35 protein-coding genes, 4 tRNA genes and 1 pseudogene (2 of these 40 running past the window's edge) are annotated in these 57,671 nt (G+C 63.5%); 11 read left to right on the forward strand and 29 right to left on the reverse strand.

The genetic code is table 11. From position 1 onward, the window contains the following. The 20 genes and pseudogenes from RJ527_18250 to RJ527_18345 all read right to left on the reverse strand — a co-directional run. Nucleotides 1-223: the 5' portion of a 50S ribosomal protein L23 gene (locus RJ527_18250; protein ID WND75953.1), read on the reverse strand. The gene continues 101 nt to the left of window position 1, outside the view; 223 of the gene's 324 nt are visible here — the first part of the coding sequence; its start codon is at nt 221-223; its stop codon lies off the left edge, out of view. Continuing rightward, on the reverse strand, nt 220-840 hold the full coding sequence (gene rplD, locus RJ527_18255; GenBank protein WND75954.1) for a 50S ribosomal protein L4: 621 nt from the start codon (nt 838-840) through the stop codon (nt 220-222). The genes RJ527_18250 and rplD overlap by 4 nt, the downstream gene beginning before the upstream one ends. Before the next feature lie 203 nt (nt 841-1,043). Beyond that, nucleotides 1,044-1,712, reverse strand: a pseudogene (gene rplC, locus RJ527_18260) (50S ribosomal protein L3). Between the two features lie 11 nt (nt 1,713-1,723). Then, complete coding sequence (gene rpsJ / locus RJ527_18265) at nt 1,724-2,032, reverse strand: 30S ribosomal protein S10 (protein ID WND75955.1); 309 nt, start codon at nt 2,030-2,032, stop codon at nt 1,724-1,726. A 58-nt stretch (nt 2,033-2,090) separates the two neighbouring features. Next, nucleotides 2,091-3,281 (reverse strand): elongation factor Tu, encoded by a 1,191-nt coding sequence (tuf, locus tag RJ527_18270; GenBank protein ID WND75956.1) that lies wholly within the window; start codon nt 3,279-3,281, stop codon nt 2,091-2,093. Between the two features lie 29 nt (nt 3,282-3,310). Then, a complete protein-coding gene (gene fusA, locus RJ527_18275) occupies nt 3,311-5,386 on the reverse strand; it encodes an elongation factor G (protein WND75957.1) in 2,076 nt (691 codons plus the stop codon). A 24-nt stretch (nt 5,387-5,410) separates the two neighbouring features. After that, nucleotides 5,411-5,881, reverse strand: a complete 471-nt coding sequence (gene rpsG / locus RJ527_18280; GenBank protein ID WND75958.1) for a 30S ribosomal protein S7 — start codon at nt 5,879-5,881, stop codon at nt 5,411-5,413. Nucleotides 5,882-5,893: 12 nt separating this feature from the next. Further along, nucleotides 5,894-6,265 (reverse strand): 30S ribosomal protein S12, encoded by a 372-nt coding sequence (rpsL, locus tag RJ527_18285; protein WND75959.1) that lies wholly within the window; start codon nt 6,263-6,265, stop codon nt 5,894-5,896. 524 nt (nt 6,266-6,789) lie between these two features. Then, nucleotides 6,790-10,971, reverse strand: coding sequence for a DNA-directed RNA polymerase subunit beta' (gene rpoC, locus RJ527_18290; GenBank protein WND75960.1), 4,182 nt, complete (start codon nt 10,969-10,971; stop codon nt 6,790-6,792). A gap of 62 nt (nt 10,972-11,033) precedes the next feature. Beyond that, nucleotides 11,034-15,197: a DNA-directed RNA polymerase subunit beta gene (gene rpoB / locus RJ527_18295; protein WND75961.1), complete on the reverse strand. Its 4,164-nt coding sequence runs from the start codon at nt 15,195-15,197 to the stop codon at nt 11,034-11,036. A gap of 308 nt (nt 15,198-15,505) precedes the next feature. Continuing rightward, nucleotides 15,506-15,886: a 50S ribosomal protein L7/L12 gene (gene rplL / locus RJ527_18300; protein ID WND75962.1), complete on the reverse strand. Its 381-nt coding sequence runs from the start codon at nt 15,884-15,886 to the stop codon at nt 15,506-15,508. A 55-nt stretch (nt 15,887-15,941) separates the two neighbouring features. Continuing rightward, nucleotides 15,942-16,463 carry a 50S ribosomal protein L10 gene (gene rplJ / locus RJ527_18305; GenBank protein WND75963.1) on the reverse strand — a complete coding sequence of 174 codons (522 nt, stop codon included), beginning with the start codon at nt 16,461-16,463 and terminating at the stop codon, nt 15,942-15,944. Between the two features lie 368 nt (nt 16,464-16,831). Continuing rightward, a complete protein-coding gene (rplA, locus tag RJ527_18310; GenBank protein ID WND75964.1) occupies nt 16,832-17,530 on the reverse strand; it encodes a 50S ribosomal protein L1 in 699 nt (232 codons plus the stop codon). Between the two features lie 5 nt (nt 17,531-17,535). Continuing rightward, a complete protein-coding gene (gene rplK / locus RJ527_18315; protein WND75965.1) occupies nt 17,536-17,964 on the reverse strand; it encodes a 50S ribosomal protein L11 in 429 nt (142 codons plus the stop codon). Between the two features lie 148 nt (nt 17,965-18,112). After that, complete coding sequence (nusG, locus tag RJ527_18320; GenBank protein ID WND75966.1) at nt 18,113-18,643, reverse strand: transcription termination/antitermination protein NusG; 531 nt, start codon at nt 18,641-18,643, stop codon at nt 18,113-18,115. A gap of 3 nt (nt 18,644-18,646) precedes the next feature. Further along, nucleotides 18,647-18,844 (reverse strand): preprotein translocase subunit SecE, encoded by a 198-nt coding sequence (gene secE, locus RJ527_18325; GenBank protein WND75967.1) that lies wholly within the window; start codon nt 18,842-18,844, stop codon nt 18,647-18,649. A 97-nt stretch (nt 18,845-18,941) separates the two neighbouring features. Next, a tRNA-Trp gene (locus RJ527_18330) sits at nt 18,942-19,017 on the reverse strand. Nucleotides 19,018-19,103: 86 nt separating this feature from the next. Continuing rightward, complete coding sequence (gene tuf / locus RJ527_18335) at nt 19,104-20,294, reverse strand: elongation factor Tu (protein WND75968.1); 1,191 nt, start codon at nt 20,292-20,294, stop codon at nt 19,104-19,106. 119 nt (nt 20,295-20,413) lie between these two features. Next, a tRNA-Gly gene (locus tag RJ527_18340) sits at nt 20,414-20,487 on the reverse strand. A 185-nt stretch (nt 20,488-20,672) separates the two neighbouring features. Then, nucleotides 20,673-20,758: transfer RNA gene (locus RJ527_18345), tRNA-Tyr, on the reverse strand. 200 nt (nt 20,759-20,958) lie between these two features. On the opposite strand from RJ527_18345, the gene rlmB reads away from it, so the two are divergent. Together rlmB and RJ527_18355 are read left to right on the forward strand one after the other, a co-directional pair. Beyond that, nucleotides 20,959-21,795 (forward strand): 23S rRNA (guanosine(2251)-2'-O)-methyltransferase RlmB, encoded by an 837-nt coding sequence (gene rlmB / locus RJ527_18350; protein ID WND75969.1) that lies wholly within the window; start codon nt 20,959-20,961, stop codon nt 21,793-21,795. A gap of 65 nt (nt 21,796-21,860) precedes the next feature. Further along, nucleotides 21,861-22,367, forward strand: a complete 507-nt coding sequence (locus tag RJ527_18355; protein ID WND75970.1) for a hypothetical protein — start codon at nt 21,861-21,863, stop codon at nt 22,365-22,367. Between the two features lie 25 nt (nt 22,368-22,392). On the opposite strand, the gene RJ527_18360 is transcribed toward RJ527_18355, so the two are convergent. Next, entirely contained in the window at nt 22,393-22,770 is a 378-nt protein-coding gene (locus tag RJ527_18360) for a cyclic nucleotide-binding domain-containing protein (GenBank protein ID WND75971.1), read from the reverse strand. Between the two features lie 232 nt (nt 22,771-23,002). Here RJ527_18360 and RJ527_18365 point away from each other — a divergent pair. The 3 genes from RJ527_18365 to RJ527_18375 all read left to right on the forward strand — a co-directional run bounded on the left by RJ527_18365 (nt 23,003) and on the right by RJ527_18375 (nt 25,324). Then, a tRNA-Thr gene (locus RJ527_18365) sits at nt 23,003-23,078 on the forward strand. A 108-nt stretch (nt 23,079-23,186) separates the two neighbouring features. Further along, nucleotides 23,187-24,947, forward strand: coding sequence for an arginine--tRNA ligase (gene argS, locus RJ527_18370; GenBank protein WND75972.1), 1,761 nt, complete (start codon nt 23,187-23,189; stop codon nt 24,945-24,947). A 32-nt stretch (nt 24,948-24,979) separates the two neighbouring features. Further along, entirely contained in the window at nt 24,980-25,324 is a 345-nt protein-coding gene (locus RJ527_18375; protein WND75973.1) for a TraR/DksA family transcriptional regulator, read from the forward strand. A 4-nt stretch (nt 25,325-25,328) separates the two neighbouring features. Here the strand turns inward: RJ527_18375 and RJ527_18380 are convergent, their stop codons facing one another. Continuing rightward, nucleotides 25,329-26,696: an MATE family efflux transporter gene (locus RJ527_18380; protein ID WND75974.1), complete on the reverse strand. Its 1,368-nt coding sequence runs from the start codon at nt 26,694-26,696 to the stop codon at nt 25,329-25,331. Between the two features lie 159 nt (nt 26,697-26,855). Between RJ527_18380 and RJ527_18385 the strand changes: the two genes are divergently transcribed. The 4 genes from RJ527_18385 (at nt 26,856) to RJ527_18400 (ending at nt 29,989) form a co-directional block, all read left to right on the forward strand. Continuing rightward, nucleotides 26,856-27,758 (forward strand): DMT family transporter, encoded by a 903-nt coding sequence (locus RJ527_18385; GenBank protein ID WND75975.1) that lies wholly within the window; start codon nt 26,856-26,858, stop codon nt 27,756-27,758. 97 nt (nt 27,759-27,855) lie between these two features. Continuing rightward, nucleotides 27,856-28,761, forward strand: coding sequence for a DMT family transporter (locus tag RJ527_18390; protein WND75976.1), 906 nt, complete (start codon nt 27,856-27,858; stop codon nt 28,759-28,761). 2 nt (nt 28,762-28,763) lie between these two features. Continuing rightward, the gene (locus RJ527_18395) at nt 28,764-29,093 is read left to right on the forward strand and encodes a DHCW motif cupin fold protein (protein WND75977.1); all 330 of its coding nucleotides are present in this window, start codon (nt 28,764-28,766) and stop codon (nt 29,091-29,093) included. A 179-nt stretch (nt 29,094-29,272) separates the two neighbouring features. After that, the gene (locus RJ527_18400; protein WND75978.1) at nt 29,273-29,989 is read left to right on the forward strand and encodes a hypothetical protein; all 717 of its coding nucleotides are present in this window, start codon (nt 29,273-29,275) and stop codon (nt 29,987-29,989) included. A gap of 19 nt (nt 29,990-30,008) precedes the next feature. Here RJ527_18400 and RJ527_18405 read toward each other — a convergent pair whose 3' ends face one another. Then, on the reverse strand, nt 30,009-30,641 hold the full coding sequence (locus RJ527_18405) for a gamma-glutamylcyclotransferase (GenBank protein ID WND75979.1): 633 nt from the start codon (nt 30,639-30,641) through the stop codon (nt 30,009-30,011). Then, a complete protein-coding gene (locus RJ527_18410) occupies nt 30,638-32,242 on the reverse strand; it encodes a peptide chain release factor 3 (protein ID WND75980.1) in 1,605 nt (534 codons plus the stop codon). Before RJ527_18410 ends, RJ527_18405 begins: the two co-directional genes overlap by 4 nt. A gap of 126 nt (nt 32,243-32,368) precedes the next feature. Here RJ527_18410 and RJ527_18415 point away from each other — a divergent pair, with 126 nt between their 5' ends. Beyond that, nucleotides 32,369-32,563, forward strand: coding sequence for a hypothetical protein (locus RJ527_18415; protein ID WND75981.1), 195 nt, complete (start codon nt 32,369-32,371; stop codon nt 32,561-32,563). 19 nt (nt 32,564-32,582) lie between these two features. Here the strand turns inward: RJ527_18415 and RJ527_18420 are convergent, their stop codons facing one another. Further along, nucleotides 32,583-33,257: a transglutaminase-like cysteine peptidase gene (locus tag RJ527_18420; GenBank protein ID WND75982.1), complete on the reverse strand. Its 675-nt coding sequence runs from the start codon at nt 33,255-33,257 to the stop codon at nt 32,583-32,585. Between the two features lie 212 nt (nt 33,258-33,469). Here RJ527_18420 and RJ527_18425 point away from each other — a divergent pair, with 212 nt between their 5' ends. Further along, entirely contained in the window at nt 33,470-35,821 is a 2,352-nt protein-coding gene (locus RJ527_18425) for a PAS domain-containing protein (GenBank protein WND75983.1), read from the forward strand. Between the two features lie 111 nt (nt 35,822-35,932). On the opposite strand, the gene RJ527_18430 is transcribed toward RJ527_18425, so the two are convergent. The 4 genes from RJ527_18430 to RJ527_18445 form a co-directional block, all read right to left on the reverse strand. Beyond that, complete coding sequence (locus RJ527_18430) at nt 35,933-54,259, reverse strand: FecR domain-containing protein (protein WND75984.1); 18,327 nt, start codon at nt 54,257-54,259, stop codon at nt 35,933-35,935. 175 nt (nt 54,260-54,434) lie between these two features. After that, nucleotides 54,435-55,382, reverse strand: coding sequence for a DmsC/YnfH family molybdoenzyme membrane anchor subunit (locus RJ527_18435; GenBank protein ID WND75985.1), 948 nt, complete (start codon nt 55,380-55,382; stop codon nt 54,435-54,437). A 28-nt stretch (nt 55,383-55,410) separates the two neighbouring features. Continuing rightward, a complete protein-coding gene (locus tag RJ527_18440; GenBank protein ID WND75986.1) occupies nt 55,411-56,154 on the reverse strand; it encodes a 4Fe-4S dicluster domain-containing protein in 744 nt (247 codons plus the stop codon). A gap of 1 nt (nt 56,155) precedes the next feature. Next, nucleotides 56,156-57,671: the 3' portion of a molybdopterin oxidoreductase family protein gene (locus RJ527_18445; protein ID WND75987.1), read on the reverse strand. 1,406 nt of this gene lie beyond the right edge of the window; the window shows 1,516 of its 2,922 coding nt (coding positions 1,407-2,922); the start codon falls outside the window, past its right edge; its stop codon occupies nt 56,156-56,158.

Below are 57,671 nucleotides of genomic sequence, written 5' to 3' on the forward strand. Positions count from 1 at the left end.
CCTTGCCCTTGGAGATCAGCGTGTTGACCGAAGTCACCTTCACCTTGAACAGTTCTTCGACGGCGGCCTTAACTTCGAACTTGTCGGCGTCCATGGGCACGAAGAAGCTGACCTGATTGTGTTCGGCCATCAGGGTGGCTTTTTCGGTGATCACCGGACGGCGCAGGATTTCCATCATGCGCTCTTTCGAAACCGTCGCGTTGTTGGGGCTGTAGCGGCTCATTTCAGGCGCTCCGTCAGCTTGTCCACGCCGGCCTGGGTAATCACCAGGGTATCGCGGCGCAGGATGTCGTAAACGTTGGCCCCGCCGGACGGCAGCACGTCGATGCCGATCAGGTTGGCGGCTGCCTTGGCGAAGTTGGTATCGACCTGTTCGCCGTCGATGACCAGGGCGCGGCCCCAACCCAGCTTTTCCAGCTGCTTGGCCAGTTCGCTGGTCTTCGGCGCCTTCATGGCGGCGCTGTCGATGATGACCAGCTTGCCTTCCTTCTGCTTCGCGCTGATGGCCGACTTGAGGGCCAAGCGGCGAACCTTCTTCGGCAGGTCGTGGCTGTGGTCGCGGACGACCGGGCCGAACACGATGCCGCCGCCGCGCATCTGGGTCACGTACTTGGACCCCTGGCGGGCGCGGCCCGTGCCCTTCTGCTTGAAGGGCTTGGCACCCGTGCCGTTGATTTCGGAACGGCCCTTGGTCTTGTGCGTGCCGGCACGGCGCTTGGCGAGCTGCCAATTGACCGTACGCGCCATCAGATCGCCACGGACGTCGATCCCGAAGACCGCTTCGTCCAGGTCGATGTCGCCGACCTTCTTGTTGGCGAGCGAGATAATGTCCAGCTTCATCGCCCTTATTCCTTGCTCTCGCCGCCGGCGTCACCCGCCGGAGCTTCTTCGGAGGCAACGTCGGCCGCGGCACGTTCAGCCGCCTTCTCCGCGTCGGCCTGGGCTTCCACCTCGGCCTGCTGCTTCGCGATGTCCTCTTCGGACAGCGCCGCCGCTTCCTCGAACACGTCCTGATTCTCGGCCTCTTTGACGGCCGGATCACCCTTCAGCGCGCCCGGGAACGGCGCCCCTTCGGGCAGGCCTTTCTTCACCGCGTCGCTGATCAGAACGAAACCGCCCTTGGCGCCCGGCACCGCGCCGCGCACCAGGATCAGGCCCCGCGCCGCATCGGTCGCGACGATCGGCAGGTTCTGAACGGTGCAACGCTTGTTGCCCAGCTGACCGGCCATCTTCTTGCCCTTGAACACGCGGCCGGGATCCTGACAGTGACCCGTGGAACCGTGCGAACGGTGCGAGATGGAGACACCGTGGGAGGCGCGCAGACCGCCGAAGCCGTGACGCTTCATGGCCCCGGCAAATCCCTTACCGACCGAGGTGCCGACCACGTCGACCATCTGGCCGTTGATGAAATGGGCGGCCGACAGTTCCGCGCCGACGTCGATCAGGTTGTCTTCCGACACCCGGAACTCGCGCAGCCGCTTGCCCGGCTCCACCTTGGCCTTCGCGTAATGTCCGCGCAGCGCCTTCGGCATGTTTTTCGGTTTACCCTTACCCCAGGAAAGCTGAACCGCCGAATAGCCGTCCTTTTCCATGGTGCGCTGGGCCACGACATGCACGCTGTCCACCTTGAGGACGGTCACCGGCAGGTGCCGGCCGTCTTCCTGGAACACGCGGGTCATGCCCAATTTCTGTGCGATCAATCCGGTCCGCATCATCGTACCCTTTAGAGCTTGATCTCGACGTCGACGCCGGCCGCGAGGTCGAGCTTCATCAGCGCGTCCACGGTCTGCGGCGTCGGATCGACGATATCGAGCACCCGCTTATGGGTGCGGATTTCAAACTGTTCCCGGGACTTCTTGTCCACGTGCGGCGACCGCAGCACCGTGTACTTTTCGATCCGGGTCGGCAAAGGAATGGGGCCGCGCACCGAGGCGCCGGTCCGCTGGGCCGTGTTGACGATCTCGCGCGCGGACTGGTCCAGCACACGATGGTCAAACGCCTTCAGCCGAATTCTTATGTTTTGTTGGTCCATGGCTCTTGCCCCAAAAGTTCGCCGGCCCCTTTCGAGGGGGGCCGGCTGAACGGTTACCCTATTCGATGATCTTGGAAACGACGCCGGCACCGACGGTGCGGCCGCCTTCGCGGATGGCGAAGCGCAGGCCTTCGTCCATGGCGATCGGCGCGATCAGATTGACGACCATCGAGATGTTGTCACCCGGCATGACCATTTCCGTGCCGGACGGCAGCTCGACCGTGCCCGTCACGTCCGTCGTGCGGAAGTAGAACTGCGGACGATAGTTCGAGAAGAACGGCGTGTGACGCCCGCCTTCGTCCTTCGTCAGGATGTAGGCTTCGCAGTCGAACTTCGTGTGCGGCGTGATCGAACCCGGCTTGGCCAGAACCTGGCCGCGCTCGACTTCCTCACGCTTCGTGCCGCGCAGCAGCACGCCAACGTTGTCGCCCGCTTCGCCCTGATCCAGAAGCTTGCGGAACATTTCAACGCCCGTGCAGGTCGTCTTCGTCGTGTCCTTGATGCCGACGATCTCGATTTCCTCGCCGACCTTCACAACGCCGCGCTCAATGCGGCCCGTCACAACCGTGCCGCGGCCCGAGATCGAGAACACGTCTTCGATCGGCATCAGGAACGGCTGATCCTTCGGACGATCCGGCTGCGGAATGTACTCGTCAACCGCACGCATCAGCTCCAGGATCGCGTCATGGCCGGTCTTCACGTCGCTGTCTTCCAGCGCCGCCAGAGCCGAACCCTTGACGATCGGAATGTCGTCGCCCGGGAAATCGTAAGACGACAGAAGCTCCCGGATTTCCATCTCGACAAGCTCAAGAAGCTCTTCGTCGTCAACCTGGTCGACCTTGTTCATGAACACCACCAGCGCCGGAACACCGACCTGACGCGCCAGCAGGATGTGCTCCCGCGTCTGCGGCATCGGGCCGTCAGCCGCCGACACAACCAGAATGGCACCGTCCATCTGCGCCGCACCCGTGATCATGTTCTTCACATAATCCGCGTGACCGGGGCAGTCGACGTGCGCGTAGTGGCGGTTCTCCGTCTCGTATTCAACGTGCGCCGTCGAGATCGTGATCCCACGCGCCTTCTCTTCCGGCGCCTTGTCGATCTGGTCGTACGCCGAATACGTCGCGCCGCCCGTCTCCGCCAGAACCTTCGTGATCGCCGCCGTCAACGACGTCTTGCCGTGGTCAACGTGGCCGATCGTGCCGATGTTGCAATGCGGCTTATTACGTTCAAACTTCTCTTTCGCCATCTCTTGATACTCCCTTCGGCGCCTTGACCTTAACCGGCCAGACGGGTCTGGATTTCCTCTGAAACTTGGGACGGAACCACTTCGTAGTGGTCAAACTGCATGGTGAACTGGGCGCGGCCCTGGCTCAGTGAACGCAGCGTGTTCACATAACCGAACATGTTGGCCAGCGGCACATGGGCGTCGATGACGCGCGCGTTGCCGCGCTGATCCATGGCGTTGACCTGCCCGCGGCGCGAGTTCAGGTCGCCGATGATGTCCCCCATATACTCTTCCGGGGTGACGACCTCGACGTTCATCATCGGCTCCAGCAACTGCGGGCCGGCCTGGCGGCAACCTTCGCGGAACGCCGCGCGGGCGGCGATTTCGAAGGCCATGACGCTGGAGTCAACGTCGTGGGAGTTACCGTCATACAGCGTGGCCTTGATGCCGGTCACGGGGAAGCCGGTCAGAACGCCCGAGTCCATGGAGGACTTGAGGCCCTTTTCGACGCCCGGAATGTATTCCCGGGGCACGTTGCCGCCGACGACGGTGTTTTCGAACTCGAAACCCTCGGGGATCGGCTCGAACTTGATCTTGACCCGCGCGAACTGACCCGAACCGCCGGTCTGCTTCTTGTGGGTATAGTCCACATCGGCGGCGCGGCTGATGGTTTCGCGGTACGCGACCTGCGGCTGACCGACGTTGGCATCGACCTTGAATTCGCGGCGCATGCGGTCGACCAGAATTTCCAGGTGAAGTTCGCCCATGCCCTTGATGACCGTCTGACCGCTTTCCTGGTCGGTGGTCACACGGAAGGACGGATCCTCGGCAGCCAGACGGTTGAGGGCGACGCCCATCTTTTCCTGGTCGGCCTTGGTCTTCGGCTCGACGGCCACTTCGATGACCGGCTCGGGGAATTCCATGCGCTCCAGAATCACCTGGTTCGACGGATCGGACAGCGTATCGCCAGTCGTGGTGTCTTTGAGACCGACCAGGGCGACGATGTCGCCGGCGAAGGCTTCCTTGATTTCTTCACGGTTGTTGGAATGCATGAGCAGCATGCGGCCGACGCGTTCGCGTTTGCCCTTAACCGTGTTCATGACCGAAGAGCCGGCCTCGAGCTTGCCCGAATAGATGCGCACGAAGCCCAGGTTACCGACGAACGGATCGTTCATGATCTTGAACGCCAGGGCCGCGAAGGGCTCGCTGTCGGAGTTGTTGCGCTCGATTTCCTTTTCCGGATCGTCGGCGTCCACACCCTTGATGGCGGCGACGTCGGTCGGCGCCGGCATGAAATCGACCACCGCATCAAGAAGCGGCTGCACACCCTTGTTTTTAAAGGCGGACCCCGTGAGAACCGGAACGAAAGCACCGGCCAGCGTACCCTTGCGGATGCACTTCATCAGGGTCGCCGTGTCGGGCTCGTTGCCCTCCAGATAGGCTTCCATCGCCGCGTCGTCCTGATCGACGGCCAGCTCGATGAGCTTTTCGCGGTATTCCGCGGCCTTGTCGGCGAGATCGGCGGGAATGTCCTTGTATTCAAACTCGGCACCCAGGCTTTCATCCTTCCAGATGATGGCCTGGTTCTTCACCAGATCGACGACACCCAGGAACTTGTCCTCGGAGCCGATCGGCAGCTGCAGCACCATCGGCGTGGCGCCCAAACGGTCGATGATCATGTCGACGCAGCGATAAAAGTCGGCGCCGGTGCGGTCCATCTTGTTGATGAAACACATGCGCGGCACGCCGTACTTGTCGGCCTGGCGCCAAACGGTTTCGGACTGCGGCTCGACGCCGGCGACCGAGTCGAACACGGCGACGGCACCATCGAGCACACGCAGCGAGCGTTCGACTTCGATGGTGAAGTCGACGTGGCCCGGGGTGTCGATGATGTTGATGCGATGATCACGCCAGAAAGTCGTGGTCGCGGCGGACGTGATGGTGATGCCGCGTTCCTGCTCCTGCTCCATCCAGTCCATGGTGGCGTTGCCGTCGTGGACTTCGCCGATCTTGTAGGACTTGCCGGTGTAGTAAAGGATGCGTTCGGTCGTGGTCGTTTTGCCGGCATCGATGTGAGCCATGATGCCGATATTACGATAACGATCGAGGGGAGTTTGGCGTGCCATGTATTTAATCCATAAACCCTGGGGTTACCACCGATAGTGGGAGAAGGCCTTGTTGGCCTCAGCCATCCGGTGCGTGTCCTCCCGCTTTTTCACCGCGGCGCCACGGTTGTTGGCGGCATCCAGAAGCTCGCCCGACAACCGTTCGGTCATGGTGTTTTCGGAACGCTTGCGCGCATGGTCGATCAACCAGCGGATGGCGAGCGCCTGACGGCGGTCGGAGCGGACTTCGACCGGCACCTGATAGGTCGCACCACCAACGCGGCGGGAGCGCACTTCGATGGACGGCTTCACGTTGTCCAGCGCTTCATGGAAGACCTTGAGCGGATCGTTGCTCGTCTTCTTTTCAATCAGATCCATGGCACCGTAGACGATCTGCTCCGCGGCCGATTTCTTGCCGTGGTACATCAGGCTGTTGGTGAACTTGGACAGAACCAGATCTCCGAACTTGGGGTCCGGAAGAATCTCACGTTTCTCTGCGCGATGGCGACGGGACATGAGTCGAACTCCTTACTTCGGGCGCTTGGCGCCGTATTTGGAACGGCGCTGGCGGCGGTCGGAAACGCCCTGGGTGTCGAGAACGCCACGCAGGATGTGGTAGCGCACACCGGGCAAATCCTTGACGCGGCCACCGCGGATGAGAACAACCGAGTGTTCCTGCAGATTGTGGCCCTCGCCCGGGATGTAGCTGGTGACTTCGAACCCGTTGGTCAGGCGCACACGGGCAACCTTACGAAGGGCCGAGTTCGGCTTCTTCGGGGTCGTCGTGTAGACACGGGTGCAGACACCGCGCTTTTGCGGGCAGGCCTTCAACGCCGGAACCTTGTTGGAGGTCGAGGGCGCCTTCCGCGGCTTGCGGATCAATTGGTTAATCGTCGGCATACGTTTCTCAATTCCTTGCCGCGCCGGACCTCATGGTCCGGCCAAACCTTCGTTATGTCCTAAGCGCCCTTGCGGTGCGCCGTAATTCCCAGCGCGCCACCGGCGCGAAAGACGTCTCTTCAACGGAAACGACGCTCAGAAGCAGATCCCCTGACTTATTCGGGTGGGGATCACCCTGGCGCCGCGCGCTGCCCTTTAAAGGGCAAAAACGACAACCTCAAGGCCTCAACGGAGGCGGCCCTGAGGAGCCGTTCGGAAAAAACATCCCTACACTTGCCGCATCGAGGGTCGCGTTTAGTGCCTTAAAAAGCCCGGAATTCCAGGCCTTTTGAGGCACCACCACCGGCCCCTGCGAAGTGGAGCGCACTATATGGACGCGCCCCCCCGCCGTCAAGCGGAAACCGGCATTAAATTGTCCGGCAAAAAACGGCGGAAATCCAAGGATAATCCGCCTGTAATAAAGAGAACGGCGATGCCTCCCCTCCCCCATTTCCGGGGATTTGGGGAGGCATCGAATCCCGTCATCAGTCCGCGTCGACCGTTTGCGCGGCTTCGCCGGCCGCCAGAGCGGCCGATTCCTTGTTTTCCGCATCGATCGCGGCCGCATCGTCGTCCCGTGCCGTGGCAATGGCGCGGAATTTCTTCATGATCGCCCCCGTACCGGCGGGAATCGGGCGGCCAACGATGACGTTTTCCTTCAGGCCGATCAGGTGATCGACCTTGCCGGAAACCGCGGCCTCGGTCAGCACGCGGGTGGTTTCCTGGAACGATGCCGCCGAGATGAAGGACCGCGTCTGCAGGCTGGCCTTGGTGATGCCCTGAAGGACAGGCTCCCCATGGGCCAGCTTACCGCCGCGCGCCGCCGCCTGGACGTTGGCTTCGTCCATTTCGACCCGGTCGATCTGCTCGCCGACCAGCAGCGTGGTATCGCCGGCTTCGGTGATTTCGACCTTCTGCAGCATCTGGCGAACGATGACCTCGATGTGCTTGTCATCGATCTTCACGCCCTGCAGGCGGTAGACGTCCTGGATCTCGTTGATCAGGTACTCCGCCAGGGCCGGAACGCCCAGCACACGCAGGATGTCGTGCGGCACCGGGTTGCCGTCCATGAGCGCGTCACCGACCCGCACATAGTCGCCTTCCTGAACCGAGATGTGCTTGCCCTTGGGGATCAGGTATTCCACGGGCTCTTCCCCGTCCTCGGTCGGCACGACCAGGATTCGGCGCTTGTTCTTGTAATCCTTGCCGAATTCCACGCGGCCTTCGTTTTCGGCGATGATCGCGTGATCCTTGGGCTTGCGGGCTTCGAACAGTTCCGCGACGCGCGGCAGACCACCCGTGATGTCGCGGGTCTTGGCCGATTCACGCGGGATGCGGGCGATCACGTCGCCGGCATAGACGCGCTGGCCGTTTTCCACGGACAGGATGGCATCGACCGACAGGAAGTAACGGGCTTCGAGGCCGTTATCCAGGGCGATGACCTCGCCCTTGTCGTCGCGCAGGGTGATGCGCGGCTTCAGGTCGTTACCACGCGGCTGCTGCTTCCAGTCGATGACGACCTTCGACGCGATGCCGGTGGCTTCGTCCATGCGTTCGGTGATGGACAGACCTTCGACCAGATCGACGTAGTTGGCTGTCCCTTCCTTCTCCGTGAGGATCGGCAGGGTGAACGGATCCCATTCCGCCATCTTGTCGCCGCGTTCGACCTTGGCCTTGTCCTTGACCAGCAGACGGGCGCCGTACGGAATACGGTGACGTGCCCGCTCGCGCTTCTTGTTGTCGATCAACAAGAGCTCGGCGTTACGCGCCATGATGACCTCGACCCCGGCCGAGTTCTTGACCGTGGTGCAGTTGCGCAGCTCGACCTTGGCGTCCGCCGAGGCTTCGATGGCCGACTGCTCGGTGCCGCGCTGGGCGGCGCCGCCGATGTGGAAGGTCCGCATGGTCAGCTGGGTGCCCGGCTCGCCGATGGACTGAGCCGCGATGACGCCGACGGCTTCGCCGATGTTCACGGTCGTGCCGCGGGCCAGGTCGCGGCCGTAGCACTTGCCGCAGACACCGTCCTTCTGCTCGCAGGTCAGGACCGAACGGATGCGCACGGTTTCCACGTCCGCTTCCTCGATCGCCGCGCAATGCTCTTCGACGACCATTTCGTTCTTGGCCACGATCACATCGCCCGTCGTCGGGTGCAGGATGTCGTCGGCCGCGGTGCGGCCGAGGATCCGTTCCGACAGCGGCGAAATCACTTCGCCGCCCTCGACGATGGCGCTGATGGTCAGGCCGCCGTCGGTGCCGCAGTCATGATCGACGATGATGCAGTCCTGCGCGACGTCGACCAGACGGCGGGTCAGGTAACCCGAGTTCGCCGTCTTCAAGGCGGTGTCGGCCAGACCCTTACGGGCACCGTGGGTGGAATTGAAGTATTCCAGCACGGTCAGGCCTTCCTTGAAGTTGGAAATGATCGGCGTTTCGATGATTTCACCGGACGGCTTGGCCATCAGGCCGCGCATGCCGGCAAGCTGCTTCATCTGAGCTGCCGAACCACGGGCGCCGGAATGGGCCATCATGTAGACCGAGTTCACGGGCTCGCCCGGGCGCTCCGTCGAGATGTCCTTCATCATGGCGTCGGCGACCCGGTCCGTGCACTGGGCCCAGGCGTCGACCACCTTGTTGTACTTTTCGCCCTGGGTGATCAGGCCGTCCATGTACTGCTTTTCGAACTCCTTGGCCCGTGCTTCGGTCTCGGCGACCAGCTTTTCCTTTTCCTTCGGAATCACCAGATCGTCCTTGCCGAACGAGATGCCGGCGCGGCAGGCATAACCGAAGCCCAGCGTCATCATGCGGTCGCAGAAGATCACCGTCTCCTTCTGACCGCAGAATCGGTAGACCTCGTCGATCAGGGTGGTGATGTCCTTCTTGGTCAGCACCTTGTTGATCAGATCGAACTTGATCTTGGGATTGCGCGGCAGGATTTCCGACAGCATCAGACGGCCGGTCGTGGTTTCCACGCGCTGAACCACGGGATCGCCGTTTTCGTCGACGGTGCGGTAGCGCGCCGTGATCTTGGCGTGCAGGCTGATCACGCCGGCGTCCAGCGCCTGCTGGATTTCGCCGGCATCGCCGAACAGCATGCCCTCGCCTTTCTCGCCTTCGCGCATCATGGTCATGTAGTAGAGACCGAGAACGATGTCCTGCGACGGCACGATGATCGGCTTGCCGTTGGCCGGGCTGAGGATGTTGTTGGTCGACATCATCAGCACCCGAGCTTCCAACTGCGCGTCGAGCGACAGCGGCACGTGCACGGCCATCTGGTCACCGTCGAAGTCGGCGTTGAAGGCGGCGCAGACCAGCGGGTGAAGCTGAATGGCCTTGCCTTCGATCAGAACCGGCTCGAACGCCTGGATGCCCAGACGGTGCAGGGTCGGCGCCCGGTTCAGCATGACCGGGTGTTCGCGAATGACCTCTTCAAGGATGTCCCAGACTTCGGGGCGTTCCTTTTCCAGCATGCGCTTGGCCGCCTTGATGGTGGTCGCCATGCCGTAGAGTTCGAGCTTGGAATAGATGAACGGCTTGAACAGTTCGAGCGCCATCTTCTTCGGCAGGCCGCATTGATGGAGCAACAGTTCCGGGCCGACGACGATGACCGAACGGCCGGAATAGTCGACGCGCTTGCCCAGCAGGTTCTGGCGGAACCGGCCCTGCTTGCCCTTCAGCATGTCCGACAGCGACTTCAACGGGCGCTTGTTGGCCCCCGTGATGGCGCGGCCGCGGCGGCCGTTGTCGAACAGGGCGTCAACGGATTCCTGCAACATGCGCTTTTCGTTGCGGATGATGATCTCGGGTGCGCGCAGTTCGATCAGCCGCTTCAAACGGTTGTTGCGGTTGATGACGCGGCGGTACAGGTCGTTGAGATCCGACGTCGCGAAGCGGCCGCCGTCCAGCGGAACCAGCGGGCGCAGTTCGGGCGGGATGACCGGAACGACTTCCAGGATCATCCATTCCGGGCGCGCTTCGGAGGCGATGAAGGCCTCGATCAGCTTCAGGCGCTTGACCAGTTTCTTGCGCTTGGCCTCGGACCCGGTTTCCTCCAGGTCCATGGTCAGGTTGGTCAGTTCTTCCTCGAGATCGATCGACGACAGCATGTCGCGGATAGCCTCGGCGCCGATGCCGGCGGTGAAGGAATCCTCGCCGTACTCGTCGACCGCGTTCTGATACTGCTCTTCCGTCAGCATCTCATGCAGCTTGAGCGGCGTCAGGCCGGGTTCGACCACCACATAGTTCTCGAAATACAGAACCCGTTCCAAATCCTTCAGGGTCATGTCGACCAGCAGGCCGATACGCGACGGCAGCGACTTCAGGAACCAGATGTGGGCGACCGGCGAGGCCAGTTCGATATGGCCCATGCGCTCGCGCCGGACCTTCTGCAAGGTGACTTCCACGCCGCACTTTTCGCAGATGATGCCCTTGTACTTCATCCGCTTGTACTTGCCGCACAGGCATTCGTAATCCTTGATCGGACCGAAGATGCGGGCGCAGAACAGGCCATCCCGCTCCGGCTTGAACGTGCGGTAGTTGATCGTTTCCGGCTTCTTGATTTCGCCGAACGACCAGGACCGGATACGTTCCGGCGAAGCGATGGAGATCTTAAGTTCGTCGAACTGCTGGGTCGCCGCGGGCGTCCCGAAAATGCGCATCAGTTCGTTCATGTCTACTTCTCCTTCAAAGCGCTAAATGACGCTTGTTCTCTAATGAGTGCGCGTCAGTGCGCTTAGTTCATTTCCACGTTCAGGCCGAGCGACTGCAGTTCCTTCACCAACACGTTGAAGGATTCCGGCACCCCGGCTTCGAAGGTATCGTCGCCTCGGACGATGGCTTCGTAGACCTTGGTGCGGCCGGACACGTCGTCCGACTTCACTGTCAGCATTTCCTGCAACGTATAGGCGGCGCCGTAGGCTTCGAGGGCCCAGACTTCCATTTCGCCGAAACGCTGGCCGCCGAACTGCGCCTTGCCGCCCAACGGCTGCTGGGTGACCAGCGAGTACGGGCCGATGGAACGCGCGTGGATCTTGTCGTCGACCAGGTGGTGGAGCTTCAGCATGTAGATGTAGCCCACCGTGACCTTGCGTTCGAAGGTTTCGCCCGTCCGACCGTCGATGAGAACCATCTGACCGGATGAATCGAGCCCTGCCTTCTCCAGCATTTCGACGATGTCGGATTCCCGGGCACCGTCGAACACCGGCGTCGCGATCGGCACGCCGAAAGTCAGGTTGGTGCCCAGTTCGACGATCTCTTCGTCGGTCAGGTCGGCGATGTCGGACTTGTAGACGTCGTTGCCGTAGATGTCCTTGAGCAGCGCCTTCAGCTTCTTGTTGTCGCCGTTGGTCGCGTGCATTTCCTCCATCAGGCCGCCGATCTGGCGCCCCAGGCCGGCACAGGCCCAGCCCAGGTGGGTTTCCAGAATCTGCCCCACGTTCATACGCGACGGCACGCCAAGCGGGTTAAGCACGATGTCGACGGGCGTGCCGTCTTCCAGGTGCGGCATGTCCTCGATCGGAACGATCTTGGAAATGACCCCCTTGTTGCCGTGACGGCCGGCCATCTTGTCGCCCGGCTGAAGCTTGCGCTTCACGGCAACGAAGACCTTGACCATCTTCATGACGCCCGGGCTCAGGTCGTCGCCGCGCTGCAGCTTGTCGACCTTGTTGTCGAAGCGTTCCTGCAGCTTTGCGATGTCTTCCTCGAACTGGGTCTTGAGGGCCTCGACGTCCTTCATGATCTTGTCGTTCTCGACAACGATCTGGGCCAACTGGCCGACCGTGTACTGCGACAGGACATTGTCGGTCAGCTTGGTGCCGGCCTTCAGCCCCTTCGGGCCGCCGGCGGCCTTGCGGTTGACCAGAAGCGCCTTCAGGCGCGCTTCGAAGGACCGTTCCAGGATGCGGCGTTCGTCGTCGCGGTCCTTGGCCAGACGTTCGATTTCCGACCGTTCGATGGACAGGGCGCGTTCGTCCTTGTCGACCCCGCGGCGCGAGAACACGCGGACTTCGACGATCGTGCCGTTGACGCCCGGCGGCAGGCGCAAGCTGGTGTCGCGCACGTCCGAGGCCTTTTCGCCGAAGATGGCGCGCAGAAGCTTTTCTTCCGGCGTCATCGGGCTTTCACCCTTCGGCGTCACCTTGCCGATCAGGATGTCGCCCGGCTCGACCTCGGCGCCGATGTACACGATGCCGGCTTCGTCCAGGTTCTTCAGGGCTTCTTCACCGACGTTCGGAATGTCGCGGGTGATTTCTTCCTGGCCCAGCTTGGTGTCGCGGGCCATGACTTCGAATTCCTCGATATGGATCGAGGTGAACACGTCGTCTTTCACGATGCGCTCACTGATCAGGATCGAGTCTTCGAAGTTGTAGCCGTTCCACGGCATGAACGCGACGAGCACGTTGCGGCCGAGGGCCAGATCGCCCAGGTCCGTGGACGGACCGTCGGCGATGGTATCGCCCTTTTCGACCCGGTCGCCGACCTTCACCAGAGGCTTCTGGTGCAGATAGGTGTTCTGGTTCGAACGCTGGAACTTGTTCAGGTAGTAGATGTCGACGCCGGTGTCGGCGCTGGTGCTTTCCGACTCGTCCGCGTGGACGACGATGCGGGTCGCGTCGATCTGATCGACGGTGCCGCCGCGCCGCGCCACGATGGTGGCGCCCGAATCACGGGCGACCGGCGCTTCCATGCCGGTGCCGACCAGGGGCGCTTCCGCCTTGATCAACGGCACGGCCTGACGCTGCATGTTCGAGCCCATGAGCGCGCGGTTGGCGTCATCGTTTTCCAGGAACGGAATCAGCGCCGAGGCGACCGAGACAAGCTGCTTCGGCGAGACGTCGATGTAATCGATGTCTTCCGGGCGGACCATCACGAAATCCCCGCCCTTGCGGCAGCTGACCAGGTCGTCGACGAACTTGCCGTTCTTGTCCAGGTCGGCGTTGGCCTGGGCGATCACGTAGCGCCCTTCTTCCATGGCCGACATGTACACGACGTCGGAGGCGACCTTACCGGCCTCGACCTTGCGGTACGGGGTTTCGATGAAGCCGTACTTGTTGACCCGGGCATAGGTGGCCAGCGAGTTGATCAGACCGATGTTCGGGCCTTCCGGCGTTTCGATCGGGCAGATGCGGCCGTAATGCGTCGGGTGAACGTCGCGGACTTCGAAGCCGGCGCGCTCGCGGGTCAGACCGCCCGGCCCGAGGGCCGAGAGGCGCCGCTTGTGGGTCACTTCCGACAGCGGGTTGGTCTGATCCATGAACTGCGACAGCTGCGACGAGCCGAAGAACTCGCGCACCGCGGCGGCGGCCGGCTTGGCGTTGATCAGATCGTGCGGCATGACGGTGTCGATATCGACGGACGACATGCGCTCGCGGATCGCGCGCTCCATGCGCAGCAGGCCGATGCGGTACTGGTTTTCCATCAGTTCGCCGACCGAACGCACCCGGCGGTTGCCGAGGTGATCGATGTCGTCGATTTCACCGCGGCCGTCCTTCAGTTCGTGCAGCGTGCGCACGACTTCAAGGATATCCTGACGACGCAGGACACGGACCGTATCCTCGGTCTCGAAACCCAGACGCGCGTTCATCTTGACGCGGCCGACGGCCGACAGGTCGTAGCGTTCGGAATCGAAGAACAGTCCCTTGAACAGGGCTTCGGCGGTATCCAGCGTCGGCGGCTCGCCCGGGCGCATGACCCGGTAGATATCGATCAGCGCTTCCTCGCGGGACGAGTTCTTGTCCACGGCGAGCGTGTTGCGCATGTAGGGGCCGACGTTGATGTGGTCGATCGACAGGGTCGGAACCTTGGTGATCTTGGCTTCCGCGAAGGAGGCCAGGACTTCCTCGGTGATTTCCTCGCCGGCCTCGATGTAGACCTCGCCGGTTTCCTCGTTGATGAGGTCCTCGGCGATGTAGCGGCCGATCAGATCTTCCGCCGGCACCAGGATTTCCTCGACATTGGAGGATTCCAGCTTGGCAATGGTGCGCGCGGTCATCTTGGTGCCGATTTCAAGCACAACCTTGCCGGTCTTGGCATTGACCAGATCGCTGGTCAGCTTCTGACCCTTCATGCGTTCGGCGGCCAGCGGCGTCTTCCAGCCGTCCTTGACCTGCTCGAACACGACCTTGTCGTAGAAGTAGGCCAGGATGTCTTCCGCCGACATGCCGAAGATTTCCTGAGAGTCGAGGGGCTTGCCTTCCTCGGCCCGCTTCTCGCGCAGCAGTTCCGTGGAATCGTTGTCGAGCGCCATCAGAAGCGTCGTCACCGGCAGTTTGCGGCGACGGTCGATACGCACGTAGATCAAATCCTTGGCGTCGAATTCAAAGTCCAGCCACGAACCGCGGTAAGGGATCACGCGGGCGGCGAACAGATATTTGCCCGACGAATGGGTCTTGCCCTTGTCGTGATCGAAGAACACGCCCGGCGAGCGGTGCATCTGCGACACGATCACGCGTTCGGTGCCGTTGATGACGAACGTGCCGTTGGCGGTCATGAGCGGCATGTCGCCCATGTAGACGTCCTGTTCCTTGACGTCGCGGATGGACCGCGCGCCGGTTTCCTCGTCGACGTCCCACACCACGAGACGGAGGGTCACCTTCAGCGGCGCCGCGAAGTTCATCCCGCGCTGCTGGCATTCCTCGACGTCGTATTTCGGTTCTTCGAATTCGTAGCGGACGAATTCCAGGGTGCCGCGCTCTGAGAAATCCTGAATCGGGAAGACGGAGCGGAAGACCTCCTGAAGGCCGGTGTTGGTCCGATCTTCGGGTTTGGTTTCACGCTGCAGAAACTGCTCGTAGGACGTCTTCTGGACTTCGATCAAATTCGGCATCTCGGCGACGCACTGCAGGCGGCCGAAATCCTTCCGAATGCGCTTGCGACCGGTAAACGTATTGGCCATTGAATAACCTCACGACGTTCAAATATGTGTCCCCGGCCGGATCTCCGACGGGGTCGCCCCTCGACAGTCGGCCGCCGTGACCGATTGCCTTGGCCCTGCTCTTGATCCGGGCGCGGTCAGGTGTCGGGGAGACAGCCACATGACCGATGGCCCGGCGGGGCCCCTCATCCACTTTCCCGGTCCCGGCAAGACCTGATACGGGCGGATAAGGCTTAGTCGGGTGGACCGCGGGGGGCTGTTTAAGGCCCCGCCGCGGTCCGAACTCGTCACCGGGCGTCAGAGCGGCGTCCGGTGTTCAGTAAAAGAAACTACTTCAGCTCGACGGTGGCGCCGGCTTCTTCCAGTTTCTTCTTGATCGCTTCGGCTTCGTCCTTCTTCACGCCGTCCTTAACGGACTTCGGCGCGCCTTCGACCAGGTCCTTGGCTTCCTTCAGGCCCAGGCCGGTGATGGTGCGGACTTCCTTGATCACGTTGATCTTCTTGTCGCCGGCAGCGGCCAGGATGACGTCGAATTCATCCTTTTCTTCGACCGCTTCAGCAGCAGCGCCGGCACCCGGCGCGGCGGCAGCGACGGCCACCGGAGCAGCGGCGGAAACGCCCCATTTTTCTTCCAGCAGCTTGGAAAGTTCGGCCGCCTCAAGGACGGTCAGGCCGGACAGGTCTTCAACGAGTTGTTCGAGGTTTGCCATTGTAAAATCTCCTACGGCTTGAACGGTTGTAATCGGTATAGATCAGGAGGCTCGGTTAGGCCGCCTCGCCCTGCTTTTGCCCATAGGCCGCAATGACCCGGGCAACCTGACCCGCCGGGGCCTGAAGCACACCGGCGATGCGGGTCGCCGGGGTATTCAGCATACCGACGAGCTTGGCGCGCAGTTCATCCAGCGACGGCAGCGTGGCCAGGGCCTTGATGTCTTCGACAGCAAGAGCCTTTTCGCCAAGCGCACCACCGACAAGCACCAGCTTCTCGTTCTTTTTCGAGAACTCGACCGCCGCTTTGGCAGCCGCCACCGGATCGTGCGAATAAGCCATCGCGGTCGGGCCGGTGAAGAGGTCGCTGATGCCCTGGAACTGCGTTCCTTCTAGGGCGAGACGCGTGAGCCGGTTTTTCGTCACTTTGAACTTGGCCCCGGCCTCGCGCATGCGGTCGCGGAGATCGCCCATCTCGGCGACTGTCATGCCCGAATAATGGGTGACAACGACGAGATTCGTCTCGTTGAACGCATCCTTGAGGGACGCAACCAATTGTTCTTTTTCTGATCGGTCCACGGATCGTCTCCAGTAGTTGATCCGGACTGCCACCCCTGAAGGTCACAGGCCGAACCGTTGCACCTAAGGCCTTTGCCTCGCGGCCGCCCGGCGGGCGGTCCAAAACAAAGACCAGCTCGCCTGTCCAGTGCAGTCGTTCAAGCCGCTCAACTGCCGGACCCCATTTGGAGCACCCGGCAGGAAAACGGTTTCACCACTGTCTCGGCAGGCGGGTTTCCCCATTAAGCCCCCTCCAAATCGAGGGGGCGCCTACTGTCTGGGACAGGTGGGTCGGAACCGGCGAACCTGCAAGGCTCTGGGTCCCTTCCCTTTCCGCGTCCCCGGAATTGCTTCCGGCTGGCGGAAATTCTTAAACCGCGGCCGCCGCCCTAGAGGGCGAAGCTGGCCACGTTGATCTTCACGCCCGGGCCCATGGTCGAGGACAGGCTGACACGCTGCATGTACGTGCCCTTGGCTCCCGACGGCTTGGCCCGGTTGATGGCGTTGACGAAGGCGGCGATGTTCTCGCGGATCTGATCTTCCGAGAAGCTCGCCTTGCCGACGCCGGCATGGATGATGCCCGCCTTTTCGACACGGAATTCAATCTGACCGGCCTTCGCCGCCTTGACGGCGCCGGCGACGTCCGGGGTCACCGTGCCCAGCTTGGGGTTCGGCATCAGGCCGCGCGGCCCCAAAACCTTACCCAGACGGCCGACGATGGCCATCATGTCCGGGGTCGCGATGACGCGTTCGAAATCCATCTGGCCGTTCTGAACGGCTTCCATCAGGTCCTCGGCGCCGACCACGTCGGCACCCGCCTTGCGGGCTTCCTCGGCCTTGGCGTCCTTGGCGAACACGGCGACGCGCACGCTCTTGCCCGTGCCGTGCGGCAATGCCACCATGCCGCGGACCATCTGGTCGGCGTGGCGCGGATCGACGCCCAGGTTGATGGCCAGCTCGATGGTTTCGTCGAATTTGGCCGTGGCGTTTGCCTTGACCATCTTCACGGCCGCTTCCAGGTCGAGCGCTTCGTCCCGGTTGATGCCTTCAGCAACAGCGCGCAGGCGCTTTCCGAATTTACGTGCCATCGTTCCTACTCCACCACTTCCATGCCCATGGAGCGGGCCGAGCCGGCCAGCATGCGGCAGGCGGCTTCCACGTCCGTGGTGTTAAGGTCGGCCATCTTCACGGCGGCGATTTCGCGCAGCTGCGCCATGGTCACCTTGCCCTTGCTTTCGTGGCCCGGCTTGTTGACGCCCTTTTGCAGCTTGGCCGCCTTCATCAAAAGGAAGCTGGCCGGCGGCGTCTTCGTGACGAACGAAAACGTGCGGTCGCCGTAGGCCGTGATGACCACCGGAATCGGCATGCCCGGTTCCAGGTTCTGCGTCTGCGCATTGAACGCCTTGCAGAATTCCATGATGTTGAGACCGGCCTGGCCCAGCGCCGGCCCGACGGGCGGCGACGGGTTGGCTTGCCCCGCCGGAATTTGGAGCTTGATCAGCCCCGCGATCTTCTTCGCCATTTCTCTATCCTCAGTCTTTCAAATGGCCATCCGGAGCACCGCTCCCCTGGCCGGGTTATGCCCCCACCGACAGTCGATGCCGTTGGGGACCTGAAGAGCGTGGTGCGGCCAATGGCGGGCCTCCCACGCGGTTAACTCGTTGCCGGGTCTATACTTTTTCGACCTGGCTGTATTCCAATTCGACGGGCGTCGCGCGTCCGAAGATGCTGACCGCGACCTTGACCCGCGAGCGTTCCTCGTCGACTTCCTCGACCATGCCGTTGAACGAGTTGAACGGCCCGTCGCACACACGGACCTGCTCGCCCACCTCGAAGGTGACACTCGGCTTCGGCCGGTCGACGCCTTCCTTGACCTGGTACAGGATGCGCTGCGCCTCGGCCTCGGAGATCGGCACGGGCCGGCCCTTGCCGCCCAGGAAATCGGTGACCTTGGGCGTGTTCTTGACCAGGTGCCAAGTTTCGTCCGTCAGGTCCATTTCGACCAGGATATAGCCCGGGAAGAACTTGCGTTCGGCGTTGATCTTCGCCCCCCGGCGCATTTCGACGACGGCTTCCGTCGGCACCAGGACCTGGGGGATAAGCTCCTCCATCCCGGCCTGACGGGCCTGCTCCTCGATCGACTGGGCGACCTTCTTTTCGAAGCCCGAATAAACGTGAACGACGTACCAGCGCAGCGCCATGGATCAGCCCCCCAGTCCGAAGACAAGGCGAATGCCGAACTGCAAGATCTGGTCAACGACCAGGAAAAACAGCGCGGCGATGATCACCATGACGAAGACCATGGCGGTGGAAACGCCTGTCTCCTTGCGCGACGGCCAGGTCACCTTGGCCGCCTCTTGGCGGACTTCCTGGATGAACTGGGCCGGGTTGGTTTTTGCCATAAATGTTTATCCGACTTCTTTTAAGTAAGGCTTCTTCGCCTTGTTCGTACGCCGACGGGGCTGTCTGCAAGATCCGCCGAAACAGCCCCCTCGAAAGTGGCAGGGGCACCAGGGCTCGAACCCGGGACCTGCGGTTTTGGAGACCGCCGCTCTACCAACTGAGCTATACCCCTAAAGCCGCTTCGGTCATCCGGCGGCCCGGACCACGGGTCCGGGCGCCGGCCAGGTGACCTTGCTCTATATAGTCGGCCTCGTTCCTTTATTCGATGATCTTGGAAACGACGCCGGCACCGACGGTGCGGCCGCCTTCGCGGATGGCGAAGCGCAGGCCTTCGTCCATGGCGATCGGCGCGATCAGATTGACGACCATCGAGATGTTGTCACCCGGCATGACCATTTCCGTGCCGGACGGCAGCTCGACCGTGCCCGTCACGTCCGTCGTGCGGAAGTAGAACTGCGGACGATAGTTCGAGAAGAACGGCGTGTGACGCCCGCCTTCGTCCTTCGTCAGGATGTAGGCTTCGCAGTCGAACTTCGTGTGCGGCGTGATCGAACCCGGCTTGGCCAGAACCTGGCCGCGCTCGACTTCCTCACGCTTCGTGCCGCGCAGCAGCACGCCAACGTTGTCGCCCGCTTCGCCCTGATCCAGAAGCTTGCGGAACATTTCAACGCCCGTGCAGGTCGTCTTCGTCGTGTCCTTGATGCCGACGATCTCGATTTCCTCGCCGACCTTCACAACGCCGCGCTCAATGCGGCCCGTCACAACCGTGCCGCGGCCCGAGATCGAGAACACGTCTTCGATCGGCATCAGGAACGGCTGATCCTTCGGACGATCCGGCTGCGGAATGTACTCGTCAACCGCACGCATCAGCTCCAGGATCGCGTCATGGCCGGTCTTCACGTCGCTGTCTTCCAGCGCCGCCAGAGCCGAACCCTTGACGATCGGAATGTCGTCGCCCGGGAAATCGTAAGACGACAGAAGCTCCCGGATTTCCATCTCGACAAGCTCAAGAAGCTCTTCGTCGTCAACCTGGTCGACCTTGTTCATGAACACCACCAGCGCCGGAACACCGACCTGACGCGCCAGCAGGATGTGCTCCCGCGTCTGCGGCATCGGGCCGTCAGCCGCCGACACAACCAGAATGGCACCGTCCATCTGCGCCGCACCCGTGATCATGTTCTTCACATAATCCGCGTGACCGGGGCAGTCGACGTGCGCGTAGTGGCGGTTCTCCGTCTCGTATTCAACGTGCGCCGTCGAGATCGTGATCCCACGCGCCTTCTCTTCCGGCGCCTTGTCGATCTGGTCGTACGCCGAATACGTCGCGCCGCCCGTCTCCGCCAGAACCTTCGTGATCGCCGCCGTCAACGACGTCTTGCCGTGGTCAACGTGGCCGATCGTGCCGATGTTGCAATGCGGCTTATTACGTTCAAACTTCTCTTTCGCCATTGTTCGGTCTCGTCTGTCTGTCTGGTGTTACGTGAGAACTGTTTGGTGTCGCTCGACGCCCGAAAGCGTCTTGAAAATGCTCCTGCTGTCCCCTTGCCGGGTCACGCCGCCAAAAAGGTTGGAGCGGGTGAGGGGAATCGAACCCCCGTCGTAAGCTTGGAAGGCTTCTGCTCTACCATTGAGCTACACCCGCTTGGCGTCGCGCCGCCTTGCAAGCCCGTCCGCCCTAACATGGGACTTGAGTTCAACTATTCCTATTCGCCGCACCGCACTCTTTTTTTAACGTCGTCTTTATCCGCTCACCGCGCCTGATCACCCTGGCAGTTCACCAATCGGCACCCAGGCCCCGATTCAATGCGCCAACCCCCGGCAACGAGATGGTGGAGGGGGTTGGATTCGAACCAACGTAGGCGTACGCCAACGGGTTTACAGCCCGTCCCCTTTAGCCACTCGGGCACCCCTCCTGGGACCCGTTCTCCGGAATTTCGCAGCACCACGGTGAAATCTGCCCGGCCGGCACGCCGGACGGACCGTGGGAATACGAGGAATAGCAACCGGTTGTCAACGCCAAAACATAGTAAAATAGCCCGCAGGCCCCTCCCCTTCTCTTAATCAAGAGAGGCTTCCAGCAGACTTCAATTGTGGTTTCATGTTAAATCCCCCCATGAGCAAGCGCAAGCCCCACCCCAAGGCCCGTTTCCGGGCGAAACCCGAGGACAGCCACGCCCCCCGCGGCGCCGGCCGCGCGGCCTGGATTTACGGCCGCCACGCCGCCCTTGCGGCCCTCCTCAACCCTCACCGCGTCATTTCCCGCATCGTCGCGGCCCCCGGCCAGGCCGAGGAGGTCACCGCCGCCCTGCGGACCAAGGGCGCCCCTCCGGACCGCCCGCCCCCGGAAACCCTGGACCGGCGGGATATCGACGCCCTGTTGCCCCAGGGCGCCGTGCATCAGGGCCTGGCCGTCCTGTCGCCGCCCCTGGACACGCCGGCGGTCGAAGACATCTGCGCCCGGGCGGGATCAGCGACCAATGCCCTGGTCCTGGTGCTCGATCAGGCGACCGATCCGCACAACGTGGGCGCCATTCTGCGTTCGGCGGCGGCGTTCGGCGCCCTGGCCGTGATCGTTCAGGACCGCAACGCGCCGGAGGCCACGGGCGCCCTGGCCAAGGCCGCCTCAGGCGCGCTCGAAACCGTGCCCCTGGTCGTCGCCACCAACCTGAGCCGCGCCCTGGAGCAGTTGCAGGCGGGCGGGTTTTGGTGTCTCGGCCTGGATGGCGAGGCCCAGACGCTGATCGGCGATGCCGACCTGTCCGGGCGTATCGCCCTGGTCCTGGGCGCCGAGGGGGCCGGCCTGCGCCGTCTGGTCAAGGAACACTGCGACCTTTTGGTCCGGATTCCCATCCAATCGGCCATGGAAAGCCTGAATCTGTCGAATGCGGCGGCCGTCGCCCTGTATGAAGCGGCCCGGCGACGTCCGGTCTTGCCTCCCGATAGTCAATAGGCGTACATATCGCGAAGTTCTAATAAGGGGGGAACCCCCGCCTTCTTTGGGGGAAGAACGAAGCGGTGTTTCGCAACAGGCTGCCGTTGTCCGATTTGACGGCGCCGCTAACCGACGTGCTGGACCACTGGCGCGCGCGGGGCGGTGAAGATTTGGCTTGTCCCTGGCCCAAATTCGAAATGCACTTCCTGCCGCCACGGGTCTTGCCGACGACCCTGGTGATCGATGTGTTCGACGACATGAACGCGAACAAATATCGCTTTTGGGGCAGCAAGATGACGTTGATCCACGGCAAGGACATGACCGGCAGGAGCCCTTACGGACTGTCCCCCCCGGAACTCGCCGAGGATCTGCGCAAGCAGCACCTGGAAATCCGCGAAAATCGTGTCGCCTGCGCCCATGTTCTCGGCTTCGCGCTCGAAAGCGGCCTCACCCAGACACACACCATCCTGCGCCTGCCGCTGTCGGACGACGGGCGCACGGTCAGCCATATCGTAGGCGTGGTCTGGTATTCCCCGGAGGCCCTGAAGTGGCTTGAGCAGAAAGGCCAAGGCAGCCTGTTCGGCCCCTGAGTTAAGGAACCTTGGTCCCGGTCCGCTAATCCGCCAGGGGGCGCGCGTTCATACCCCGCAGGCGGTCTGCGAGCACGCCCATGACATGGAGCGCGAAGAACGGCGTGTTCTGGACCATGAAGGCGAAGCCTCGGCGATCGACGGGAATGACCTCGCAATCGGAGGCCGCGGTCACGGTGGCGCTGCGCGGACTGTTGTCGACCAGGGCCAGTTCACCGACGATGCAGCCCGGCCCGGCCTGCTCCAGCACGTGATTGCGGACCATGATCTCCATGTCACCCGACTTCACGACATACATCAGATCCCCCGGTTCACCCTCGCGGAACAGAACGTCCCCGGCCTTAAGGGCCTTTACCTCTTCGTCACCGCGAAACATCTTGGTGAAATCAAATCGTTCGGACATGCCGGCCTTCCCCCTGTGCCGCAGAATTGCGGGTTAACAACGCTTTTACGACAATTTTGTTACGGTTTTCTGACTCGCTCTCCGCCGAGCCGCAGGGGCGCTCCGCGCTTGTGCCACAAGGGGGCTTGAGAGTATACGTTGCGCGCAAGATGGGTGCCCGGGCCCCGTCGGGCCGGGTCCTTGGGGCCGCTTTCTCCAAGAACACGCCCGGAACCAGGTACCGCCGCCTTAAGCCGGCTTAGCTCAGTTGGTAGAGCACCTGATTTGTAATCAGGGGGTCGCGGGTTCGAATCCTGCAGCCGGCACCAGCGCGGTCCCGCCGCTTCTATTGACCTGATCCGGCAATTCTGGGACAAACCCGGCGCGCCTAGGGGCGCCCATGCATTCCCATAAGCCTTCTCCAGACCGGACAACCCATGAACCTGTTTCAGCATTTCCAGGCCGAAGTGACGCGCCAGATCGACGCCCTGGCCGCCGAAGGCGCCCTGCCCGCCGGGTTGGACACCGCGCGCCTTACGGTCGAGCCGCCGCGCGACACCAGCCACGGCGACATCACCACCAACGCCGCCATGGTCCTGGCCAAGCCCGCGGGCATAAAGCCCCGCGACATCGCCGACCTGCTGGCGGCCCGGCTGAACAGTCTGCCCGAGGTCACGGAAACGGCGGTCGCCGGCCCGGGGTTCATCAACATGCGCCTGGCCGATACGTTCTGGCAGGCGCGGCTGCGGGAAATCCTGGAAACGGGCACCGCCTACGGCGATTCCGATTTCGGCAAGGCCGCCGGCAAGGTCAACGTGGAATACGTGTCCGCCAATCCGACTGGGCCGCTGCATGTCGCCCATGCGCGAGGCGCCGTGGTCGGCGACGTGCTGGCGCGGCTGTTGAAAAAAGCCGGCTACGACGTGACCACGGAATATTACATCAACGACGCCGGGGCCCAGGTCGAGATCCTGGCGACCTCGACCTACCTGCGCTACTGCGAGGCCCTGGGCCAGGACATCGGCGACATTCCCGAAGGCATGTATCCGGGCGAATACCTGATCCCCGTGGGCCAGGCCCTGGCCGAGGCCGACGGCGACAAGTGGCTGAGCGCCGACGAGGACACCTGGCTGCCCCATATCCGCGAATTCACCGTGGCGCGCATGATGGCCCAGGTGAAGGAAGACCTTGCGGCGCTGGGCATCCAGCAGGACGTCTATACCTCGGAAAAGGAACTGGTCGCCGCCGGTGCCGTCGACGCCGTCTACAAGACGCTCGCCGACCGCGGCCTGATCTATACGGGCGTGCTGGAGCCGCCCAAGGGCAAGCCCGCCCCCGACGATTGGGAGCCCCGGCCCCAGTCCCTGTTCCGCGCCACCCAGTTCGGCGACGACATCGATCGCCCGCTGAAGAAGTCGGACGGGTCCTGGACCTATTTCTCCAACGACATCGCCAACCACCTGGACAAGTTCAAGCGCGGCTTCACGCAGATGATCGACATCTTCGGCGCCGACCACGGCGGCTATGTGAAGCGCATGAAGGCGGCCGTCACCGCCGTGTCCGAGGGCAAGGCCGAGCTCGACATCAAGCTGTGCCAGATGGTCCACCTGATGAAGAACGGCGAACCCATGCGCATGTCCAAGCGCGCCGGCAACTTCGTGACCCTGCGCGACCTGATCGACGAAGTTGGCCGCGACGTCGTGCGGTTCCTGATGCTGACCCGCAAGAGCGACACCCAGATGGAATTCGATCTGGCCAAGGCGGTCGAGCAATCACGCGACAACCCGGTGTTCTATGTCCAGTACGCCCATGCGCGCTGCCGCTCGGTGCTGCGCTCCGCGCCCGACGAACTGGCGGGCCTGGACACCTCGGCCGAGGCCCTGGCCCAGGCCGACCTGTCCCTGCTCTCCGATCCGGCGGAACTGGACCTGGTCAAGATCATGGCGGCCTGGCCGCGCATTGTCGAACAGGCGGCGGAAGCCCACGAGCCGCACCGCGTCGCCTTCTACCTGAACGACGTGGCCTCGGCCTTCCACGGCCTGTGGAACATGGGCAAGGACGACACCAGCCTGCGCTTCATCCAGGCCGATGCCCCCGAGGTCTCGCGCGCCCGCATGGCCCTGGTGCAGGCGACGGCGACGGTTATCGCCTCGGGCCTGGACGTGCTGGGCGTGACGCCGGTCGAAGAACTGCGCTGACGCCCAGCCCGAATCTGGGCTAACATTCGGGCATGAAAAGCCCGTTTACCAAGAAACAGCTTGTCCAATACCGCGAGCGCCTGGAGGCGTTGATCGACGAGTTGGACGCCCTCGATTCCATGACCAAGGAATCGCGCCGGCCGGTGGAACTGGACCAGACCACCCAGGGCCGCCTGTCGCGCATGGACGCCTTGCAGGTCCAGGCCATGCAGGAAGCCACCGCCGACCGCCGCCGCTCGGAAAAGGCACGCGCCCGCGCGGCGCTGGAGCGCATGGACGCGGGCGATTACGGATATTGCGTGTCCTGCGGCGAGGACATCCCCGCCAAGCGCCTGGACCACGATCCGTCGACGCCGACTTGTGTCGACTGCGCCTGACGCGTTAACCGAGGGGCCGGCGGGCCAACAGGCGGAACCGCCCGGCCAGCAGCAGGATCGAAATCGCGCTGGCCCCCATCACCGTCCAGATCAACCCCTGAACCCCATAACCCAGCGGGATAGCCACCCAATAGGCCACCGGCACCATGACGCCGCCGTAGCACCCGATCTGGCAGATCATGGGCGCCCAGACGTCGCGCCGCCCCCGCAGGGCCTGCGCCATCACCGCCTGACCGCCGTCGAGCACCAGAACCCCCGCCACGACCACGACCAGGGAGCGCGCGATCGGGATCAAGGCCGGGTCGGCCGTGTAGAAACCGACCAGCAGGTCGGCTTGAAAAAAGATCAACAGGCCGATGCACCCCGCCAGCACCGTGTTGGCGCCCAGGCCGGTCCAGCCCGCCAGTTCCATATCCGCCCGGTCGCGCCGCCCAAAGGCGATGCCGACACGCACGCTGGTCGCGCCGCCGATGCCGATGGCGACCATGAAGAACAGGGCCAGCAGGTTGAAGGCGATCCCGTAGGCCGCCGCCGACAGTTCACCCAGCCATCCGGCGAACAGGATCATCGCCGTGAAGGCCGCCGATTCCGCCGCCATGCCCAGGCCCGTGGCATAGCCGATGCGCCGCTGCGTGCGGCCCGCGGCAGGGTCGGGGTCGGGTGCCCGCAGGGCGAAGCGGTCGCGGTCCGGCAGCCACCACACATAGGCGACGATCGAGATCGCCAGGGCCCAGCGCACGATGGTCGTCGCCCAGGCCGCCCCCTCCGCCCCCATGGCCGGAACGGGCCCGATGCCATAGATCAACAGCCAGTTCAGCCCCACGTTCAAAACGTTCGCCAACAGCATCAACACCATGCCCGGCAAAGGACGGCGGAGACCTTCGAGGAAGAAATTCGTGGTCAGGAAGATCAGCACCGGCAGAACACCAAGCCCCATGATATGGGCGACCGCACCACTGCCGGCGGCAAGGTCGCCGGTCTGGCCAAGGATTTCCATCAGGTCCCGGCCCTGCCAGGCGATGGTCAGGCCGATCAGCCCCAAGCCGAAGGCCATGGGCAGGGAGCGCCGCCAGGCCGCCCCGCAGGCGCGGTAGTTTTCCGCCCCGAAGGCGTTGGAGGTCATCACCAGGGTGCCCATCAGCAACCCCATGCAGGCAACGATGATGTTGATGACCACGGCGTTGCCGATGTTCAGATAGGCCAGTTCGGCCGTCGCCGCGTGACCGACCATGACGGCGTCGACCTGGGCGATCATCAGCACGCCGAAACGCGAAATGACCGTCGGCACCGCCAGGCGGATCAATTCCCCCAGATGGCGGCGCAGGCGGGCGACGAACCAGGTTTCGCCGGGGCGGATCGGGGCTTCGTACATGGCCGCCCCTTTTACCCCGCGTGACGGCACAGAACAGTGTTAATTCGGGACTGTGGATCGTCAGGCATCACACCTTGCCGAGCCCAAGCGTTGACGGCACCGCCACCGGCATCGAAACTGCGCGGCCACGCCGATCCACCATCCCTGGGACACCTCCCGATGACCGCAGAGCCCGCGACCGCCCCCAACCGATCCGGCGCCGCCACGGACGCCCGCATCGGCATCCTGTGCATGCTGGCGGCGATGTTCGCGTTCACGGTGATGGATTCCCTATCCAAGCACCTCGTCCGCACGCAAGCCCCTCTGCAAATCGTCTGGGGCATTTATGTGGTGCAGGCCGTGGTCTTGTGCGCCGTCATGGCCCGGCGCCTGCCGCGCCTGCTGCCCTCCCGGCAGGTCGGGTTGCAGGCGCTGCGCGCGGCGTTCCTGGTCGCGACATCCATCTGCTACGTCACCGGGCTGCGCTACGTGCCGTTGGCCGAGTCCGGGGCCATCGTCATGCTGGCCCCCCTCGCCTTCACCGCCCTGGCCGTGCCGTTCCTGAGAGAAAGGGTCGGTCTGCGGCGCTGGGCCGGGGTGGCCGCGGGCTTTCTCGGCGCCATGATCATCATTCGCCCGGGGACGGAGGCCATGCAGGTCGCCGCCCTGTTGCCGCTGGCGGCGGCCCTGCTGCATGCGCTGTATCAGGTCGTGACCCGCTTCGTCGCCCGCGAGGACAGCGTGCTCACCACCCTGACCTACAGCGTCCTGTTCTGCGCGCTGATCATGACCCCCGTCGTGCCCTTTCACTGGACGCCCATGGACGCGGCGCAATGGGGGCTTCTGGCGGCGGCGGGAGTTTTAGGGCTCATTGCCGAATATGCCTTGATCCAATCCCTCGCCCGGGCATCTGCCGCGGTGGTGGCCCCCTATACCTATTCCTACCTGCTGTGGGCGGCCCTGGTCGGGCTCATCGTGTTCGGCGAACAGCCGGACGCTTGGGCCGCCTTGGGGGCGGTTGTCATCGTCACGTCTGGCATCTACGTGTGGCGGCGGGAACGGGCCGCCGGCCAAGGGACCTAACCGCTGCAAGCCCGTTCTGCGCCAAAGGCGTATTGACGCCGGGCCCGCGCACCGCCATGACAGGATGGCGCTTCCGCCCTCCAGGCCCCGAGACCCCATGGACCAGCAATCCAGCCCGCCGCCCGCCGACCAAACCGCCGACGGCCATGTGGGCCAGGGCGTGCTGTGGATGGTCGTCGCCATGGCCTGTTTCGTCAGCATGGACAGCATCGCCAAGGAACTGGTGAAGACCCATTCCGTGGTTCAGGTCGTGTGGGGCCGTTATTTCTTTCAGGTCGCCGTGCTGGCCGTGATTCTGTTTCCCCGCCTGCGGAGGCTGATGGTGACCCCGAATTTGGGGCTGCAATTGGTCCGCTCGCTGCTGCTGCTGGTGACCACGGGCCTCTACTTCACCGGCCTCAAATACGTGCCGATCGCCGAGGCCAGCGCCATCATGATGCTGGCCCCCCTGGTGGTGACGGCGCTCAGCGTACCGTTGCTGAAGGAACGGGTCGGCCCGCGCCGTTGGGCCGGCGTGGTGATCGGTTTCGCCGGCGCCATGATCATCATCCGCCCGGGCGGCGACGCCATGCAACTGGCCGCCCTGCTGCCGCTCGTCGCCGCGGTGACCCACGGCGTTTATCAGGTCTCGACCCGCTTCCTCAGCCATAGCGAAAGCGTGCTGACCACGCTGTGCTATTCGGCGCTGCTGGGGGCCATGATCATGAGCACCGCCGTGCCGTTCCATTGGACGCCCCTGCCTGCACTGGGTTGGGGAATGCTGCTGTGCGCCGGGATGTTCGGCACACTCGGCCACTTCGCGCTGATCAAGGCCTTCACCCTGGCCCCGGCCGCCACCGTCGCTCCCTTCACCTACACCAACCTGATCTGGGCGGCGGCATCCGGATTCCTGTTCTTCGGTGAATGGCCGGACGCCTGGACGTTCGTCGGCGCGGCCGTCATCGCCGGATCGGGCATCTACATCTACCACCGCGAGAAGGTGGTGAAACACCAGGGGTCATAACCATGCAGATGAATGAAATTCCCTTCGGCACCACCGACTGGTCGGCGGTCGAACGCACGGAACACAAGGGGGAAACCGGCACCGCCTACTGGCGGACGCAAACCTTCGGCGGCATCCGTGTGCGCATGGTCGACTACACCCCGGGATACCTGGCCGATCACTGGTGCGTCAAAGGCCACATCCTGTTCTGTCTCGAAGGTGAGTTGCACACCGAACTGGAAGACGGCCGGACCTTCGTCCTGACACCGGGCATGAGCTATCAGGTCGCCGACAACGCGGAGCCCCACCGGTCATCGACCACGACCGGCGCCAAGCTGTTCATCGTCGATTAGGTCGCCCGGCGAAGGGGGCAACCGGCGATCCGAGCCCGCTGAGACTTCTTGACCTACCGCCGTAAGAGCCGTGAAAAATTCAGCATTAGCGAAGAAAATTGTATCTAGCCTCGCCTTGTTTGCCTGACCCTGCGCCTAATCTAAAGTTCTATTGCCACATAATCTTGTTGGATAGCGCTATGAAAGAGCCGCAACCTAAATCACCAAGAGCAGTACACGTTGTCGAAACAGTTAAACACTTACGTAAAGACTGCGAGGAAGCTTGTTTGGTGCAGGGATTGCTCCTGTCGATGGATAGAAAAATAGATGATATTGGATTCGAGCACCAACCACTCGGAGTGAGGCGATCAATACTCACAATCCAAAAATCCCTACTCTCAACGATCGTATTATTTTTGTGCAGAGCTTATGATCACTGGGACGGCAAGAAATCTACTCAGGACAGAAAGTGTCTCCAAGCTGTATTCAGCATTTTGGAAAATGACAAAGCTGTTTTCGACGAACTCATCCGCGACGAAAAAGAGCATGACCTTTTTAGACTTGCGACAAAAAAATGGGATTCACTTGAAAAACATTTTTCAACACAAATGATATTTAAGGCGCTTGACCATCACTTTAAAAAAATATCGAGCGAAGAGTTCCACAATTACAAAAAATTATTAAACATAAAGCGGGTACTTAAAGGCCCTCGGAACGAAGTTCTAGCACATAATCTTGGGAGGCGATCCCCAGAACCTTCTTTGGCAGATGTGCGCAGCCTACTTAGCCATACACTTCAAATAATAGAACCGCTGTCAGAGCTGTTTGGGGGAATCTCTGTGCCGCTAACAACTGTGAATGATGTCTGCCTAAAACAGGCAGGAGAATTTTGGGCCGAATGGATGCCAAACAAATAATATTTCTTCCCTGTGAACCTCACAGTAAACGACGAATTTGGGCGTCTAGTTCCAGAAGATCCGAGTCCTCTGCCCCCAGCGCCTCCAGGGTTTCCAGCAGCCGCACCAGATAATCATGATTGGTGCCGTAGCGGCCCACGGCCTTGCACATGATCTCGGCCATGGTTTCCCTGGGCAGGGGCGGCACGAAATGGGGATGGTCGGGGATCACGACGAAGGTCATCACCTGAACCGGGCCGTCGAGGCTTTCCGCCGTGATCCAGGTCGGCCGGTAGACGCCGGAATTCTGTTCCCGGTCCCACAGGCGCTTCAAATCTTCCGCCAGCACGTCTTCATCCAGTTCCAGAACCAGACCCTTGCAGGCCTGGCCCGGTTCCGGCACCAGACAGAGGCCCAGGCCCGGTTGGTCGTCAGTGCCGCGCGCGCGGGTCGACCAAATCTGAAAGCGGCGCTGGTGGTCGTGGACCGTCGCCGCGAAGGTCGAGGCGACGCAGCATTCCGGATTCCACATGAGCGAGCCGAAGGCGAACACCCGGAATGGTTCGCCCTTGGGCCGTTCGGCCAGGATGCGTTCGATCCCCGCCGCCTTCTGTTCCGGGGTCATCTTGATTTTGGGGCCACGGTTGGCCCAGGGATCGCTGCCGCCGGTCATAACTCGCCCGCGTTTTCCTTGGTCCGGTGGAAATGGATGCCGGGGGCGTTTTCCTGGGTATGGTTGAGGTGCCAGGCGTTGCGCGCCATGAACACGGGCGTGCCCTCGTGGTCCTCGGCCATGCTGGTACGGTTGGCGTCCATGAAGGCCTTCATGGCCTGCGGCGTGTCGGCATCGACCCAGCGCGCGGTATACAGCTCCGTCGGCTCGAAATGCACGGGCACGTCGTATTCCGTGCGGATGCGGTCGGCCAGCACGTCGAACTGCAACCCGCCGACCACGCCGACGATCCAGTCCGCCCCCATGGTCGGCTTGAACACCCGGCCGACGCCCTCTTCCGCCAATTGTTGCAGGGCCTTCCCCAGGTGCTTGGCGCGCATGGGGTCCGCCGGGCGGACCTTTTGCAGCAATTCAGGTGCGAAGTTGGGGATGCCGGTGAACACCAGGTCCTCGCCCTCGGTCAGGGCGTCGCCGATGCGCAGGTTGCCGTGGTTGGGGATGCCGATGATGTCGCCGGCCCAGGCTTCCTCGGCCAGTTCCCGGTCCTGGGCCAGGAACAACACGGGATTGTGGATGGTCAGGGTCTTTTGCGTGCGCACATGCTTCATCTTCATGCCGCGCGTGAACTTGCCCGAACAGATGCGCATGAAGGCGATGCGGTCGCGGTGCTTGGGGTCCATGTTCGCCTGGATCTTGAACACGAAGCCGGACACCTTGGTTTCCGCCGGATCGACGTCGCGGTCGCGGGTATGCTGCCGGCGCGGCGGCGGGGCCAGTTCGCCCAGGCCCTGCAACACCTCGCGCACCCCGAAGTTATTCAAGGCGCTGCCGAAATAAACCGGCGTCATATGTCCCTCGCGGTAGGCGTCGAGATTGAATTCCGGCAGCAGACCGCGCGCCATGTCGACCTCATCGCGCAGCTGCTTGACCGCGTGTTCCGGCAGCAGGGCGTCAAGACGCGGGTCGTCCAATCCCTCGCAGGCCTCGCCCTCGTCCGGCAGCTCGCCCTTGGAGCGCTCCAGCAGGACCAGGCGGTCCTTGAACAGGTCGTAGCAGCCCAGGAAGTTACGCCCCATGCCGATGGGCCAGCTGGCCGGCGTGACGTCCAGCGCCAGGGCCTGTTCGACCTCGTCCATCAGGTCGAAGGGGTCGCGGGCCTCGCGGTCCATCTTGTTGATGAAGGTGATGATCGGCACGTTGCGCAGGCGGCAGACCTCGAACAGCTTGCGCGTCTGGGTTTCGATCCCCTTAGCCGCGTCGATCACCATGACGGCGGAATCGACGGCGGTCAGCGTGCGGTAGGTATCCTCGGAAAAGTCCTCATGGCCCGGCGTGTCCAGCAGGTTGAAGGTCTTTTCCTGGTAGTCGAAGGTCATGACCGACGACGCGACCGAGATGCCGCGCTCCCGCTCCACCTTCATCCAGTCGGAGCGCGCGCGGCGGCGTTCGCCCCGCGCCTTGACGGCGCCGGCTTCCTGGATCGCGCCACCGAACAGCAAAAGCTTTTCCGTCAGCGTGGTCTTACCGGCATCGGGGTGCGAGATGATGGCGAAGGTCCGGCGGCGGGCCACCGATGGGGGCAGTTTGGGTTCAGTCGTCATGGGCCGTGTTTTATCCCAAGTCGCCGAATTCCACTAGAAATCCTTGGCCTCGCGGGTTGATTTTTCTAAGCTGAACATTAGGAAATCCGCCCGGCACCGGGCGGCAAGACAAAGGGAACAAACAAGATGACGGCAGAAGACGACCGCCGCAAGGAATCGGACCGGCGCGGCGACGACCGCCGCGCGCAGGAACGGCGCGACAGCGACCGCCGTCAGGCCGAGGACGGCCCGCCCCCGGGCCAGGATGACCGCCGCAAGGAAGAGCGCCGGGCAGCAGCACGGCGCAGCGCGCCCCGGCGCACGGGCCCTCGGCGCGATTGACCCGGTCAGCCCCCCGGCTTTAACCCAGGTGGCGCCACCAGGATTTCTGATTGATGGAAAATACCGGCTGGTAATGGCGGATCGATGACGCCTTGACCACCGTGCCGATCTGGTTGTCGAGCACGAGCGGTATGCGTTCTCCCGACTTGGCCGTCATGTAGACGACTAGGATCGCGTGCCCGACCTTGAGATTCAGGTCCTTCACCGCAACCACCCGCAGGTCGTTATCGTCCCAACCCAGCATGCGGAGCGACAGATACTTCATGATCGCGTAGTCCTCGCAATCGCCGAAGCGGGCCATGAATTCCTGCGGCGTGGCCCAGTAATCGTTCTGGCCCCAGTTGCTCTTGTCCTGAACGTAGGTCGCCTTGTTCATGCGTTCGTTGACCTGGCGCAACTGGTCCAGCTTGTTCAGGTCCTTGACGCTCTTCAGGAACTCGATCCATTCCGCGTTGCCGCAGATCTGCATCTGCCCGGGGCCGGGATAGCACTTCACCGGCGCGTTGCTTTTGCGGGCCTGGGTGAAGCGCTCAAGCGCCCCCAGCCACTTGGTGAAGGCCTTGAGGTCGTCGGACTGAACCTCGCTGGTGTTGAAGAAACTGGGTTGCGGCGAAGCGCTGAGCGCACCCACGGGCAGCGCCGCGACGGCGGCCGTCGCGACAAGCAGAACACCAATGCAACGCAGGATTTTCACTGTCTTTCTTTCACCCGGCATCCGTCGCTGAGCCAGCCCCGATTATATCGTGTCACGCGCAACCGGCCAACTTGGACGGCGCACAGCCTAGCCCTTTACGGAGCCGCGCCACCGTGATCCCGCTCACATGGGCGGAAAACGGCTTTGCTGCAAGGGGTTAAGTCTCTAATATGCCTCGAACGCGCGAGGGAAACCGCCCGTTGGGGAGCACCATGGCGGAAGCAGCCGAAACCAAATCGACCGATACCGAAACGCCCGCGGGCGAGCCAAAGCCAAAGAAGGCGAAGCGCGAATTCAACAAGGTCGCGCTGGCCATCCTGGCCGTCGCCGCCCTGGCGATCGCCGTATCCATCTATTTCACTCTGCAGTTCATCGACAAGGAACGCGACCGCGACCGCCTGAACTGGCAAGTCCGCCTGGGCATCGTCGCCGATTTCCGGGCCGCCGCAGTCAACCAGTGGGTCGAGGAACAGTTCGGCCATATGCGCGAACTGACGCAGAACGCCTCGCTACAGCTTTACTTGTCCGAAGCCTCCGCCGGTGCCAAGAAGGATGCCGCGGCCCCCGCTGGACAAGGCGGCGGCGTGACCGCCATCCCGTCCCTTGATTCCCTGAGCAGCGACCTGGGCACCGCCTTGTCGTCGGAACTGACGGACGGCAAGGACAAGGCCCCGGCCGAAGCGCCCTCGCCCGCCCTCGCCGACCCCCTGGATGCCCTCGATTCGACTGCCAGCAGTTCGGCTTCCGTCGGGTTCCTGCGCAACCTGCTGATCGCCACCGCCGAACGGTCGGGATTCAAGGCGCCGCCGCCCGTGGGCGAGATCGCCGCCAACATCGAACGGCCGGGCGTCGCCGGGATCGGCCTGATCGACACCAACCTGAACGCCATCGTCTCGACCCCCGACATGCCGCCCCTGAACAAGCGCATCCGCGATGCCGCGCGCCAGGCCCTGCAAGGCGATCCGGCGGTCATCGACATCTTCAAGGGGCCAACCAACGAGCCGACCATGGGTTTCGTGCTGCCGGTCTTCAAATTGCAGGAAGGCACCGGCGCCAAGGCCATCGGCGCCGTCATCGGCATCAAGATCGTCGACGAGGATCTGTTCAAGCGCCTGAAACAGCCAGGCGAACTATCCAAGACTTCGGAAAGCTTCATCGCCCGCAAGGTCGGCAACACGGTCGAATACCTGACCCCGCTGGCCGACGGAACCAAGGCCTTCGAACGCCAGATGGCCATGGACACGCCCGATCTGGCCGCCGCCTACGCACTGGAGAAAACGGGCGGATTCGCCCAGAAACGCGATTACGCGGGTACCGAGGTTCTCGTCACGTCGCGGTCCATCGCCAATGTGCCGAGTTGGGTTCTGGTCCGTAAAGTCACGACCGAGGAGGCCCTGGCGTCCACCGAAACCCGCCTGCGCACGACCTTGATCGTACTGCTGCTGATCATCGGCGGCGTCTCCGTGTCGTTCTTCGCCGTCTGGGCCCATGGGGCGTCGGTGCGCGCCAAACAGGCCATGGCCGACATGAAGGTGGCGCTCGAGCGTTTCTCCAACATGTCCAAGTTCATGAAGGTGGTAACCGACAGCCAGCCGACGGAGATCGTCGCCGTCGACGGCAACACCACCTATACCTTCGCCAACGCCCCGGCGGCCCGCGCGGCCGGGATCAGCGCCGAGGACATGATGGGCAAGTCCATGGCCAGCGTCATGGGCCCGGTGAAGGCGCAGCGCCTGGCCGAGATCAACAATGGCGTCCTGCGCACCTTCGAACGCGAACAACATATCTCGACCTTCACGGACCCGGACGCGGACCCGAACGACCTGGACGCCATTCACGTCATCAAATCGGACCATATTCCGCTGCGCGGCGACCGCGACTATCCGCCGGGCGTGTTGATGGTGCTGGAGGACATTTCCGAACTGTCCCGCGAACGGCGTCGGTCGGAACGCATGATGCGGCAGCTGATCGACACCCTGGTCAGCGTGGTCGATCGCCGCGACCCCTATTCCGCCAACCATTCGACCCGCACGGCCGAGGTCGCCCGCGAAATCGCCGAGGAAATGGGGCTCACGGATGTGGAAATCCACACCGTCGACATCGCCGGCAGCCTGATGAATCTGGGCAAGATCTTCGTGCCGCCCGAGGTTCTGACCAAGACCGGCAACCTGACGGACGAGGAACGGGAGCTTCTGGCCTCGACCTATCTTGTGACCGCCGACCTGCTGAAGGACGTGACCTTCGAAGGCCCGGTGGTCAAGACAGTCCTGCACATGGGCGAGCATTGGGACGGCACCGGCCGCTTCCACATCTCCGGCGACCGCATCATCCCGACGGCGCAGGTTCTGGCCGTCGCCAACGCCTTCGTCGGCATGGCGAGTGCCCGCGCCTGGCGGCCCGCCATGGAGTTTCGCAAGGTCATCGACATCCTGATGCAGGAAACCGGCAGCAAGTTCGATCACCGCCCGGTCAGCGCCCTGATGAATTTCCTGGAAAACCGGGGCGGCATGGAAAAATGGGAACACTTCCGCGATCCGCCGGCGTCGGACAAACCGGAACACTAGGCCGCGGCCCCCAAGGACCGCCCCCCACGATACAAAAGAGATACAAAAGAAAAGAGGCCGGACGCATGACGCGTCCGGCCTTTTCAGTTACCTGATCTAAGAGGGGTGTGGTCAGGTGTCGTCGATGTTCACGGTGAACCCGTCGTCGGTCTGCGTCACGGAATAACCTTCCGACGCATTGCCGTCGCCGTTGGTGTCGAGGTCGCTGTACTTGACGCCCTCCAGGGTCACGGACATGTCGTTGTTGCCCGCGAAGGAGATAACCGCGTCGCCTTCCTCGTTCTCCGAGAAGATCATATCGTTCATGTCGAACTGCTCGCCTTGGAACTCGAGCGTGTCCTGCAGCATGATGTCTTCGATGATGTCGTGGCCGCTATCGGCGTCGAAGATGAAGGTGTCCTGGCCGGAACCGCCGTTCAGCACGTCATTCCCGGCGCCGCCGAACAGAATGTCGTTACCCGAACCGCCTTCCAGATAATCGTCACCCAGGCCGCCGAACAGCTGGTCGTGGCCGGAACCGCCCTCGATCTCATCGTTGCCGGAACCGCCGTAGAGGACATCCTCGCCGTCGTTGCCTTTGATCTCGTCGTCGCCGGACCCGCCATGGACCGTGTCATGGCCCGAACCGCCCTCGATCTCGTCGTTGCCGGAACCGCCGTAGAGGACATCCTCGCCGTCGCCGCCTTCGATCTCGTCGTTGCCCGAACCGCCGTAGATGGTGTCGTGGCCCGAGCCGCCTTCGATGTCATCGTTGCCGGAACCGCCGTAGAGAACGTCCTGGCCGTCGTTGCCTTCGATCTCGTCGTCGCCGGACCCGCCGTAGATGGTGTCGTGGCCCGTGCCGCCTTCGATCTCGTCATTGCCGGCGCCGCCGTACAGCAGATCGTCACCGTCGTTGCCTTCGATCTCGTCGTTGCCGGAACCGCCTTGGATCTCGTCGTTACCGGTGCCGCCAAGGATGTCGTCGTTGCCGGAGCCGCCGAACAGCTGATCGTTGCCGTCGCCGCCCGAAAGATCATCGTTGCCGGAACCGCCGAAGAAGGTGTCGTTGCCCCAGCTGCCGGTCAGCTCATCGTTGCCGGCACCGCCGTACAGCGTATCGCCGCCGCCGCCAGTGTTGAGGTCGTCGTTCTTCGTGCTGCCGGCGAAGGTCTGGGCCTGATAGTTGCCGGTCCAATCATCGCTCGACGTGTCGCCACCGACCATTTCATCGTTGTTGTTGTCTTCGCCGTCCATGTCCAGGCCGTCGAAATCTTCCTCGACGGGAACGGGCTCCGGTTCCGGTTCGGGGGCGACAACCGCCGCCGCCGCGACCACAACGGCCGCCGACGTGGCCATGGAGTTATTGGACTGTTCCGTCGCCGTCGCCGTGAAGGACAGATCGAAGGCTTCGACTTCATCCTCGAAGGGAACCGAAAGGCTGAGCCCTTCCAGATCGCCGCCGGAAACCGTCCAGGTGCCGTCGCCGTTGTCCGTACCGGCGGACAGGCTGGCCCCTTCGGGCACGCCGCCGATGGTCACGGACAGGTTTTCCGAGCCGTCGGCATCGGCCAGACCGGCGACGATGTCGATGGGATACTCGGCCACGTCCGGCGTGCCGCCCTGGGTTTCGAAGCTGATCGAATTGATCAGGTAGTCGTCACCGCCGCTGGGGGCAGAGAACACGATCTGATCGAATCCGCCGTCGGCGCTGAGCGTCACCGGATCGTCGATCCCGTCCGTCACGCCGTTGACCGTGCCGGAGCCGACTTCGACACCGTCGCGGAACAGCTTGTAGGACGCCTGCTCGCTGGAGGCCAGCCAGGCGAAGGACACGTCGGCCGAGGACACATCGTCGTCGAAGGTGACGATCAGTTCTTCCGAAACGTCGTGATAGTTGCTGTAACCGATCTCGTTGCTGTCGCCCGACGCATTACCGGCGACGCCGAAGCCGAGCGGCGAGCCGTTGGTCGACACGTTGTCGGTGGACGCTTCGGACAGCGTTCCGTTCGAGTTGATGGTGCGGCCCGCGATCGAGAACCCGGCGTCGTTTTCGCCGAAGTTGGCCGTCGAAATCGTCACCGTCTCGGCGACCCCTTCCGTGCCCTCGGTGACGGTCGGCGCGCCGATCGTCACACTGGTGATCGTCGGCACGTCGGCCAGGGCCGACACGTCGATATCGATCGTCGAGGTGGAGGTCGTCGTCGCGCCGCCGTTGGCTTCCGTCGAAGTGGCGGAAACCGTCAGCTCGATATCGGCGTCCGAATTGGCCGGCGGCGTCAGGGACAGATTGTCCGGCACTACGCCGTCGGCGAAGGTGATTTCGCCGTTCTCGACCGTCAGCACCGTATCGCCCGACTTCAGAACGGCGCCGTCCGGAATGCCCGACAGCGTCACGCTGAGGGTTTCCGAGCCGTCCGTGTCCGTCAGGGCGGCGGCGATATTGAGCGCCACCGCGACGTCTTCCGTGGTCGGCGCCTGTTCGGTCACCGTCAGGGTCGGGGCCTCGGCCTCGGCGTCGTTGTTGATGTCGACGTTCAGGGTCGTCGACACGGTTTCCGACGCGCCGTCGCTTTCCGTGACCGTCGTCTCGACACCGATCTGGAAGCTTTCCAGCGGCTCGGCCGCGGCCGGCGTGCCTTCGACGACCAGGTTGTCGATCTTGTAGGCCTCGTCCGTCATATTCGTCTTGGACACCATGCGGATGACCAACTCATCGCCTTCCGGAATATTGTCCAAGGTGAAGGTATGCGAGCAGACGTCACCGCTTTCGACCATTAGTTCATGTTCGACGCCGTCGACCACCGCGATGACCTGGAAGAAGTCGGCATAGACGCCCTCGCTCTCCAGGTCGCCGTAGCTGCCCAGCTTAAAGCTGAAGGACACGTCGTCCTGGCCGGAGATGTCGATCGGGGCGGAATTCCACTGCATCACGCCGTCGTCGTTGTCGTAGGCATCCGTATCGGACTTCGAGAACACGTAGCCGCCGTAGCCGACACCGTGGTTCTGCGCATCCGCCTGAGACGCATCGGTCGAGAACCCGTTATCGCCGCCGGCGCTGGTCGCACCGTATGACAGATTGTCGAAGTTCTGCGAATAGAGGGTTTGCGGCTCGCCGCCACCTTCGCCCTCGACCGTTTCCGGCAGGCTGATGGTCAGGCCGTCCAGGTCGTCGCCGGACAGGGTCCAATTGCCGGTGCCTTCGTCGAAGGTCCCGTGGTTCAGGGTCGCCCCTTCGGGGATACCCGTCAGGGTCACGCTGACCGTTTCCGAGCCGTCCAGGTCCGTCAGACCGACAGAGATGTCGAGCGGCAGTTCCGTGCCCGACTGGCCGGCCGCATCATTGGCCGCGACCGTGAAGTCGTCGACCACGCCGGTCACGTCCACGTCGAGGGTCGCCGTGGTGGTCGCCGTGGCGCCGCCGTTGGATTCCGTCGAGGTCACGGAAACGGTGATCTGGAAGTCGTCATTGGAATTGGGCGCCGGAGTCACCTCCAGATCGACCAAGTCCGACAATTCGACCGACCAATCGCCGGTGGCTTCGTCCAGAGTGCCGTGGTTCAGGGTCGCCCCCGCCGGAATGCCCGACAAGGTGATCGAGGAGATTTCCTCCGATCCGTCCAGGTCGGTCAGGAAGGCGGTGATGTCCAGCGCAATCGGCGTGTCTTCCGAACCCGCGGCATCGGACACGGTCACCGTCGGCGCCGAGGCATCGTCTTCCGCCGCGACCGTCACCAACAGGTTCGCTTCGGTCGAGGAATAGCTGACCGCTCCCGTGTCGGGATCCGTATCGGCGGCCGTGGCCGTGATCTCCAGATTGAAGTCCTCGACCGGCGCGGCGGCGGTTGTGGTCGTGCCTTCGACCGACAGGTTGTCCATCTTGTAGACTTCGTCGCCGCCCGTGGTCCGCACTTCCATCTTGATGACCAGGGAGTCGCCCTGGGGGATGTCGTCCAAGGTGATGGTCGACCAGTTATCCAACTCACCGTTATGGGTCATCAATTCATGTTCGACGCCGTCGACCACGGCGATGACCTTGAAGTAATCGGCGGCGTGACCGCTCGTCTCCATGTCGCCGTAGCCCTTCATGTTGAAGGAGAAGGACACGTCTTCCTGGCCCGAGATGTCAATCGCGGCACTCGACCAGGTCGAGATATCGCCGCCCGTCGGGTTCTGGAATTCGAACCGATCGTTGTCGACCGCCGTGCGGTCGTCGTTGCCCGAGTAACCACCCGTGGAGGTAAATCCATTGTCGCCGCCGGCGGCGATGGTGCCGTCCGAAAGGCTGTTGAAGTTCTGCGAATAGAGCGTCGAGGTCGTGCTTTCGCCGCTCGGCAGAGTCATGGTCAGATCCTGCAAGTCGTCGCCGGACAGGGTCCAGGACCCATCACCGTTGTTCTGCCCACCGCTCAGCGTCACGCCTTCCGGCACGCCGGAGATGGTCACGGTCAGGTCTTCCGACCCGTCCAGGTCGCCCAACTGCGCGGAAATGTCGAGCGGCACGGTGGTCGCGCCTTCGTCGAACGTCGCATCGGAAACATCCAGGGCCACCGTATCCGCGATGGCCGCCACGGCGACGTTGATCGTGCCCGTGGTGGTCGAGGTATCCCCGCCCGCCTCTTCCGTCGACGTCGCGGAAACCGTGATGTCGAAGTCGGCGCCGGAATTGGTTGGCGGCTGGATCGTCAGGTTTTCCGGGACCACGCCGTCGGCGAAAGTGATTTCACCGTTTTCGACCGCCAGCACCGTATCGCCGGATTTCAGCACGGCGCCATCGGGAATGCCCGACAGGGTGATGCTGAGGGATTCCGAACCGTCCGTATCGGTCAGGGCCGCCGCGATGTCGAGCGGGATGGTCCCGTCCTCGACACCCGCGGCGTCGGAGACGGTCAGCGACGGGTCCGAGGCTTCACTGTCGAACACCGGCACGTCCACACCGACGCTGGTCGACACGGTGGCCGTGTCGCCGTCGGCTTCCGTCGCCGTCGCCGTGACCTGAAGGTCGAAGTCTTCCGAGCCCGCGGGCACCGTCAGGGTGATGCCCTGAAGCTGCGTGCTGGTCAACTCGATGCCGCTGGTCGGGCTGGTGATGGTGAATTCGGTTCCGTCCGCGAGCGTCACGACGGCACCGGCGGGCATCCCGCTGAGCGTCGCCGACAGGCTTTCCGAACCGTCGATATCCACCAGCGCCGCATTGATGTTCAGCGGGTACTCGACGAATTCCGGGCCACCCGTGCCGGGCTGCGTGGCGACCGTTTCGACATTGATGTTGATGTCGTTGAAGTCGTTGTCGCCGCCGCCGGCCAGGTCTTCCCAATTCTGGTTGCCGGGCTGATTGGTGTCCTGAGTGTAGTCGAAATTGCCTTCGTTGAGCGTCGGGTCGTCGAACAGCACCGGGTCGCCCTGGCCGGACAGAACCTGGCCGTTGGGACCGACCACATGCCAGTTGCCGTCCTGGCCCTGGGTGAAGGTCACGTTCATGCCGTCGGACAGATTGTTGTTCAGATCGTCGCCGTTCGGGATGATGAAGAAGCCGATGTCTTCCGGATCGACGCCGTCCAGGGTGAACGTGTCGCCCACGCTGTCCTTCACGTCGGCCCAGATAATCTGGCCCGACTGGGGCGCGCCGTCCTCGCCAATGACATAGTAGCCATAGGTGTTGTGGTAACCGGCCTGACCTTGGGCCGCGTTGGTGATCGTCACGCTGCCCGGCACCTCTTCCGAGCCGCCCGCCGGCACGCCGGCGCCCAGGTCGACCGTCAGGGTCGGGGCATCGGCGTCGCCGGTCACGGCGACGTTCAGGGTCGAGGTAACGGTCGACTGGTCGCCCGTGGAGGATTCCGTCGACGTCGCCGAAACGGTCAGCGCGAAGTCTTCGTCGGAGTTGTCCGGCGCCTGAATGGTCAGGTTATCGGGCACCACGCCGTCTTCGAAGGTGATCTCGCCGTTTTCAACCACCAGCACCGTGTCGCCGGATTTCAGCACGGCGCCGTCGGGAATGCCCGACAGGGTGATGCTGAGGGATTCCGAACCGTCCGTGTCGGTCAGGGCGGCGGAGATGTCCAGCGGAATGGGCTGGTCTTCCGTGCCGGCCGCGTCAGTCAGGTTCAGGCTCGGGTCGGAGGCGGTGTCGTCCACGGTCACGCCGACCGAGGTCGAAACGCTGGCCGTATCGCCGTCATCTTCCGTCGAGGTCGCGGTGACGGACAGACCGAAGGATTCCGCCGTGCTCGGCACGGTCAGGGTCAGGTCCGCCAGATCGCTCGGGTCGAGCGTCCAGCTGCCGTCCTCATTCTGCTCGCCGGCAGACAGGACCGCCCCTTCGGGCAGGCCCGAAACCGTGATCGACAGGGTTTCGGAGCCGTCGATATCCTGCAACTCGGAGGTGATGTCCAACGGATAGGTCACCACGGACTCGCCACCGGAGTTGTAGTTCGGCAGAAGGTCGGCGTTGCCGCGATATTCGCCGTCACCGAAGGCGATGGTTTCGATGTTGTTGACGGTCAGCGTCTGCCCCGTGTCCAGATCGATGATCTGGGTATTGATCAGGCCGCTGGCGCTCTCGGTGTAGTTCTGGAACTGATAGTGATCGGAGGACTTGCCGAGGATCAGCACGTCTTCCTGGCCGCTACCGTTGACGTTCGTGTTGCCGCCGATATCGCCGTTGATGACGACCATATCGTTGCCTTCACCCATGTTGAAGTTGGTGCCGCCGGCCGTGTTGCCGTTGACCACCACGATGTCGCCACCGGTCTTCATGTTGAAATTTTCGTTCTGGTTCAGGTTGCGATCGACCAGGAAGGTATCGTTGCCGGTGGTCCCGTGATGGGTCTGCTCGTTGCTGCCGGTCACGTCGATGGCACCGCTGGTGTCGATGACGAACCCGGCGCCTTCGCCGCCGCCCGTGGTGCCCGGGGTGCCCTCACCCAGGGTCACGGACAGGGTCGGCAGGTCGGCGACGCCCGTGACGTTGACGTTCAACGCCGACGACGTGGTCGACGTGGAACCGTCCGATTCCGTCGAGGTCGCCGTCACCGTCAGGTTGAAATCTTCGTTGGAGTCATCCGGCGGCGTGATGGTCAGGCCCGCCAGATCCGACGGATCGATGTCATAGCTGGTGTTGCCTTCCGACGCCGTGAACTCGGTGCCGTTGGCAAGCGTCAGCGTGGCCCCTTCCGGGATGTCGGAAATCGTCACGCTGAGAACTTCCGAGGCGTCCGTCAGGCCGGCATCGATGTTCAGCGCAATGGCCGCGTCCTCATCGCCCGCCGCATTGTCGAGCACCAAGGTCGGCGCATCCGCTTCCGGATCGACGCTGACGGTCATGGCGCCTTCGACCGAACTGGTCGTCACCGCGCCCGTGTCCGGATCGGTGTCGAGCGACGTCGCGACCACGTTCAGGGAGAAGTCCTCATCGGAATTTTCCGGCGGCGTGATGGTCAGGCCGTCAAGCTGGTCACCGGCGAACAGGAAGGTGGTGTTTTCCGGCGTCGCCGTGAAGGACGAGCCGTCCGCCAGGGTCAGCACCGCGCCCGGGGGGACGTCGGAAATGGTGACGCTGAGAACTTCCGAGCCGTCCGTGTCGGTCAGTCCGGCCGCGATGTTCAGCGGGATCGCCGTATCTTCGCCGCCGGTGACGCTGCCGACGGTAAGGCTCGGCACGTCGGCCACGGCATCGACACCCACGTTGATGGTGCCGGTCGCCGGTTCGGATGTGCTGTCGCCGTCCGTGGTCACCACGGAAACGTCGAGCTGGAAGTCCGCGCCGCTGTCTGCGGGCGCCTTGATCTGCAGGCCGGCAAGGTCCGCTTCGCTCAGCACCGCGACGCCGTCGGTCACATTGATCGGACCGTTGGCGTTGGACAGCACCGCACCCTGCGGAATGCCGGACAGGGTGATCTGCGCCGTTTCGCTTTCGTCCGCCTTGTCGATGGTGATCGGCAGAGCAATGGCCGTGTCTTCGTCGCCCTGGGCCGCGCCCAAGGTAACCGTCGCACCGTCGGCGCCGCCGCTCACATCGACACTGATCGTGCCGGTCGCGGTTTCGGACATATCGCCCTCGTCCGTGGTCGTCGCCGACACGGTGATGTCGAAGTTGCCCGCGAAGTCGGCCGGCGGCGTGATTTCCAAGCCGTCCAGTTCGCCCTCACCCAGGGTCACGGAGCCGTTGACGATTTCAAGGGGCTCGCCGTTACGAGTCAGCACCGCGCCTTCGGGAATGTTGGACAGGGTGACGGACAGGGTTTCCGAACCGTCGGTATCCAGTTCCGTCACATCGATGGTCAGCGGAATGGCCGTGTCTTCGGCGCCGGAGGCCGTCGTATCGGTCACCTGGGCGCCGTCGGCGATGCCCTGCACGGTTACATCGAGGGTGGCCGGTGCCGAGGTCGCCGTGGTCACCGCACCGGTTTCCGGATCGGTTTCCGTGGCCGTGGCGGTGATCGTCAGCTGGAAATCGTCGCTGCTGTCGGCCAATGGCGTGATGGTCAGGCCTTCCAGCTGCGCCGGCGTCAAGGTGACGCTGTTGCTGGTTTCCGAAGCGGTGAAGGTCAAGCCGCCCGGCAGGGTCAGGGTCGCACCAGCCGGAATGCCGGAGATCGTGACCCCCGTCACCTCGCCGTTGATGTCCTGGGCCGCCGCGTCGGCGTCGATGTTCAACGCGATGGCGGTGTCTTCGTCACCCGCCGCCGCATCCACGGTCACCGTCGGGGCATCGACCTGCGACGCAACGGATACGCCGAGCGCAACCGGCGTAGACGTCACCGTCGTCACCGTACCCGTTTCCGGATCGGTTTCCTGGGCTGTCGCAGAAACCTGCAACGTGAAGTCTGTATCGAAGTCTTCCGGCAGGGAGACTGTCAGGCCGTCCACGTCTGCCGCATCGACCGTCCATTCGCCGGTCTCGGCATTGAAGGAACCGGCGGAGAGCGTGGCACCCTCGGGCACGCCCGAAATGGTCACCGACACGACTTCACCGTTGATGTCTTCGGCGGCCGCGGCCGGATCGATATCCAGCGCGATGGGACCGCCGTCTTCCGTGCCGGAAGCGTTGCTGACGTCAACCGTCGGGGCATCGGCCACGGCGTCGACCGCGACCGCCAGGGATACGGGCGCACTGGTCGCGGAAGACGTTTCGCCGGTTTCCGGATCGATTTCCTCCGCCGTAGCGGTGACGGTGAGCGAGAAATCTTCGTCAAAATCTTCCGGCAGGGAGATGGACAGGCCTTCGACCATCTCCGGCGTCAGACTGACGGAGGTATTGCCTTCCGTCGCCGTGAACTGGAAGCCGCCGCCCAGGTTCAGGGTGGCGCCGACCGGGATGTCGGACACGGTCACGGAGACCACTTCGCCGTTGATGTCACTGGCTGCCGCTTCGGCGTCGATATTCAGCGGAATGGCGCCGCCGTCTTCGATACCAGACGCCGCATCGACCGTCACGGTCGGCGCATCGACTTGCGCCGCGACCGACACGTCGAGCGCAACCGGCGCGGAAGTCGCCGTGGTCACCGCACCCGTTTCCGGATCGGTTTCCTGGGCCGTGGCGGAAACTTGCAGCGAGAAGTCCGTGTCGAAGTCTTCCGGCAGGGAGACCGTAAGGCCTTCCACGTCCGCCGCCGCAACCGTCCATTCGCCCGTGTCAGCGTTGAACGTACCGGCGGACAGCGTCGCGCCCTCGGGCACGCCGGCGATCGTCACGGAGACGACTTCGCCGTTGATGTCCTCGGCCGCCGCGTCGGCGTCGATGTTCAGGGCAATCGGGCCGCCGTCTTCCACGCCGGATGCATCCTGGGTCGCGACCGTCGGGGCATCGGCCTGGGCCACCACCTCGACATTCAGAGGAACCGGCGTGCTGGTTGCCGTGGTGATGGCACCCGTATCCGGATCACGTTCCTGGGCCGTGGCTGAGACTTGCAGCGAGAAGTTCTCGTCGAAATCTTCCGGCAGGTCGATGGACAGATTTTCGACCATGGCCGGGGTCAGGTTGACGGACGTGTTGCCTTCCGTCGCCGTGAACTGGAAGCCACCGCCCAGGTTCAGGACGGCGCCGACCGGGATGTCGGAGATGGTGAACCCGGTCACTTCGCCCTGTACGTCCTCGGCTGCTGCCGCGGCGTCGATGTTGAGCGGGATGGCCGCGCCGTCTTCAAGGCCAGAGGCCGCATCGACGGTCATCGTCGGGGCATCGGCCTGCGATGCGACCGAAACGTCGATGGTCGCCGTCTGGACCGCCGTGTCGCCGCCGTCCGCTTCCGTCGAGGTCGCGGTCACGGTCAGCTGGAAGTCTTCGCCGCTGTCGGCGCCTGGGGTGACGGACAGACCGTCGAGGTCGCCCGAGGACAGAGTCCAGGTGCCGTCTTCGTTCTTCGTGCCAGCGGACAGCGTGGCGTCCGCGGGCACGCCAGAGATGGTGATGCTGAGGCTTTCCGAGCCATCCACATCGGTCAGGGACGAGGCGATGTCGAGCGCGATCGGGCCGCCGTCTTCCGCGCCGGAAACGGCGCTGTCGACCGTCAGGGCCGGCACGTCGGCGACGCCGTCGACGCCGACGCTGATCGTGCCGGTCGCGGGATCGGAGACCGAAACACCGTCCGTCGTGACGACGGAAACACCGACGTTGAAATCCGCATCGCTGTCGGCCGGCGGCGTGATCTGCAGGCCGGCAAGGTCCGCTTCGGTCAGCACCGCGATGCCGTCGACCACGGAAATCGGACCGCTGGCGTTGGACAGGATCGCCCCTTCCGGAATACCGGAAAGCGTGATTTCGGCGGTTTCACTGTCATCGGCCTTGTCGATGGTGATCGGCAGGGCGATGCCCGTGTCTTCGTCGCCCGAGATATCGGCCACGTTCAGGGCCGCGCCATCAGCCTGCCCCGCCACATCGACGGAGATCGAGCCGAGCGCCGCTTCGGACACATCGCCTTCGTCCGTGGTCGTCGCCGACACGGCGATGTCGAAGGCACCGGAGAAATCGGCCGGCGGCAGGACCGCCAGTCCGTCCAATTCGCCCTCGGCCAGGGTCACCGTGCCGTCTTCGTTGACCGCAACCGGCTCGCCATTGCGCAGGATGACCGCGCCCTCGGGGATGTTCGACAACGTGACGGAAAGGGATTCCGAGCCGTCCGTGTCCAGTTCCGACACATCGACCGAGAACGGAATGGCCGTGTCCTCGACACCGGAAGCCGCGGTATCGGTCACCTGGGCGCCGTCGGCGACACCCTGAACGGTCACGTCGAGGGTGCCCGTCGAAGTGGCGGTGGAGTCACCGTCCCTGGAAGTGGCCGTCACGGACAACTGGAAGTCGTCCGCGCTGTCGGTCGGCGGAGTGATGTAGATCTGGCCGCCGATCAGGCCTGCCGGAATTTCCGCGACACCGTCGACCACATTCACCGGAACCTGTTGTCCGCCCGAATTGGTGATGGTCAGCGTGGCGTTATCGGGAATGCCGGAGATACTGAGGCTGAGCGCTTCCGAACCATCCGGCAGGGTCGCCGAAATATCCAGCGGGATCGCCGTGTCTTCGTTGCCTGTCGCATCGTTTAGGTCCAGCTCGGGGGCGTCGGCCACGCCGCTCACGTCGATGGACACGGTGCCCAGTGCCGCTTCCGACACGTCGCCCTCGTCCGTCGTGGTGGCCGAGACGGTCAGGTCGAGATCGCCCGAGAAATCGGCCGGCGGCGTGATCGCCAAGCCGTCGAGTTCGCCTTCGGCCAGGGTCACCTGGCCGTTGACGATTTCAAGCGCTTCGCCGTTGCGGGTGATGACCGCTCCTTCGGGGATGTTCGACAGCGTCACGGAAAGCGTTTCCGAGCCGTCCGTGTCCAACTCCGACACGTCGACCGTGAACGGAATGGCCGTATCTTCGGTGCCGCTGGCCGCGGTGTCCGTCACCTGGGCGCCGTCGGCCACGCCTTGGACGGTGACGTCCAGGGCGACCGGATCGGAGGTCGCCGTGGTGACCTCACCCGTATCCGGGTCCGTTTCCGTCGCCGTCGCCGTGACGGTCAGCTGGAAGTCGTCGGCGCTGTCGGCCAGCGGCGTAATGGTCAGACCTTCAAGCTGCGCCGGGGTCAGAGAGACGGTCGAATTGGCGTCCGTCGCCGTGAAGGTCAGGCCGCCCGGCAGATTCAGGGTCGCGCCCACGGGGATGCCCGAGATCGTCACCGAGGTCACCTCTCCCTGGAGGTCCTGGCCGGCGACGGCCGGATCGATATCCAGCGCGATGGCGGTGTCTTCGTTGCCGGAAGCCGCTTCGACATCGACCGTCGGCGCATCGACCTGGGCGACGACGGAAACGTCAAGCGCGACCGGGGTGGAAGTCGCCGTGGTGATCTCGCCCGTGTCGGGATCCGTTTCCTGCGCCGTGGCGGAAACTTGCAGCGAGAAGTCCGTGTCGAAGTCTTCCGGCAAGGAGACCGTGAGGCCTTCCACGTCCGCCGCTGCGACCGTCCATTCACCCGTCTCGGCGTTGAACGTACCTGCGGACAGCGCCGCACCCTCGGGCACGCCGGTAATCGTCACGGAGACAACCTCGCCGTTGATGTCCTCGGCAGCGGCCTGCGGATCGATGTTGAGCGCGATCGGGCCGCCGTCTTCCAGACCGGACGCGGCATCGACGGTGACCGTCGGCGCATCGGCCTGAGCGATGATGTTCAACGGCACGTCGATGGGCGCGGACGTTTCGTAATCGACGGCGCCCGTTTCCGGATCGGTCTGCGAGGCCGTGGCCGAAACCTGTAGCGTGAAGTTCTCGTCGAAGTCTTCCGGCAGGTTGAGCTTCACATCGCCCAGGTCTGCGGCTTCGATGGTGAAGGTACCGTCGGTGTTTTCGGTGAAGGGGCCGGACAAAGTCACCCCTTCCGGCAGGCCACCGATGGTGAAGGAGGCGATTTCCTCGCCCGGCTCCACAGTCACGGCGCCGAACAGGGCGCCGACGTCGATGGCCCCGGCATCTTCGTTGAAGGTCAGGGCATCCGCCCCGGCGGCGGTCACCACGGGCGCTTCCGCGTCGGGGGCCACGGTGACGTTCAGAACCTGTTCGCTGGTCGTGGTCTGGGCCACGCCGTCCACGGTCGCCACGGACTGGGAGGTGGCGCTGACGGTGATCTGCATGTCTTCCGCGCTGTTGGGCGGCGGCAGGATGGCCAGGCCTTCGGGCACCACGCCGTCGGAGAAGGTGATGGCGCCGTCGACAACGTCAAGCGGTACGCCGTCCACACTCAGCACCGCCCCTTCGGGAATGCCGGACAGGGTCACGCTGAGAGTCTCGGTTCCGTCGGCGACGCCGTCGGCCAGGGAGGCGCTGATCGGCAGGGCGACCGGCACGTCTTCGACCGTGCTGGTGTCGACCGCCGACACGTCCAGGTCGGGCATGGCCGCGTTCAGCAGGTCCTCGACCGTGATGGTCAGGTCGCCGAACTGCAGAACCTCGACGTCGATCAGGGTGTCGTTGCCGTCGAGGTCGCTGCCACCGACGCTCAGTTCGCCGCTGTCGCTGTCCAGATTGACGGTGAATTCCTCGAAATTGTCTTCGAACACGGCGGTATCCGTGCCGTCGCCGCCGATGATTGTGTCATCGCCGCCGCCGCCGGTGAACGTATCGTCGCCAAGACCGCCGGCCAGCACGTTGTCGCCGTCGGAACCGACGATGATGTCGTCTCCGGCGCCGCCGATCACGTTCTCGATGCTGACAAGGGTATCGAGATCGTCGCCGACCGTCGCTTCGCCTTCGCCGAGGTCGATGTACAGCGGTGAATCCGGATCCAGAGCCGAGAAATCGACCGTATCGATGCCGTCGCCGCCATCCAGCAGATCACTGCCGGCGCCGCCGATGAGAATGTCGTTTCCGGCCTCGCCGAAAATGGCGTCGTCGCCGTCGGTGCCGGTGATGGTGTCGTCGCCCTCGCCCGCGTAGACGACCGCATCGTCATCCATCTGGAACGTATCGCCGCCGCCGGTCAGGACGTCGCGGTTGACGTCAACATCGATGGTCGCGGTCTGGGTCGCCGTGTCACCGTCCGCTTCCGTCGAGGTCGCGGCCACGGTCAACTGAAAATCGGTGTCATAGTCGTCGGCGACGCTGACGGACAGCCCCTCCAGTTCCTGGGGCGTCAGGGTCCAGGTATCGGTCTCGGCGTCGTAGGTGCCGGCGCTGAGCGTGGCACCGGCGGGCACGCCGGAAATGGACACAGAAAGAGTCTCGGAGCCGTCGGTATCCGTCAGGGCAGAGGCGATATCCAGCGGGATCGCATCGCCGCGGAACCCGGTTCCCTCAACCGCCGAACCCACTTCCAGCGCCGGCACATCGGCGACACCATCGACACCGACGGTGATCGTGCCGGTCGTCGGCTCGGATGTGCTGTCGCCGTCCATGGTGACGACGGAAACGCCGATGGGCATATCCGCGTCGCTGTTGGCCGGCGGGGTGATCTGCAACCCTTCCAGATCGGCTTCGCTGAGGACAACAGTGCCGTCTTCGTTGACGATGATCGGACCATTGGCGTTGGCCAGAACGGCCCCCTCAGGAATACCGGAAAGCGTGATTTCGGCGGTTTCGCTGTCATCGGCCTTGTCGATGGAGATCGGCAAGGCGATGGCCGTGTCTTCGTCGCCCGCAGCCGTATCGAAATTCAGGGCAGCCCCATCGGCAACGCCGGAAACATCGATGGAGATCGAGCCGAGCGCCGTTTCCGACACGTCGCCCTCGTCCGTCGTCGTCGCCGAGACGGTCAGATCGAGGTTGCCCGAGAAATCGGCCGGCGGCAGAATCGCCAGCCCCTCCAGCTCGCCCTCACTCAAGGTCACCTGACCGTCAACGATTTCAAGAACTTCGCCGTTGCGCGTGATGACCGCGCCCTCGGGGATGTTCGACAGCGTCACGGAAAGCGTTTCCGAGCCGTCCGTGTCCAACTCCGACACGTCGACCGTGAACGGAATCGCGGTGTCCTCGGTGCCCGTGGCAACCGTGTCGCCCACCTGCGCGCCATCGGCGACGCCTTGGACGGTCACGTCCAAGGTGACGGGATCGGAGGTCGCCGTGGTGACCTCGCCCGTGTCCGGATCGGTTTCGGTGGCCGTCGCCGTTACCGTCAGCTGGAAGTCGTCGGCACTATCGGCCAGCGGCGTGATGGTCAGGCCTTCAAGCTGCGCCGGCGTCAGCGTTACGCTCGAATTTGCATCCGTCGCCGTGAACGACAGGCCACCCGGCAGATTCAGGGTGGCGCCCACGGGGATACCCGAAATCGTCACCCCAGTGACTTCGCCATTGATGTCTTCGGCTGCGGCCTGCGGATCGATGTTCAGCGGAATGGCCGTATCTTCGGCCCCAGAAGCGGCGGTGGCGCCGACCGTCGGCGCATCGACCTGGGCGACGACGGAAACGTCAAGCGCGACCGGGGTGGAAGTCGCCGTGGTCACCGCACCCGTTTCCGGATCGGTTTCCTGGGCGGTGGCGGAAACTTGCAGCGAGAAGTCCGTGTCGAAATCTTCCGGCAAGGAGACCGTGAGGCCGTCCACATCCGCCGCGTCGACCGTCCATTCACCCGTGTCGGCGTTGAACGTACCGGCGGAAAGCGTCGCACCCTCGGGCACGCCCGTGATGGTCACGGAGACGACTTCGCCGTTGATGTCCTCGGCAGCGGCCTGCGGATCGATGTTGAGCGCGATCGGGCCGCCGTCTTCCAGACCGGACGCGGCATCGACGGTGACCGTCGGCGCATCGGCCTGGGACGCAACGGCAACGTCGATGGTCGCGGTCTGGGTCGCCGTGTCACCGTCCGCTTCCGTCGAGGTCGCGGTCACGGTCAATGCAAAGTCGACGCCGCTGTCCGCGGCCGGGGTTACGGTCAAGCCCTGCAACTGCGACGGCGACAGATCGACCGAGGTATTGCCCTCGGACGCCGTGAAGGAAATGCCGTTGGCCAGCGTAATGGTCGCACCCGGCGGAATATCGGAAATGGTCACGCTGAGGGTTTCCGAGCCGTCCGTATCGGTCAGCGCGGACGAAATATCGAGGGCGATCGGGCCGCCGTCTTCGACGCCGGACAGGGAACTATCGACGCTCAAGGTCGGGACATCCGCCACGCCGTCAACACCGACGGTGATCGTGCCGGTCGTCGGCTCGGACGTGCTGTCGCCGTCGATGGTGACGACGGAAACGCCGATGGACATGTCCGCATCGCTGTTGGCGGGCGGAGTGATCTGCAAGCCTTCCAGATCGGCCTCGCTGAGAACCACCGTACCGTCTTCGTTGACCGTGATCGGACCGTTGGCATTGGACAACGTGGCGCCTTGCGGGATGCCGGACAAAGTAATCTCGGCCGTTTCGCTGTCATCCGCCTTGTCGATGGTAACCGGCAGGGCGATGGCCGTGTCTTCGTTGCCGCTGACATCACCCAATACAAGGGTCGCGCCGTCGGCCAAATTGGCCGGATCAACAACCAGGGACTGCGGAGCCAGCGTCACACTGTCGCCGTCCGTCTCCGTCGTCGTCGCCGTGACGCTGAGGGTGAATTCGTCCTCGCCGACCGGAACGATGGTCAGCCCGGAAAGCTGTTCCGGCGTCAAGGTAATGCTGGTGTTGCCGTCCGTCGCCGTGAAGGTCAGGCCGCCGCCCAGATTGAGGGTCGCCCCGACCGGAATGTCACTGATCGTGACGCTGACGGTTTCGCTGCCGTCGGTGTCCGGCGTCGTCGCGGTGATGTTCAACGGCACCGCGCCTGACACTTCGTCGCCGACCGACATGGTCAACGTCGGCGCGTCGGCGACACCCGTCACGTCGACGCTGATGGTGCCTGTGGTCGCGTTGGAGATCACCCCGCCTTCGATCGTGGTCGCGGACACACCGATATTGAAGCTGCCGGAATAGTTTTCCGGCGGCGTGATGTTCAGGCCGGAGATCTGGGCCTCGGTCAAAATCGCCGTGCCGCCGGTTACCTGGATTTCAGCGCCATTGCTGCGCAGGACAGAACCCTCGGGAATTCCGGTCAAGGTCACCGACAGGGTGTCGTTCGCATCGACCTTGTTGACCGTCAACGGCAGACTGATCGCACCGTCTTCGGAACCGCTTCCAGCGCCTGCATTGACTGAGGCACCGTCGCCGACGAAGACCTGTTCGGTCTCGCTCGAGTTATTTGACGAAGTGCCCGTGCTGGTCCCGGGCGTCGTGTTGTTTGCGGGGGGGGTGTTCTCACCCACTCCCGTATCCTGGGTATTCGGGGCGAAGGGATCGATTTCGGTCGTAACGTCGGTGAAGTCTTCCTGAAAGCCCTGTTGACCGCCGGCCTGGGTATCCAGGTTGTTCAGATCCTCGGCCGAGGGTTGATCCGTCAGTTCGGGCTGCGCATCGACTTCCGGCGTCGGCTGCTGGGTCTCGTCCTGGTTGCCGCCGGCGGCGGTTTCCGTGTTCGCCAGTTCCTCGGCGGACGGCTGATCGTCCTGCTGCCCCTGTTCCTGGTTGGTGCCCTGTTCGATGTCTTCCTGCAAACCGAAGTGGTTACCCGAAGTGCGCTCGCCGTCGGTGGACTCGACCGGCAGGTGCTTCAAGGTGGTGGCGTGGCGTTCGACGATGTCGTCGTCGCTCATGTGGCCGCGCTGGGAAGCCTGGGAATCGTAGCTCGGGATGGAGACGAAGTCCCCACCCTGGTTCATCACGACTTGGCCGCTATTGTTCTCGATCACGACTTCGCCGACGAAACCGTCCGCTTCCTGCATCAGGACGACCTGCATGTCGCCCTCGCCCGCCGGCGGGATTTCGATACCGACCTGGGTGCCGCGGATACCGATGGTGGCGACCGGGGTATCGATCTTCATGGCGTCGGGATCGGTCTTGGCGACCTGACCGGACACGAAGGTGAACACGCCCTGAACCACGGACACGTTGAGAGAGCCGTTCTGGGTCGCCGGGTCGTAGACCATCTCGTCCAGGACCATCGAGCTGGCTTCCCCCATGGAGAAGGTGGTTTCGTCGGCGAGGAGCACGCCGATGGCACCCTTGGGGCCGGTTTCGATGCTGTCGCCCTGGTAAACCTGGTCCCCGGCCTGGAGCTGGACGCGGGTCCCGTCGGCGCGGGTCACCCAGACCTCGCCGCTCAGCGTCTTGACCGTGCCGATCGGCGCACCGTCGGTGCCGCCGATCACCTGACTGCCGGAAGCGGCGTCGGCGAACTGCTGGATCGTGGAGGAATTGGTGCTGTCGGGCGTGCCCGTGAGCTGGACCACCATGTCGCCGGAAAGGTTGGCGCCATCGGCGGAGGCGAGCTGCGGCGGCTGGGCCTGCTCGTAATAGTTCTCGACCGTGACCTTCGACCCGTCGGGGAAGGTCAGGACAAGGTCGGAACCATCGACCGCGAACTCGGCTTCGGATACGGAAAGACCCTCGGGCAGGGTCAAGACATCAGCGCCAGACGCCGACAGGGTGTGGGTCTGGGGGGTGCCACCAGGGGTCTGGGTGGTCTCGGCCATTTTGTCGAACTCCTAACGGATGGCTGCTCCAACATGCCATCACGGAGCCCAAGTCGTTGTTGTTTTTCTTTTTATTTGTAAGCGCAGATATACGCTTCTGGCAGGGTTATGTCAAAATCTCGATGAGCCGGCTGTGATGATCATCACACCCTTGCGCGAATTCCCCGCCGCGCGGTCAGGCGCGGTCGGCGCCGTAATAGAGCGTCACCACATGACGCGCTTCGGCGAAGAACAGCCAGCGTTCGACCAGCGTGCCCGCCGTCGCCAGCGCGGCCCCCAGAAGCGCCAGGGCGCCCTCGCCCGGCCCCTGTATGTTGAGCCCGACGCCGACGGCGCAGATCGCCGCCAGATAGCCGCCGATCAGGACGATCCGGCGCAGCTTGAGGGCATGCTTGCGGGCGACCCGGTAGCCCATTTCATTGAGCAGGTAGTTCTGTTCCGTATGCGGGCCTTCCAGATAACGGACCTTGCCCAGGGCGCCCAGGCCCGTGGCGCTTTCCGGCGTTGCCGCATGGCGCGTCCGGTCGATGAACCGCCAATAGAAAACCTTGAGCGCCGCCGCCGCCAGCAGCCCCCACATGGAGGCGACCGCGACCAGATAACTTTCCGCGCCGAACAGGGCCAGAAGCGCGTTCAGCCAGACCAGCCCCGTGGCCAGCCCCAGCAGCAAATACGAAGGGACTACCCAACCGTTGGACCATTGGTGAATGGTGGCCAGCGAACGGTAGATCATCGCCGTGCAATAGATGGTGACCAGCGCCATGACCGCCGATGCGACGCCCGCAGCGGGGCCCCAGACAGCAAAGCGGTCCGGCCACATCCAGACGGCGGCCAGAGCCACCGCGGGACCGTAGGTAAGGACCGAGGCCACACCTTCGCGGGACAGCCAGCTTGTGCGCCATTGACTGAAGGCGCGCCACGCCCGTTCCGGATGGCCCAGGTGGAAGGTCGAGGACAGTAACCCCGCCGTCACGGCGGCCAGCGCCAGGATAATCGCGGTCAGCCCGAACAGGCGGTCGGCGGGCAGCAGCCCCGCCGCGCCCAGAGCACCCATAAGCGCCAGCAGGCCGTAGCCCGCGCCGGAGGAAACCGTAAAGAAAATGACCGAAAATGCCGGATGCATGACACGCGTTCTCTTTGATTCTTTTGCGTTAGCGGGACAGGACCTTGTCGACCCAGCGCAGGATGGGGTTGTCGGGTCCGGGCTCGGCGGCCAGATCCGTCGGACCATCCGGCGCCGCATCGGCGCGGCGGGGCCGCGGCGGCAGGTACTTGTTGGTCGGCTTGTAGCCCATTTCCGGCATCAGGTCGTAGCCGCCCCGGGCCGCGACCAGCTTGGACACGTCGGAATTGGGGTCGCCCAGATCGCCGAAATGCCGCGCGCTGGCCGGGCAGGTCGAAACACAAGCCGGCACCCGTTCGCGTTGCGGAATGTTTTCGTTGTAGATACGGTCGATGCACAACGTGCATTTCTTCATCACACCGGCGTCGGAATCGTATTCACGCGCGCCATAAGGGCAGGCCCAGGAACACAGCTTGCAGCCGATGCACTTGGTTTCGTCGACCAGCACGATGCCGTCGGCACTGCGCTTGAAACTGGCCCCCGTCGGGCAGACGGTAACGCAGGCCGCGTCCTCGCAATGCAGGCAGGATTTCGGGAAATGCACGGTCTGGTTCGGCTTGCCGTCCGTGCGCTGGGTCTCGAAGGAATGGATGCGGTTGAACCACACGCCCTGCTGTTTCGCACCATAGGGTTTGAGATCCGTGAGCGGCGCCATATGGCCGCCCGTGTTCCATTCCTTGCAGTTGACGGCACAGGCATGGCAGCCGACGCAGATGTCCAGGTCGATGACCAGGCCCAGCTTCGTTTGTGTTTCGGCGGGAAGGGTCGTCATCTCAGTGCCCGCCTCCCGGCTTCTTGAAATCCGCGCCATAGCGCAGAATGTCCGGCCGCTTGCGCAGCCCCGGGGGCAATGTCAGGGGCGCCGGCTTGGGCCAGGTTTCCGCGGCTTCTTCCGGCTTGGCCTTTTCGATGCGCACACGCAGATCGTACCAGGCCGCCTGCCCGGTCACCGGGTCCGAATTGGAATACCGGTAGCCGGCACGTTCCGGCAGCAGTTCGGAAATGATGTGGTTCAAAAGGAATCCTTTGGTCGCCTCGCCAGCGTCCTTGTCCAGGTTCCAGGCCCCGGCCCGCTTGCCGATGGCGTTCCAGGTCCAGACCGTGTGTTTGTTGACCCCGTCCATCAGCGCCGCCTGCGCCTTGACCCGGCCGTGGTAGCTTTCGATCCATACCCAGTCGCCGTCCTCGATGCCGTGTTTGGCGGCCACTTCCATGCCCACGTAAAGCTTGTTGGACCCGGTGATCTGGCGCAGCCAGGCGTTCTGCGACCCCCAGGAATGGTACATCTGCATGGGCCGCTGGGTCAGGGCATGCAGCGGGAATTCGTCCGTGTCGATCATCGAGCCCTCGAACGGCGGGTACCAGATCGGGATGGGGTCGAAATAGGCGTCGATACGCGCCCGGTCCTTTTCCGGCGGCTGGTTCGGGCCGTGGCCGCGGGCGGCCAGACGGAATCGTTGCAGGGGTTCGGAATACAGCTGGAACACCACCTGATCGGCATGGCCCATGAACCCGGCCTCGGTCGCCCAGTCCAGATAGGACCTGTTGGCCATCTTGAAGAACCGCGCCTCGGCGGGGATCTTGTGGCTGAAGAAGCAGCCGTTCTCGATGTACTTGTTCAACTGGTCGGGATTGGCCTCGCCCTTGGCGGTCTTCTCCCCGTCCTTGCCGCGCCAGCCGATCAGCGACCCGATACCGGGCGCGCGCATATGGTTGACGATGTAGTCGGCATAGCCGCCCGGGTATTTGGGTTCGCCATATGTCTTGACCATGCCCGGCAAGCCTAAGCGCACGCCCAGGTCGAGCAACACCGTCTGGAACGGGCGCACGTCACGGTCGGGCTCGATCACCGGCTGACGGATGGCATCCTGGGCGGCATCGGCCTCCGAGATCGGCCGATCCAGAAGCGAAATGCAGTCCCAGCGTTCAAGATAGGTGGTGTCAGGCAGGATCAGGTCCGCGTAAGCCACCATTTCCGAGTAGTAGGCATCGGAATAGATGATGCGGGGAATTTTGTATTCGCCCGTTTCCTCGTTCCTGGCGGTCAACATGTCCGCCACGCCCGAAGAATTCATGGTCGAATTCCAGCTCATGTTGGCCATGAACATGAACAGGGTATCGATGGGGTACGGATCGCCGTTGGCCGCGTTGGTGATGACCATGTGCATCATGCCGTGGGCCGACAGCGGGTATTCCCAGGAAAAGGCCTTGTCGATGCGCCGGGGCGTGCCGTCGGCGTTGACGATCAGATCTTCCGGTCCCGTCGGGAAGCCCAAGGGGGCGCCCTGC

This window comes from Thalassospiraceae bacterium LMO-SO8, assembly GCA_031655335.1.
Lineage (GTDB): Bacteria > Pseudomonadota > Alphaproteobacteria > Rhodospirillales > Casp-alpha2 > UBA1479.

Bases quoted from the DNA above. Each gene is read 5' to 3' on its own strand.
- rplD (WND75954.1), bottom strand. From the start codon at position 840: ATGAAGCTGGACATTATCTCGCTCGCCAACAAGAAGGTCGGCGACATC.
- rpsJ (WND75955.1), bottom strand. From the start codon at position 2,032: ATGGACCAACAAAACATAAGAATTCGGCTGAAGGCGTTTGACCATCGT.
- tuf (WND75956.1), bottom strand. From the start codon at position 3,281: ATGGCGAAAGAGAAGTTTGAACGTAATAAGCCGCATTGCAACATCGGC.
- fusA (WND75957.1), bottom strand. From the start codon at position 5,386: ATGGCACGCCAAACTCCCCTCGATCGTTATCGTAATATCGGCATCATG.
- rpsG (WND75958.1), bottom strand. From the start codon at position 5,881: ATGTCCCGTCGCCATCGCGCAGAGAAACGTGAGATTCTTCCGGACCCC.
- rpsL (WND75959.1), bottom strand. From the start codon at position 6,265: ATGCCGACGATTAACCAATTGATCCGCAAGCCGCGGAAGGCGCCCTCG.
- rpoC (WND75960.1), bottom strand. From the start codon at position 10,971: ATGAACGAACTGATGCGCATTTTCGGGACGCCCGCGGCGACCCAGCAG.
- rpoB (WND75961.1), bottom strand. From the start codon at position 15,197: ATGGCCAATACGTTTACCGGTCGCAAGCGCATTCGGAAGGATTTCGGC.
- rplL (WND75962.1), bottom strand. From the start codon at position 15,886: ATGGCAAACCTCGAACAACTCGTTGAAGACCTGTCCGGCCTGACCGTC.
- rplA (WND75964.1), bottom strand. From the start codon at position 17,530: ATGGCACGTAAATTCGGAAAGCGCCTGCGCGCTGTTGCTGAAGGCATC.
- rplK (WND75965.1), bottom strand. From the start codon at position 17,964: ATGGCGAAGAAGATCGCGGGGCTGATCAAGCTCCAAATTCCGGCGGGG.
- nusG (WND75966.1), bottom strand. From the start codon at position 18,643: ATGGCGCTGCGCTGGTACGTCGTTCACGTTTATTCGGGCTTCGAAAAG.
- secE (WND75967.1), bottom strand. From the start codon at position 18,844: ATGGCAAAAACCAACCCGGCCCAGTTCATCCAGGAAGTCCGCCAAGAG.
- tuf (WND75968.1), bottom strand. From the start codon at position 20,294: ATGGCGAAAGAGAAGTTTGAACGTAATAAGCCGCATTGCAACATCGGC.
- rlmB (WND75969.1), top strand. From the start codon at position 20,959: ATGAGCAAGCGCAAGCCCCACCCCAAGGCCCGTTTCCGGGCGAAACCC.
- RJ527_18360 (WND75971.1), bottom strand. From the start codon at position 22,770: ATGTCCGAACGATTTGATTTCACCAAGATGTTTCGCGGTGACGAAGAG.
- argS (WND75972.1), top strand. From the start codon at position 23,187: ATGAACCTGTTTCAGCATTTCCAGGCCGAAGTGACGCGCCAGATCGAC.
- RJ527_18375 (WND75973.1), top strand. From the start codon at position 24,980: ATGAAAAGCCCGTTTACCAAGAAACAGCTTGTCCAATACCGCGAGCGC.
- RJ527_18380 (WND75974.1), bottom strand. From the start codon at position 26,696: ATGTACGAAGCCCCGATCCGCCCCGGCGAAACCTGGTTCGTCGCCCGC.
- RJ527_18385 (WND75975.1), top strand. From the start codon at position 26,856: ATGACCGCAGAGCCCGCGACCGCCCCCAACCGATCCGGCGCCGCCACG.
- RJ527_18390 (WND75976.1), top strand. From the start codon at position 27,856: ATGGACCAGCAATCCAGCCCGCCGCCCGCCGACCAAACCGCCGACGGC.
- RJ527_18395 (WND75977.1), top strand. From the start codon at position 28,764: ATGCAGATGAATGAAATTCCCTTCGGCACCACCGACTGGTCGGCGGTC.
- RJ527_18400 (WND75978.1), top strand. From the start codon at position 29,273: ATGAAAGAGCCGCAACCTAAATCACCAAGAGCAGTACACGTTGTCGAA.
- RJ527_18405 (WND75979.1), bottom strand. From the start codon at position 30,641: ATGACCGGCGGCAGCGATCCCTGGGCCAACCGTGGCCCCAAAATCAAG.
- RJ527_18410 (WND75980.1), bottom strand. From the start codon at position 32,242: ATGACGACTGAACCCAAACTGCCCCCATCGGTGGCCCGCCGCCGGACC.
- RJ527_18415 (WND75981.1), top strand. From the start codon at position 32,369: ATGACGGCAGAAGACGACCGCCGCAAGGAATCGGACCGGCGCGGCGAC.
- RJ527_18425 (WND75983.1), top strand. From the start codon at position 33,470: ATGGCGGAAGCAGCCGAAACCAAATCGACCGATACCGAAACGCCCGCG.
- RJ527_18430 (WND75984.1), bottom strand. From the start codon at position 54,259: ATGGCCGAGACCACCCAGACCCCTGGTGGCACCCCCCAGACCCACACC.
- RJ527_18435 (WND75985.1), bottom strand. From the start codon at position 55,382: ATGCATCCGGCATTTTCGGTCATTTTCTTTACGGTTTCCTCCGGCGCG.
- RJ527_18440 (WND75986.1), bottom strand. From the start codon at position 56,154: ATGACGACCCTTCCCGCCGAAACACAAACGAAGCTGGGCCTGGTCATC.